This is a genomic window from Phenylobacterium sp. (assembly GCF_031181185.1).
Lineage (GTDB): Bacteria > Pseudomonadota > Alphaproteobacteria > Caulobacterales > Caulobacteraceae > Phenylobacterium.
On the sequence record NZ_JAPSKZ010000004.1, the window covers coordinates 1 to 47,428 of the forward strand.

Below are 47,428 nucleotides of genomic sequence, written 5' to 3' on the forward strand. Positions count from 1 at the left end.
CCACCTCCATCTCGTATTCCTTCCAGCCGAGGACGCTTTCCTCGATCAGGACCTCGGTGGTCGGCGACAGGTCGAGGCCGCGCTCGACGATCTCGCGGAACTCCTCGACGTTGTAGGCGATGCCGCCGCCGGTGCCGGCGAGCGTGAAGGACGGACGGATGATGGCCGGCAGGCCCACCTGCTCGAGGCCGACCATCGCCTCTTCCAGCGTGTGGGCGACGTGCGACCGGGGGCTCTCCAGGCCGATCGCGTCCATCGCGTCGCGGAATTTCTGGCGGTCCTCGGCCTTGTCGATGACGTCGGCCTTAGCCCCGATCATCTCGACGCCGTACTTGGCGAGCACGCCGTTGCGTTCCAGCGCCAGGGCGGTGTTCAGGGCGGTCTGGCCGCCCATGGTGGGCAGGAGGGCGTCCGGGCGCTCTTTCTCGATGATCTTCTCGACCATCTCGGGCGTAATCGGCTCGATGTAGGTGGCGTCGGCGATCTCGGGATCGGTCATGATCGTCGCCGGGTTCGAGTTCACCAGCACGATCCGATACCCCTCGGCGCGCAGCGCCTTGCAGGCCTGGACCCCCGAGTAGTCGAACTCGCACGCCTGGCCGATGACGATCGGGCCGGCGCCGATGATCAGGATCGAGGAGATGTCGGTGCGTTTGGGCATGTTTCTCGCGCGCAAGGGCGGCCGCGCAGATTGGCGCGCCCGACACCGTCTAGAACTGCAGGTTAAGCGGGCGATTTAGAGGGCAAGTCCGGCTCACGCAAGCACGCCGGCGCATGCCGCGGCCAGAAGAACGCAGATTCTGCGCGGTTCCCGCAGATTTATCTTTTGATTCACGCAACTAAGTCGCCGCTCGCGGCCTATTTCCGATGGCAGCGCGCCCGTACGGCGCGGTAAGTATCGGAGACCCCATGACCTTGCTCGAGAGAATCCCCGCCCTCAGCGACGAGGAAGTGGTGAACCTGCTGGCGAATGCGCGTCGGCTGAGCGAGCAGGGCGACGAAAAGCAGAAGGCCGCCGCGGCCGAGATCCTGCCCAGCCTGGAGACCGAGGCCGAGCAGCGGCGCCAGGCCCGCCTGGAGCGCACCAAGGCCAAGCGCGCCGCAGCGCGCAAGCCGCGGAAGGTCGCGGCCTAGGAAGGCAAGACCCGAGGCTGCGCGCTCGGCCCTAGGCCCAGCGAGCGCCTGACCGATGACGGGTCCGTCGCGGCGACGCGGCGGGCCCTTTTTGATTTGAGTCCCGAGGCGGCGGAGGCGATCCTCGCGCCATGCGACGCGCCCTCGTGCTGATCCCCCTGCTGACCGCCGCCCCGGCGGCCGCGCAGCCCGCGCCGGTCACGCGGCCCATGGCGGCGATCGACGCCACGCTCACCGGACAGCCGATCACGGCGCCGACGGGCAGGCTCCGGGTGACGGTGTCGGAGACGACGTTGGCCCCGGGCGGCAAGCTGGCCGCGCACAAGCACCCTTATCCCAGGGTCGTGCAGATCCTGTCGGGACGACTGCGGGTGACGAACCTCGACACCGGAACCGTCTCCGAGCCCAAGCCCGGAGACTGGATGGTCGACGCCGTCGACCAATGGCACGAGGCGATCGTGCTGGGCGACGAGCCGGTGCGGATCCTGACCATAGACCAGGCGCCGCCCGGTGCGACGGTGACGATCCCGCGCTGAGCGCCCGCTTAGCTGTCGAGGAAGCTGCGCAGCTTCCGCGAACGGGACGGGTGCTTGAGCTTGCGCAGCGCCTTGGCCTCGATCTGGCGGATCCGTTCGCGGGTGACGCTGAACTGCTGGCCGACCTCTTCAAGGGTGTGGTCGGTGTTCATGCCGATGCCGAAGCGCATGCGCAGGACGCGCTCCTCGCGCGGCGTCAGCGAAGCCAGCACGCGGGTGGTGGTCTCGCGCAGGTTCGACTGGATCGCCGCGTCGATCGGCAGGACCGCGTTCTTGTCCTCGATGAAGTCGCCGAGGTGCGAATCCTCCTCGTCGCCGATCGGGGTTTCGAGCGAGATCGGCTCCTTGGCGATCTTCAGGACCTTGCGGACCTTCTCCAGCGGCATGGCCAGCTTCTCGGCCAGCTCTTCCGGCGTCGGCTCGCGGCCGATCTCGTGCAGCATCTGGCGGCTGGTGCGGACGATCTTGTTGATCGTCTCGATCATGTGCACCGGGATGCGGATCGTGCGGGCCTGGTCGGCGATCGAGCGGGTGATCGCCTGCCGGATCCACCAGGTGGCGTAGGTCGAGAACTTGTAGCCGCGGCGGTACTCGAACTTGTCCACCGCCTTCATCAGGCCGATGTTGCCCTCCTGGATCAGGTCCAGGAACTGCAGGCCGCGGTTCGTGTACTTCTTGGCGATCGAGATCACGAGGCGCAGGTTGGCCTCGACCATCTCCTTCTTCGCCTGACGGGCCTCGCGCTCGCCCTTCTGCACCGTCTGGACGATGCGGCGATAGTCGTCGATCGGCACGCCGGTTTCCTGCGCCAGGGCGGCGATCTCGTTGCGGATCTCGGCGATCTGGCCGGCGTCGTTCTCGGCGAACTTGGTCCAGCGGACGCCCAGCTGCTTGACCTGATCGGTCCAGTCGGGAGCCATTTCCTGGCCGAAGTAGGCCTTCAGGAACTCCGTGCGGCTGATGCCATAGCTGTCGGCCAGGCGCAGCAGACGGCCTTCCAGCACCATCAGGCGCTTGTTGATCGCATAGAGCTGCTCAACCAGCGCCTCGATGCGGTTGTTGTTCAGCTTCAGGGTCTTGAGGTGCTGGACGATGGCGCCCGTCGCCGCCTGGTAGGCCTTGCGGTCGGCGTCGGAGAGGTCCTGGCCCTTCAGCCGGGCCGCGACCAGCTTCTCCTGCAGCAGCCGGAAGCCCTCGAACTCGGCGGCGATGGCGTCGAGCGTCGCCATGACGCCTTCGCGCAGCTCGGCCTCCATCGCGCTGATGGTCGGGCCGGCGCCGTCGTCGAAGTCGTCGTCGCTCTCGCCTTCGCCCTCGGGCGCGGCTTCGGCCTCGGCTTCTTCCGGCTCGGCCTCGGCAGGCGAGGCTTCGGCCTGCGGGTTCTGGCCGCCGTAGGTCTGTTCGAGGTCGATCACCTCGCGCAGCAGGATGCGGCCGCCTTCCAGCTCCTCGCGCCACACCATGATGGCTTCGAAGGTGAGCGCGCTTTCGCACAGCCCGCGGATCATCGTGTCGCGCCCGGCCTCGATGCGCTTGGCGATGGCGATTTCGCCCTCGCGCGAGAGCAGCTCGACCGAGCCCATCTCGCGCAGGTACATCCGGACAGGATCGTCCGTGCGGTCGTAGGCGGGCTCCTTGGTCGTCTCGACGACGGCGCTCTCCTCGCGCACCGCCACCTCGCCGCCGTCGGCGTCCTCTTCGGACTCGACGACGTTCACGCCCATCTCGTTGAGCATGGCCAGCGTGTCTTCGATGGCTTCCGAGGTCACTTCCTCGGACGGCAGGACCTTGTTCAGCTCGTCCATCGTGACGTAGCCGCGGGCCTTGGCCTGCTTGATGAACTTCTTGACCGCGGCGTCGGTCAGGTCGAGCAGCGGGCCGTCGCCTTGGGTGGTTTCGGGCGTTTCGGCTTCGGCTGTGTTCGAGCTCATCGAGGTCTCCGACGTGGGTCTCCCGCCCCATGCAAGAGGCGGGCCCCAGATAATGGGCGACGGTAAAATGCTAAGGGGCCGCGACGTTACGACCCGGTATCCGCCTAATTCGTTCCGTTTTGATCGTGCGTGTTCAGGGCCCTTGGCTTCGCCGGACATGGCTCGGCCACGTCCAAGCGACCGCGAAGGTCGCCCCCCGCAGCGCAAGCCCTGGGATCACCACGCATCGAGGGAGGCATCATCTTCATCAGAGGGCGCGCCCGAAACTCGGTCGCAGCGGCCCGGTAGATGCCTGTCGACAGCGCGCTAAATCCGCACGCCGCCACATGGCGTGGCGCATCCTCGAAGTCAAGATGCCCCCACGCCACGTAAGGAGAATGATTTCGCTGATCAAATCCCGACAGCCTGACTGCCAGGGCTGTTTTGCGCCGGGGGCTAATGAGGCAGCACCGGCTTGTCGCGCGCCTCGTTCGCCCAGTCCGAATTGACCAGCTTGCGCAGGTGGTCCCGCTCGGCCTTGAGGGTCATGAGGGCTGCCGCGGCCGACGGATCGCGGCCGACGTCGCCCACAGTGGATTCCACGGCCCGCTCCAGCGCCTCCAGCTTCATCAGGAGGTCGAAGGCCTCGCGCCACAGGACCCGCACGCGCTCGCGGGCGGCGGTCTCGTCGAGGAATGGCGCGCTGACGCCGGCGCGACGGGAGTCCTTCTCCAGCTTGACCAGCACCTCTTCGGGCACGCCGCGGGAGCGCAGCCGGCGGACGACCGCGTCGAATTCGGCCTCGCCGGTCTCGTAGCGGATCTGCACAAGTTCGCGGGCGATGGCGTCCAGCTTCTCGTCGCCGAAGCCGCGAGCGCCCAGGAGCTCGATGGAGTCATCGATGAGGCTGGGGTCCTTCAGGGCCGCCATGGCGAGCGCCGCGGCCAGCGGCCGGGTGGAGCTCTTCAGCGCCTGCGCGGCCTGCTTCCCCTCGGGCGTGGCGCCAGCGAGCGCCGGGCGCTTGTCCCAGCGGCGGCGCGCGAGCTCGCGCCCAGCGGCGCCCACGGTGTAGACGGGCTGCTGCGTCGGCCACAGCTGCTCGAACCGTCCCAGCAGGTCTTCCTTGTAGGCCTGGGCGAGGTCGGGGTCGGCGATGGTGGCGGCCAGCTTGCGCAGCCGGACCTTGAGCGCGGTGCGCCGCTCGGGCGTGTCCAGCGGCTCGAGGTCGCGCTCGCGGACGAACAGGGCCTCGGCGAAGGGGGTGGTCTTCTCGAGCTGGGACTTCAGGGCCACGGGTCCCTGTTCGCGCAGCACGTCGTCCGGGTCCTTACCGCCTTCGACAAGGGCGAACTTGAAGCTCTTGCCGGGCTTCAGCAGGGGAAGGGCGCGGTCGATGGCCCGCCCCGCCGCCTGGCGGCCGGCGCGGTCGCCGTCGAAGCAGAGCGTCGGCTCAGGGTGATGGCGCCACAGCACCTCCATCTGCTCTTCGGTGAGCGCAGTGCCCATGGGCGCGACGGCCGGCACGCCGGCGCGCTGGCAGGCGATGACGTCCATGTAGCCCTCGACGACCACCAGCGGCGGCTCGTCGCCGGCGGGCGCCGCGGCCAGGATCTTCCGGGCCTCGGAGAGGCCGTAGAGGTTGTTCCCCTTGTGGAAGACGACCGTTTCGGGGCCATTCAGGTACTTGGCCCGCGCCTGCGGATCCATCGCCCGGCCGCCGAACGAGACCACCCGGCCGCGGACGTCGAGGATCGGGAAGATGATGCGGTCGCGGAAGCGATCGTAGGGCTGGCCGCCGTCTTCCGGCGCTATCAGGAGGCCGGCGTCCACCAGCTCGGCGGGTCGCGCGCCCTTGGCGACGAGGTAGTCCTTCAGCGCCGTGCGCCCGGCCGGCGAGAAGCCGATGCGGAACCGGGCCCATTCCTTCTCCGGCAGGCCACGCTTCTCGAGGTAGGCGCGGGCCTCGCGGCCGGGCGGTCGCCTCAGCTCGGCTTCGAACCACTGGCAGGCCAGCTCCAGCCAGTCGGCGAGGCCCTGGCGCTTCTTCTCCTGCTCGGCCCCGCGCGGATCGACAGCGGGGAGGGCGAGGCCCGCCTCGGCGGCCAACTTCTCGACGGCCTCGGCGAAGGAGAGCCGTTCGGTCTCCTGCACGAAGGTGATGATGTCGCCGGTCTTGCCCGAGCTGAAGTCGAAGAACTGGCCCTTCTCGTCGTTCACGTAGAACGAGGGGGTCTTCTCCTTGTTGAACGGCGACAGCCCGACGTACTCGCGCCCCTGCTTGCGCAGCTTGACGCTCTTGCCGATCACGTCCGACGGACGGAGGCGACCTTTCAGTTCATCGATGAAGCGTTCGTCGAACCGTCCGACCATGGGGAACCGCTAACACCTCGCGCCGCGACAGCCTGTGGATGAGTCGCGAACGCCTGTGGATGATAGCGCCGAAACGGTGCGACAGAGTCGGTCGCTAGCGGACGTGCGCCAGCTTCTCCGGGTTTCGGACCACATAGATGCGCGCGATGCGGCCGTCGCCGTCGGTCTCGAAGGCGATCGTCTGCGGCCCGTCCGGCATCTGGAGCAGGAGGCCCGGGCTGCCGTTGATGCGGACGGCCTCGAACTCCTCGACGGTCGGATAGCCCGCACGCCAGCGGATGCCTTTGAAGAGGCCGACGATGTCGTCGCGGCCGACCAGCACGCGCAGCGCCGCGGTGCGCTTGCCGCCGCCGTCGCTGACCATCACCGCATCCTCGGCCAGCAGGGAAGACAGCCGCGCATAGTCGGCGTTCAGCGTGGCCTGCAGGAACGCCTCGGCGAGCTGCTTGGCGCGGCCTTCGTCCACCGCAAAGCGTGGCCGGGCCTCCTGTACATGGGCGCGGGCCCGGCTGGCCAGCTGGCGCACGGCGGGCTCGGACCGGCCCAGCGTCTCGGCGACCCTTGCATAGTCCTGGTCGAACACGTCGTGCAGCAGGAAGACCGCCCGCTCCAGGGGCGACAGCCGCTCGAGCGCGAGCAGGAAGGCCACCGACACGTCCTCGGCCCGCTCGACGGGGTCGTCGGTCAGCGGCTCGATCAGCGGTTCGGGCAGCCAGGGGCCCTTGTAGGCCTCCCGCTCGGCCTTCGCCCGGCGCAGGCGGTCGATGCAGAGACGGGTGGTGGCGCGCACCAGCCAGGCGGCGGGATCGTCCACCTTCTCGGCGGCGCGAACCCAGCGCAGCCAGGCGTCCTGAACCGCGTCCTCGGCCTCAGAGACGGAGCCCAGCATGCGGTAGGCCAGCCGCTTCAGCCGCGGCCGCTGGGCCTCGAAGGCGTCTGTGAGCGCCGCGTCCATGGCCGCCACCTTACGCCGCAAGCTTCAGCGGCGCGACGGTCTCGCCGGCCACAGTGACCTTGGAACAGGCCTTGCCGTAGCCAAGGGCGTACTTGAGCGTCGGGTACATGCGCGAGGCGACGATGGAGAGGCTGATGGCCACCAGGGCCTTGTCGCCCCACCGGCGGACGATCTCGTCGCGCAGCGGGTCGCAGGTTTCCATGTCCCGGGCGAGGCTGGCGCGGGCGAAGCGGTAGGCCAGCGCGGCCGTCTCACCCATGGCTTCCTGGTCGCCGGCGATGATGGCCCGCAGGATCGAGGGATCGACGCCCTGGGCCGTGGCGATGTCGACGCCGACCTGCACGCAGGGGCCGCAGTCCTCGCTCATCGTGCCGACCAGACCGGCGGCGACCAGCGCCTCGGGCGGGGCGGCCTTCACGTCCATCGCCCGCGTGCCAAAGGCGAACTTCATCAGGCTGGCCGGGTTCACGCGCAGGACATGGCGCATGTAGCTGGCGTCGTAGTCGAACGTCTTCTCGAAGCCGTCGAGCCAGCGGGACAGGTAGGCCTTCAGGAACATCTCGTTCTCCTCAGTCATGGGACGGCCTGCGGAAGAGGGCCAGGAAGAGGGGGATGGCGGCGAACAGGTAGACGCCCACGAAGTCGCGCCGCACGTCGGCCCAGGGGCTGGCGCCGCAGCTGGCGTCGTAGACGTGGATCGCCGCGTGGAAGGTCAGGAACGCCGCGCCGGCAGCCAGCGCCGGCCAGCCTTCGCGCGGACGCCAGGCGAACCACGCGAGACCCAGGGCGGCGACCAGATAGGCCGCGCCGATGTCACGGACGAAGTGGGCGTTGTAGGGGCCCGTGGAGGTGACGCCGGGCACCGCGCCGTACCATGCCAGCGAGGCGAACAGCATCGCCAGCGCATTGCCCGCCAGCACCAGAGCCAGAGCGGCCGAAAGCCACCGATCCCAGGTCCGAAGCATGTCCCGCCCTCCGTCGCTCGCCCCAAGGACGGTCGGATGGCCGGCGCTGTGACATCAGCGGCGCAGATTTTTTCAGCTGAGGCTGCGCACCCAGGGCGGCAGCTCGGTGATGGAGCCAAGTTCGGCGAAACGGGGATGGCCTTGAGGAGCGTCGGCCATCTCATGCTCCCAGATCAGCGGGTAGGGGACGTGGGCGGCGTAGGCGCCCGCTTCCAGCGCCGGGAGGATGTCGGAGCGCATGGAGTTGCCGCACATCACGGCCTGGGCGGCCCCTGTGCCGTGGCGGGCGAACACGCGCTCGTAGGTGGAGGCGTCCTTCTCCGACACGATCTCGACCGCCGCGAAGAGGTCGCCGAGGCCCGAGGCGGCCAGCTTCTGCTCCTGGTGCAGCAGGTCGCCCTTCGTGATCAGCACCAGCCGGTATCCTTCCAGCTCGGCCAGGGCTTGCTCGACGCCGGGCAGTGGCTCGACCGGGTGGCTCAGCATCTCGCGGCCCGCCGCCAGCAGCTCGGCGATCAGCCGGCCGGGGGCGTTGTTGTCGGTGAGCTCCATGGCCGTCTCGATCATCGACAGCGTGAAGCCCTTCACGCCGTAGCCGTAGAGCCTGAGGTTGCGCTTCTCGACCTCGCGCAGCTTGGCCTCCAGGACGGGACCCTCAGCGTGCTCGGCCATCAGCTCCAGGAAGCGGGCCTGGGTCAGGCGGAAGATGCCTTCGTTGTGCCAAAGGGTGTCGTCGGCATCGAGGCCGACCGTGGTGATGCGCATGGGCGCGCTCTTAAGCGAGCCCGCGGCCTAAGCCTAGGCCGCCAACCTACTCGCCGAAGCCTTCGCCGGGCTCGACGGGGGCAAGCCGCAGCAGGCGGGAGTCGGCGACGGCGGCCGTCCGGTGCTGGACCATCTCGCGGTACTCGGGATCGCGCACCATGGCGATGAAAGCGTCCGCGCTCGGATATTCGGCGATGAAGGCCAGGTCCCAGGCTTCGGACTGCGGACCCGTGACCATCACCTGCGGCTTGCCCGCCCAGACCTGGCGGCCGCCCAGGCGCTTGAAGATGTGGGCGGTGGTGCGGCCATAGGCGCGGTAGGCATCGAGGCCGGTCAGCGGCTCCCCGTGGTTCGGGTGCCCTTCGGGGTACTCGGCCGCCGGCTTCAGCTTGATCAGGTTCAGCATGTGGATCGGCTGGTCGCGGGGCAGGCTCTTGAAGACCTCCCAGGCCTCGCGTTCCGGATCGATGTGCGCCATAGGGTCCCCGCTGATTGACCGCGTGAGCCCGAGTCACTACCTACGCGGCCGTTTGCCCACAAGGAGCCTGCCGATGACGAGCCGAGACCTGCTGCCTGGCGTCACCGGCGTTCTGGCCCTGGCGGACGGGACCATCCTGCAGGGGATCGGCGTCGGCGCCGTCGGCGAGGCGGTCGGGGAGGTGTGCTTCAACACCGCCATGACCGGCTACCAGGAGATCCTGACCGATCCCTCGTACATGGCCCAGATCGTGGCCTTCACCTTCCCGCACGTGGGCAACGTGGGCACGAACATCCAAGACATCGAGCAGATGTCGGGCTCGGCGGAGACGGCGGCGCGCGGCGCGATCTTCCGCGACACGCCGACGCGGCCGGCCAACTGGCGCGCTGACGCCGACCTCGAGACCTGGATGAGCCGCCGCGGCGTCGTGGGCCTGGCTGGCGTCGATACCCGGGCGCTCACCCGCCGGATCCGCGAGCACGGCATGCCGCATGCGGTGATCGCCCATAACCCCGAGGGCAAGTTCGACCTGGACGCTCTGGTGGCGAAGGCGCGCGAGTGGAACGGTCTGGTTGGCCTGGACCTGGCCAAGGACGCCACCACCCTGCAGCCGTTCGTCTACGACGAGGGCCTGTGGAGCTGGGAGGACGGTTACGCGAAGCCGCTGGAGAATCCCAAGTACGAGGTCGTGGTCGTCGACTACGGTGTGAAGCGGAACATCCTGCGGGCGCTGACTTCGGTGGGCGCGCGGGCGACCGTGGTGCCGGCCAACACCCCGGCGGAAGAGATCCTCAAGCGCAACCCGGACGGCGTGCTGCTGTCGAACGGCCCGGGCGACCCGGCCGCCACGGGCGAGTACGCGGTGCCTGAGATCCGCAAGCTGGTGGAGAGCGGCAAGCCGGTGTTCGGCATCTGCCTCGGCCACCAGATGCTGGCGCTGGCGCTGGGCGCCAAGACCGTGAAGATGGACCAGGGCCACCACGGCGCGAACCATCCGGTGAAGGACCTGACGACCGGCAAGGTCGAGATCGTGTCGATGAACCATGGCTTCACGGTGGACCGCGACAGCCTGCCCGCGCCGGTGGTGGAAACCCACGTCAGCCTGTTCGACGGCACCAACGCGGGCCTCGCGCTGAAGGACAAGCCGGTCTTCAGCGTCCAGCACCACCCCGAAGCCTCCCCCGGTCCGACGGACAGCCTCTACTTGTTCGAGCGGTTCGCCGGCTACATGGACGGCGCGAAACAGCGGGCTTAGAACCTCCGGGACAAGTCCGGGGAGTTTCCATGCGTTCGTTGAAGTTGGTGGCCGCCGCCGTAGCGGCGCTTTCGTTCGCGTCCGTGGCCGCAGCGCAGCCCGCGGGGGTCTCGTCCGCCGAGCGGATCCGGGCGCACATGGCGTTCCTGGCGAGCGACCTGCTCGAGGGGCGGGAAGCCGGCACGCGCGGCTACGATATCGCGGCGAACTACGCCGCCGCCCAGTTCGCCCAGCTGGGTCTGAAGCCTGCCGGCGACAACGGGACCTTCTTCCAGACCACGCCGATGATCTCGTTCCGCGCCGCGGATGAGGGCGCGATGGTGCTGCGGGACGCCAAGGGGCGCGAGACGCCGCTGGTCGCCGGCCAGGACTTCACGATCAGCAGCTCGCCGTCACATGCCGAGCTGAAGGCGGACGCTCCGCTGGTCTTCGTGGGCTATGGGCTGGTGGCGCCCGAGCGCGGGCGCGACGATTACAAAGGCCTCGACGTGAAGGGGAAGATCGTGGTGGCGCTCGACGGCGCGCCGCGGTCGTTCCAAACCGAAGAGCGCGCCTACTACCGCAGCGGCCGCACCAAGCGGCTGGAGGCCGAGAAGCGCGGCGCCGTCGGCTTCATCTCGCTCTACACGCCGACCGTCGAGAAGATGCGGCCGTTCGCGGAGTCGGCGAAGCACTGGCGCTCCTGGAACATGACCTGGCGCGACCGCGCCGGGACGCCTTTCGTGGTGGCGCCGAAGACGCCCGGGTTCGGGACGCTCAGCGTGCAAGGCGCGGAGAAGGTGTTCGCCGACGCCAAGGTCCCCCTGGCCCAGATCTACGCCGCCGCCGACACGCGCGATGGCGTGACCCCGCGCTTCGCCCTGCCGGCCTCGCTGGCCGCCGTGATGCGCAGCGAGCTGACGCAGAGCGAGAGCCGCAACGTCGCCGCCCTGCTGGAAGGCTCGGACCCCGCGCTGAAGGCCGAGACGGTGGTGCTGTCGGCCCACCTCGACCATGAGGGCGTGAGCGAGACGGCCAACGGCGCCGACAAGATCAACAACGGGGCGCTGGACAACGCCGGCGGCGTCGCCACGACGTTCGAGGTGGCGCGCGCCTTCGTGGAAAGCGGCCAGCGGCCGAAGCGGTCGGTGATGTTCCTGCTGGTCACGGCCGAGGAGAAGGGTCTGGTGGGCGCGGAATACTTCGCCCGCAACCCCACGGCCCCGGGGCCGGTGGTGGCCAACGTCAACCTCGACATGCCGATCCTGACCTACGACTTCACCGATGTGGTGGCGTTCGGGGCCGAGCGTTCGACGATCGGGCCTGCGGTGCGCCGGGCCGCCGAGCGCACCGGCATCCAGCTGTCGCCCGACCCGTTGCCGGAAGAGGGGCTGTTCACGCGCTCGGACCACTACCGCTTCGTGGAGGTGGGCGTGCCGTCGACCTTCCTGATGACCGGCTTCGCGAACGGCGGCGAGGCCAAGTTCCGCGGCTTCCTGAAGGACTGCTACCACAAAGTCTGCGACGACCTCTCGCAGCCGATCGACTACGCCGCCGGCGCCAAGTTCGCGAAGATCAATTACGAGATCGCCCGCGAACTGGCCGACGCCGCCCAGCGGCCGGCGTGGAACCGCGGCGACTTCTTCGGCGGCAAGTTTGGTACGCAGGCCGTCTCGGCCGACCGCTGAGACGCCCGGTCATGGCTTTGGCGCCCGCGGTCATGGAGGGCCGCAGGCCGCCGGCTAGACTTGCGGCGTGATCCTAGCGCCAGCCGTAGTTGAAACTGATCGAGACCCGCGGGGCCTTGGCGCGGTTGGCCGGCACCTCGTGCCGCAGCCAGCTCTCCCACATGTAGAGCGTGCCCGGCTGGGGCTGCAGATAGACGAAGGGCTGGGCCTCCTCCGGCGCGTCCGGACGTCTTGGCGGCGCGGCCATCATCAGCGGCAGCCGCGGGTCCTCGATCTTGAGCGCGCTGGCGCCGGGCGGGACCGCCACATAGTAGGTGCCCGAGAGCACGCTGTGCGGGTGGATGTGGCCCGTGTGCGCGGCGCCCGGCTTCAGGATGTTCACCCACACGCTGTCCAGCTTCAGACGGCCGCGCCCGAGGTCGAAATGCAAGGCTTCGGCGAAGGTCCTCGCGTGCCGGTCCAGCTTGGACTTCAACTCGGCGAAGACGCTGGCCCGCTGCGGGAGGTCGCCCAGCGAGGCGTAGGACGTATAGCCGCCGTAGCCGTGCTCGCGGCACCAGGCGCGGCCGGCGGCGTCCTCGGCCTCGAGCATCCGGCAGGCCTCGAAAATCTCGGCATTGAAATTTTCGAACAACCGGTCTGTTGTAAGGCTGGCTTCGTAGATCGGGGTGACGAAGAGGGTTCGCAGCGCCATGCCGCCCGCTAGTCGCCGCGAGAGGTTTTGTCAAAGCGCGGGCGTAGGCTGGCGCGGCGACTGAACGATGTTTAGGCTGAACGTCAAAGAACGACTTCGCCGCTTGTGCGGACGGGGCGTCGGGGGAAACGAGAGCATGATCCGAATCGTGGCGGCGCTGGCTGTGGCCGGCCTGATGGTGAGCGGAACGGCGGCCGTGGCGCAGCCGAAGGCCAAGGCGGCCGCGTCCTACAAGGCGCCGCGACTGGCCGGCACCAAGCAACCCGACCTGAACGGCGTCTGGCAGGTGATGAACTCGGCCGGCTGGGACGTCGAGCCCCACGCCGCGCGCGCCGCGCTGCAGATGCGTCCGGGCCCGATCATCCCGGTGCCGGCGAAGGAAGTCCTGGCCCTGGGCGCCGTCGGCGCCGTCCCCGGCGGCCTGGGCGTCGTCGAAGGCGGCGAGATCCCCTACACGCCCGAGGCCAAGAAGGTGCGCGACGAGAACCGCGCGAACTATCTGGAACGCGACCCCGAGGTGAAGTGCTACCTGCCGGGCGTGCCGCGCGCCAACTACATGCACCTGCCCTTCCAGATCTTCCAATCCGACGCGGGCATGATGATCGCCTACGAATACGCGGGCGCCGTGCGCAACCTGATGTTCGACGATCCGGGTCCGCCGCCGGTGGACAGCTGGATGGGTCAGTCGGTGGCCAAGTGGGAGGGCGACACGCTGGTCGTCACCGTCACCGGCCAGAACGACCGCACCTGGTTCGACCGGGCCGGCAACCATCACTCGGACCAGATGACCGTGGTCGAGCGCTATACGCCCACCGGGCCGATGACCATGCGCTACGAGGCGACCATCACCGACCCCAACACCTTCACCAAGCCGTGGAAGATGAGCATGAACCTCTACAAGCGGCAGGGCGAGGACGCGCAGCTTAACCAGTTCAAGTGCGTCGAGTTCGTGGAAGAGCTCATGTACGGCCACCTGCGGAAAGAGCCGCTGAAGTAAGCGAGACGAGATCCTGGCGGCCGTTCATGCGGCCGTCAGCAACGTGACCCGAGGATAGACACGGCATCCGGCGTTGGAGGCGCAAGATGAATAAGACGAACTGGATCATTGGCGCTGTCATCGGCGCGGCCCTGGGCGGCGCGGTCGCCGGCGGCGCGGCGGTGGCCCACCACGCGTTCGCGGCGGAGTTCGACGGCAAGGCGCCTGTGCTGCTTCGCGGCAAGGTGACCCGCGTGGAATGGATCAATCCGCACGCCTGGGTGCACATCAACAACACCAACCCGCAGTACGCCCAGGGCGCCTGGATGGTGGAAGGCGGCACGCCCAACACGCTGCTGCGCGCCGGCATCGACCGCAACTCGCTGAAGCCCGGCACCGAGATCGTGGTGCGCGGCTACCAGTCGAAGGACAAGGTCTGCAAGCCGGCCTGCAAGGCCAACGGCCGCGACGTGACCTTCCCCGACGGCCGCAAGATCTTCATGGGCTCGTCGGGCACCGGCGCGCCGAAGGACGGCGCCGACGCCAGCGAGCGCTAGGCGTCCGATCCGATCGGAATTGGAAAGGGGAGCCGAGAGGCTCCCCTTTTTCTATCTGGTGTTCGCCTCGCGATCCTCTTCCGGGAGGATCACGAACTTCTCGTGGCAGGCGACGCAGCTCTGGTAGAGCGCCGCCCCGGTTTCGAAGACCGCCTGTTTGTCCTTGCGCTCGGCCGCGGCCTTGGCCTCGAGCGCACGCGCCTGCATCGCCTTGGCGTACTTGGTCCACTCGTCGGCCGGTTCGCGCGGCCGCCCCGGAAGGATCAGCAGGTTGGCGGCTTCGGCGACCGTGGCGGCGCCGTCCTCCACCACCTTCCAGCCTTCGTCGGTGGTCGGCGAGAGGTCTCGCTCGCCGGCTTCGGTGATCTCGTAGCCCGACCCGGCCCAGAACGCGTCTGCGGCGGGGTCGACCACGTGCGCCATCAGCTCCTGCATGTCGAGCCCGGTGTATTGCTGTTCGGCCTTCGGCTGGCAGCCGGCGAGCAGCAGGGCCGCGGCGGCCCCAAGGGCCAACTTGGGCGTCAGACGGTGCACAGGCAGATCCCCCGGTCGTCGCGCGATCCTTGCGCCGCGCGTCCCGGCATTCTGCGTCACGGCGGCGGTTCGGTCCACCGCCGCGGGCGGCTCAGCGTACCTGAATTTCGAGAAGCGACTTCCACATCTCGTCGGCGAACCGGATGACCTTCAGGTTGGCCGAGAAGTGGTGCTTGGCCTGGACCATCTCGACCATCTCGCGGCCCAGGTCGATCGTCTCGTCGCCCGGCGCCTGGGCGATCCGGCTGGCCGCCGTCTCGAAGCGGCGCTCGGCGGCGGCGAGGCCGCCGCGGGCGATGGAAAGCGCGTCCATGCGGCCGTCATGGCCCACGCAGCCTTAAGTTCTTGCTGAAGGACATGGTGAACGGGTCATCCGCGCGCGTATCATGCGGCCATCGAAGGAGACGCCCCATGCGCGTTCACATCCTAGCGGCCGTGGCCGCGTTCGCGGCCGGCGCCGTCCAGGCCCAGCCGATCAACGAGCGGCCGCCCACCTGGACCATCCAGTGCATCGAGGTCAGCGGCGACACCGTGCCGGCGGCTTGCCGCGTGCCGGCCAGCCGTACGGACCAGAGCGAGTTCATCTGCACCTGCCCTGCGGGCGGCATGCGCACGCGCGTGCCGATCTGCGGGCCCGGCGAGAGGCCGCCATCCGAGAACGTGGCGCTCAACCGCGTTCGGCGGGAAGCCTCGCGCGACGGCTCGCTCGAGGGCGACCGGATCGACGGCCGCCAGATCTGCGTCGCGCCGCGTCGGCCCTAGGCTCGGTCGGCCGCCGAGGTTTCGCCGCGCTTGCGGCCGCCAGGCGAGGCCTTCTCGCGACGGGCGGTCGTGTTGCGCACGCCATCGGCCTTGGCGGTGGACGAGGCGCCCTTGCCGCCGCCCGCACCCGCGGACTTGGCGTTGCCGCCGCCGGTCTGGGCGGCCTTTTCCGATCCGCCCTTGGTGGGGGTGTTGGGAGAGTCCTTGCGCTGAGCCATGTCGAGCCTCCTTCGAAGGCTCAACCGGCCAGCCGGAGCGGCGTTCCCGGCTACTTCCCAAGCGCGGCGTAGACCGTCTTCTGGAAGACGGGCAAGGCGAGGCGTCCCGACGGGCGTTGGCCCTGCATGGCCGTCACCGCCTCGGGGCCGAGCGGCATGGAGTCCTGGATCAAGAAGATCAGGATCATGTCCTCGGTGGGATCGGCCTGCCACCAGGTGCCGAAGGCGCCCGGCCAGCCGAACGCCCCTTCGCCGCCCGCGCCCATCCACTGGTGCTTCTCGGCGTCCAGGATCATCGACACGCCAAGGCCGAACCCTTGGCTAAGCCAGAAGGGCATGCCCAGGAAGCCGTGGCTGCGTTGCTCCTCCGTCAGCCGGTTGGCGCGCATCAGGTCGACCGTCTCGGGCTTCAGCAGGCGGACGCCGTCCACTTCGCCACGGCCCAGCATCATGCGGGCGAACTTCAGGTAGTCGTCGGCGGTCGAGATCAGGCCGCCGCCGCCGGCTTCGAACTCGAAACGCGTCGGCGGCTCGGGCCAGGAGGCGTCCTCCAGCGGCCCGCCGTCGATCGGCGCCTTGTAAAGCTTGGCCATGCGGCTGGCCTTGTCCGCCGGCATCCAGAAGTCGGTGTCGTGCATGCCAAGCGGGTCGAAGATCCGGCTCTTCAGCACCTCGCCAAGGCGCTTGCCTTCGATGCGGGCGACCAGGAAACCCAGCACCTCGGTCGCGTGGCTGTAGTGGAAGCGCTCGCCCGGCGCGTAGCTCAGAGGCAGGGTTCCAAGCTTCTCAAGCCACCAGTCGGGCGTGACGCCGTAGCCTAGCGGCGGGCCCAGGGTCTTCTCGTGGGCGTGGGCGATCGGGCCCATGGAGGTGAAGGCGTAGGCCAGGCCCGAGCGGTGGGTCAGCAGGTCCTCGACCGTGATGTCGCGCGGCGCCGGGTAGGTCTGGTCGAGGGGACCCGCGGGGTCCTTCAGGACCTTCATGTTGGCGAGCTCGGGTATCCACCGGGTGATGGGATCGTCCAGCTTCAGCTTGCCTTCTTCGACCAACATCATGGCCGCGACGGAGGTGACGGGCTTGGTCATCGAGGCGATGCGGAACAGCGTGTCCCGCTGCATCGGCGCCTTGGCCGCCAGATCGCGGTAGCCCAGGGCGTTCACCTGGGCGACCTCGCCGCGGCGCCACACCAGGGTGACGATCCCGGACAGCGCGCCCTGGTCGACGAACCCCTGCAGCGCGGCGGGGACCTGCCCCAGAGCTTCGCGGTCGAAACCGCCCAACACCTGAGCGCCGTCCATCCTGACCTCCCTGACCTTATCGCTGTTCACCCGGCATAGCGCCCGAGTGACGCGAGGTCCGTCAAGGAAAGCCTACTGTTCGGTCGGCGCCTCGTAGGTGGCCATCATCTCGCCCTTGGCCAACGTGCGGGCCTTGAGCGCGTTGAGCAGCTCGTTCAGCGGGGTGTCCGGGCCCATCTCGATCCAGTCGTTCAGGGCGAAGACCTGGAAGTAGTAGCGATGCATGCCGTGGCCGGACGGCGGACGCGGGCCAAACCAGCCATAGCCGCCCATGTCGTTCTTCCCCTGGATCGCGCCCTGGGGGGAGACCAGCTTCGGCTCGTTGCCGAGACCCTCGGGGATCCGGGTGACCTCGCCGCGGATGTTCCAGAGCATCCAGTGGACGAAGGGCTCCTCGCGCGGAGCGTCAGGGTCCTCGACGATGATCGCCCAGGCCTTCACGTCGGGCACGCTGGACCACTGCAGCGGCGGGGAGATGTTGTCGTGGTAGGCCGAGTGACGGTCGGGCAGGCGGCCGTCCGCCTCCTGCGCCGGGCACGTCACCAGGATGCCGGTGTCGTAGATCGGGTCCACCCGCATGATGGTGATGGACTCGCCGGAATGCCGTTCGGGCTCGCTCATGGCCGCTCTCCTGCAAGGTCTCGGGCTAAGAACCGGGCGCGCCGCGGTTGGGTTGCGCCCGCGGGCGGGCCTCGCCGTGCTGCAGCGCACCGGAAGTCGGGCGGGGGCGCGCCGAAGCCCTTCCACGGCCGCGGCGCCAAGGCCTTACGGCGTAAGGGGTTCAAGCCTTGCCTGACGCTGCGGCGCCTGCGCTGCATTGCGGCATTGAACGGGGCCATCTTCGTGCGTATATGCGCCTCGCCTTCCGTGCGGGCCCAGTTCGGGTTTGGGCTTTGTGTGTGCCTCCCGCGGCTCACAGCGTCGATGAGGACGATCTCCGCATGCTGCTCACCCTGATGAAGTCCAAGCTGCACCGGGCCACGGTCACCCAGGCCGACCTGGACTACGAAGGCTCCATCGCCATCGACCGCGACCTGCTGGACGCGTCGGGCATCCTGCCGCACGAGCAGGTGGACGTGCTGAACATCACTACCGGCGCGCGGTTCACGACCTACGCGATCGAAGCCCCCAGGGGTTCGCGCGTCATCGGCGTGAACGGAGCGGCGGCCCGCCTCGTTCAGAAGGGCGACAAGGTGATCGTCGTCACCTATGGGATGCTGCCGGCCGAAGAGGCCCGCAACTATTCCCCCACGGTCGTGCTGCTGGACGATGGCAACGAGATCAAGAAGGCCGCCTAAGCTCATCCTCGCCGCAGGCCTCGCCTGGGGCCTGCTTTCCGCCTGCTCGCCCGACGCGCCGCCCGGCGTGGACAAGGCGCGCCTGGACGAGGCGGTCTCCCGGGCCGTCGGCGATCCCAACACCTGCGTGCTGATCGCCGAGCGCGGCGGCAAGACGCTGTATCGCTACAACACCGCCACCGCCTGCGCGAAAAAGTACCCGGACTGCGAGGGCGCGGGCGAGATGGCCGTGGGCGACCTGTTGGAGGCCGTGGCGAAGGACGGGCGGCCCCGATACCTGAGCTGCCCGACCCTGCCCGACCGATCGCGCGGCGTCGGCTGGGCGGCGGGGCCCATCGCCGGCAAGGACCAGGTCTATGCCGCCGTCATGGAAGGCGACCGCAGCTTCCCAGGCCGGATGATGGCCGATCGGCTGGAGGCCGCCTTCCGCCGGGCGGGCGCGAGCGGGTCCTAGCGGGAAAGCTCGTAGAGGCCGGTGATGTCGACGCGGACGGTGAGTTCGCCCGGCGAGACCGACGTGTCGGCGGCTTTGCCCCGGAACGAGGCGGCTTCCATCATCGGCATCGGCGGCGGGACCGGGTAGGACGCCGTCCCTTCGCTCAGGGTCACCAGCCGCGTCACGCGGTGGCCGGTGGCGCGGGCGTAGAGGTCGGCCTTGGCGCCCAGCGCCTTCACCGCCTGTTCGCGGGCGGCGTTTTCCGCCGCGGTACGGTCGTCCAGGCCGAAGCTGATCCCGTGCACCTGGTTGGCGCCCGCGCCAACCGAGGCGTCGACGGCGGCGCCGAGGCGCTTCAGGTCGCGCACGGTGATCGTCACCGTATTGGACGCCTGGTAGCCGACCAGCACCGGCGGCTGGTTCTCCTGGTACCGGTATTGCGGGCTGAGGTTCAGGTTTGACGTCTGGATGTCCTTCTCGGCCAGGCCCGAGCGGCGAAGGCTCGCCACCACCGAGTTCATGCGCGCGGCGTTGGCCTGCATGGCCTCGGCGGCGGTCTTGCCCTCGGTCATCACGCCCAGGGTGATGGTGGCCATGTCGGGCGCAACCTTGGTCTCTCCATAGGCCGCGAGATTCAGGGTCGTGGCGCGGAACATGGTGTCGGCCGCGGGCGGCGCGGCTTGCGCCAGGGCGGCCGGCGCAGCGGCCGAGGCGGCCAGGGCGAACGCGAGCGCAGAAGCGCGCATCAGGGTCTTCATCGAGGTCTCCTTGGGTCCTGGGGGAGCGGACCTTGACCCTGAAACTCCCAAGCTCCACCTGAACGCAAGCTTTAAGGCCCGTGCAGCCCGTGGTAACCGGCGCAACCGCTGCTGGGGCCTGTAGCTCAATGGTTAGAGCCGGCCGCTCATAACGGTCTGGTTGCAGGTTCGAGTCCTGCCGGGCCCACCAGCGACGCTTTCCAGCCGGCTCCATGTTGTCGCGGCGCCTGCGTAGGTCCTGGTTGGCGCCAACACTTTCGCGCGAAACCGACAGACATACCGCTGATAGGCGCCAAGTTGCGGACCCTCAGGCCCGCCTCGAAGCCTCGGAAGGTGTCCGATTTCAAGATAGCGGCTGGCCTACTGACGTTTGGGCAAGCGCCAACCATGACCTCAGACGTCATTGATGCGCCTGCGGCATCGCTTAGTCAGGGCGCCTGCGGCCGGCTGGTGGCCGGCGGCGGCGAGGGGGCTTTCCAGTGATCGGCAACCCGGCGCTGATCGAGGACGCCCTCCATCGACATCCGAAGCTGCGGCTGAACCTGATGCACCTGGGGGCGCCGTTCCTCGAGGACACGATCGCCATGCTGTCGCTGTATCCGAACGTGAGCGTCGACACGGGCGCCGTCAGCTGGATCATGCCGCGCCGGCAATTTCACGACTACCTGCGCAGGCTGGTCGACGCGGGCTTCAGCGATCGCATCATGTTCGGGTCGGACCAGATGTTCTGGCCCGAGGCCATCGGCCTGGCGATCGAGGGCGTGGAATCCGCGACCTTCCTGACCGCGGCGGACAAGCAGGCGATCTTCCACGACAACGCCGCCCGCTTCTATCGGTTGGCCGCATAACCCGGCGGCGGAATGCGGCCGTCCAGACCCGACGTTCCCCGGCAAGATCCGCGCGCGCGGAGCATTTCATCCAAGTTCGGCCACGGCGTTATGGTTCGGGAAACCGGGTAGGAGTCTTGTCTGCGGCGAGCCCCTGGACAGGCAACTCGTGCTGATGGTTCGCCAAGGATGGATGGATTGAGCGGCCTGTGGCGCGGCTTCAGGGGGACCTTGAGCGAGGCCGCGTGGCTCAGCGGCGACCGGGCGCGAGCCTACGTCCGCGTGTTCGGCGTCGTCGTCCTGGCCGTCGTGGTCGTCTGGCTGCTCGCGTCGCGCGACGGGGTGGACCGGGCGGGCAACGTGCTCGGCACGGACTTCATCTGCTTCTGGTCGGCCTCCGAGGTGGCTCAGACCGGAAGGGCCGCCGAGGTCTACGATCTCAAGACCCTGAAAGCCGTACAGGCCGCGATCCCCGGCGTGGGCGACACCGTCTGGCCGTTCCTCTATCCGCCCACGTTCCTGCTGATCTGCCTGCCGCTGGCCGCCCTGCCGCTGTTCCCGGCGCTCGCCGCGTGGCTGCTTTCGACCGGGCTCGCCTACGTGCTGGCCTTGCGGCTCTGGGCCGGACGCTGGCTCGGCCATGTGGCTCCCCTGGCGTTTCCTGCGGCCTTCATCAACCTGGCGCACGGACAGAACGCCTTCCTGACGACGGCGCTCTTCGCCATCGCCTCCTGGGCGTTGCGCCGCCGGCCTCTCCTGGCGGGCCTGTGCTTCGGTGCGCTCGTCATCAAGCCGCACCTGGGGCTGTTGATCCCGATCGCCCTCGCGGCGGGAGGTCAGTGGCGGGCGTTCGGGGCGGCGGCCGCGGCCGGGGCAGGGGTCATCTTCCTGTCCGTACTGGTCTTCGGCGTCGACGCCTGGCGGGCCTTCCTGGACAGCGCCGGCTTTTCGCGGACGATCCTCGAGGGCGGGCTGGTCGATCCGGCGAAGTTGCAGTCCGCTTTCGCCGCGGCGCGGATGTGGGGCCTGCCCCTCGGGATCGCCTATGCCCTGCAGGCCGCGGTCCTGCTCGCGGCGGCGGTCGCGGTGTGGCGCGTGGGACGTCTGAGGCCTGACCCCGCCGCCCTCGCGGCCACGCTGGCGGCGGGCACGCTCCTGGCCAGCCCGTATCTGCTCGACTACGACCTGGTCCTCGCGTCGATCCCTATGGCGTGGCTCGTCGGCGAGGGACTGAAAACCGGCTTCAGGTCCTGGGAGAAGTCGGTGGTCGCGGCCGCGTTCGTCCTGCCCGCGATCTCGCGAACGGCAGCGCAGGCGACGGCGATTCCGCTGGGGCCTCTGGTGCTGGGCGCGTTGTTCCTGCTGGTCTGGCGACGCGCGTCGGCGAGCAGCTTGCCCGACCGGTCCTGTTCGGATCCGCCCCACCACTGAAGGTCCGCAGCAAGCGTTGCACGCCTGCGGTCGGGATTCGGCTGGCGTCGAGCGCGAAATCGTGCGATGATGTGAACATCGAATATCGTTTTGGTTCGGTTGCTCTCCACGCTTGTTCTTCGGATCGAGCCCGAGCCTCCCAAGACCTTCTCCGAACATTTGATGTCGCGCGCCGATCTTGGCGCGCGAAAACTCACACGCGAAAAGTGACAATTAATGGCTATCGGCACCGTGAAGTGGTTCAACCCGACGAAGGGCTTCGGCTTCATCCAACCGGACGACGGCGGCCCGGACGTCTTCGTGCACATCTCGGCCGTGGAACGTTCGAGCCTCGGCTCGATCAACGAGGGCCAGAAGCTCAGCTACGAGCTGGAGCGCGACCAGCGCAGCGGCAAGATGTCCGCCGGCCAGCTGCAAGCCGGCTAAGGAGCTGCGTTCGGGCAGGGCCGCGGGTTTGCCGCCGCCCTGGCCGGACAGCAGGGAAGCAATGGCTCTCTCCACCATTGAACGGGCCTACCAGGTCGCGCGTTCGGGCCAAGCGGCGGACTTCGCCAGCCTGAAGCAGCGGCTGCAGGCCGAGGGCTGCCGGGCGGTCGACGCGCTGCTCTCGCAGCGTAACCTCCGCAGCCACCTCGAGGCGATCTGCGCGGCCGCGTTCCGGCCCGACGAGGCGCCCCAAACCCCACAGAAGGTCGACAGCCACCATGATCAGTGACATCGACGGCTCGGGCTTTTCCGATCGGCTGAAGCGCGCCGCCGACGCCAAGCAGGCCCTGCTGGCCAAGATGCGTCCGCGACCCACCGTCACCGACCCGCAGGCGCCGTCCCGCGAGGCGCTGCGGACCGCGGAGCTCGAGCAGGTCCGCCACGCCCGCGCAGCCGCCAAGGCGGCCAAGAAGCAGGCGGCGGCCGACGCCATCGAGGCCGCGCGCTTGAATGCGGAGGCCGTCGAAGCCGCCGCTCTCGACGCCAAACGCGGCGAGCGCAAGGAGCGCAAGGCGCTGACCAAGGCCGAGGCCAAGGCCAAGCGCGACGCCCGCTACGCCGCCCGCAAGGCCCGCAAGTAACCCGCGCGATCCCGCGCTACGAAAGGAACGCCATTGGCGAAGGAAGAGCTCGTCGAGTTCGACGGACAGATCACCGAACTGCTGCCGGAAGGCCGCTTCCGCGTCCGGCTCGAGAACGACCATGAAATCCTGGCCTACACGGCCGGCAAGATGAAGAAGAACCGCATCCGCTCCATGGTGGGCGACCGCGTGACGGTCGAGATGACGCCCTACGACATGGACCGGGGCCGGATCACCTATCGCCACAAACCCGAAGGCAGCCGCCCGGCCGGCGCTGGCGCTCGCCCGCAGTTCCGGCGGCGCTAGGCAGCCGATCCGGTCCGGCTTGCGCTTCCCCAAAGCGGCGCCTTGTTTCCGCCGCCGCTCCCCCGCTAGCGTAGGGGAACGAAGGCTGCGTCGGCAGCAGGGGGAAGAGTATTCATGGATCGTCGCGTATTCCTGGGCAGCGCCGCGGCGCTGGCCGTCTCGGGCGCCGTCGCGCCGCTGCCCACGCAGGCGGCCACGGCCGAAGACGCTCGGCTGCGGGCGTTGCTGGACGCCTTCTTCGAGGCGGATCTCGACGAGTCGCCCCAGTCGGCCACCACCTATGGCCTGGATGTCGGTAAGCGCGCCGCACAGCGCAGCCAACTGGACGATGTCTCATCGGCCGGTCGCGCCCGCTGGGTGGCCGCCCGCAAGGCGCGCTTGGCGCAGCTTTCCCGGATCGACGCGGGCAAGCTCTCGCCGCTGAGCCGCACCGACCTTGAGGTCGTCAGCTACGCCTATCGCACAATCGCCGAGGGCGGCGAGCGCTTCACCTTCGGCGAGGGCGCGGCGGGCTTCTCCTACGCGCCTTACTCGCCGTACGTCCTGAGCCAGCTGTCGGGCGTCTACCAGTCTGTCCCGGATTTCCTGGACTCGGTGCATCCGGTGAAGACCGCGGCTGACGCCGAAGCCTATCTGGCGCGCCTGGAGGCCTTCGCGGGCCTGCTGGACGCCAACACCGCCGATTTCCGCAAGGACGCCGCCCGCGGGGTGCTGGCGCCGGACTTCGCCCTCGAGGCCACGCTCGCGCAGCTGCGCAAGCTGCGGGAGCCGGCGGCGGAGGCGCACGGCCTGACGACTTCGCTGACGCGCCGCACCGCCGAAGGCGGTATCGGTGGCGACTGGAAGCGGCGCGCCGCAGCCATCGTCTCGGGCAAGGTCTATCCCTCGCTGGATCGGCAGATCGCCGCCGTTGAGGCGCTGCGGCCCCAGGCGAAGCCAGATCCCGGCGTCTGGAAGCTGCCCGACGGCCAAGCCTTCTACGCGGGCGCGCTCGCGTTCCAGACCACGACGACGCTGACCCCCGAGCAGGCCCACGCGCTGGGGCTGAAACAGGTGGCGGAACTGGAAGCCCAGATGGACACCCTCCTGCGGGCGCAGGGCCTGACCAGCGGCTCGGTGGGCGCGCGGATGACCCAGCTCGCGAAGCGGCCGGATCAGCTCTATCCGAACACCGACGCCGGCCGAGCCGAACTGCTGAACGCGCTGAACGAGCAGACCGAGGCCATGCGGGCCAAGATGCCGCTGGCGTTCAAGACCCTGCCGAAGGCGCCGGTCGAGATCGTGCGCGTGCCGCCCGAGATCGAAGACGGCGCGCCGAACGGCTACGCCACGCCGCCGGCCCTGGACGGCTCGCGGCCGGGCCGCTTCTACATCAACCTGAAGGACACGGCCGAGTGGCCGAAGTTCAGCCTCCCGACCCTGACCTATCACGAGGCGCTGCCGGGTCACCAATGGGAAGGCTCGATCACGCTGGAGTCGACCGAGATCCCGCGCCTGCGGCAGGTGTCGCTGGGGTTCGCCGCCTATGGCGAGGGCTGGGGCCTCTATGCCGAGCAACTGGCCGACGAACTGGGCGCCTACGAGGGGGACCCGCTGGGCAGGTTGGGCTTCCTGCAGTCGCTCCAGTTCCGCGCGGTGCGGGTCGTCGTGGATACCGGGATGCACGCCAAGCGCTGGAGCCGCGAACAGGCCACGGACTACATGGTCGAGAAGACCGGCTTCGTCCGGAGCCGGGCGCAGCGCGAGATCGACCGCTACGCCATCTGGCCGGGCCAGGCCTGCAGCTACAAGATCGGCCACACCGAATGGGTGCGCTTGCGCGAGGAGGCGAAAGCCCGCGCCGGCGCGAAGTTCGACCTGAAGACCTTCCACGACGTGCTGCGCCGCGGATCGATGCCGCTCGTCGTGCTGGAGCAGGTCGTGAAGCAGACCTTCCCCGCATAACCGCGTTAGCGCCGGTCTGCGGAGTTCGCTAGGAAAGGTCGATGACGGATCGGGCGGAAGACATCGACGTGGGGGCGAACGCCGCGGCGCGGCGCGGCCCCACCCGCCGCTTCGAGGCCCGGCGGCATGACATCATCCGCTCGGCGATCGCCGAACTGAACCGCAAGGGCGTGCGCGGCATGACGCTGGGCGAGGTGGCCGCTCGGCTGGACCTCGTGCCGACTGGGGTCATCTACTACTTCCGCAACAAGGAAGAGCTGGCCCAGGCGGCCCTGCTGCAGGGGCTGGAGGCCTTCGATCGGCTCGTGGCCGCGGGCGATGCCGAGCCGGACGAGCGGCGACGGGTCTCGGCCTTCGTCGGCGCCTACTTCGATCTGAAGCAGCGGGTGGCGCTTGGCCAGGCGGACGAGGTGCCGGTCTTCAACGACATACGGGCGCTGAACTGCGAGCGGGTCAACGCGGCCTTCGTCGAGCTCTTCCGGCACGTGCGGACGCTACTGGCCCCAGCCGACCGGCTGCCGCGGCCGCACGCCAACGCCCGAGCTCATCTGCTGCTCTCGAACCTCTTGTGGACGCCGGCGTGGCTGCGGCGGGTCGAGTTGGCGGACTATCCGCGCACGGCGGAACGGACCAGCGACATCCTGCTGAACGGCCTGTTGGGCCCGAGCGTGGCGTGGACGGCGCCGAAGCCGCTCAGCCTCCAACGCGAGGGCGATCCCAGCGCGCACGCCTCGTCCGAGCTGTTCCTGCGGGCCGCCACCGAGCTGATCAACGAGCAGGGCTACCACGGCGCCTCGGTCGAGCGGATCTCGGCGCGTCTCAACGTCAGCAAGGGCGCCTTCTATCACCACAACGCGACAAAGGATGAGCTGGTCGCCGCCTGCTTCCAGCGCACGTTCGACATCGTCTGGCGTGCGATCCACGAGGCGGAGGCCGCCGGCGGATCCGGCCTGGAAGTGCTGGTCAATCTGGCCGCCGCGCTGATCGAGCGGCAGGTGAGCGGCGGCGCCCCGTTGTTGCGCACCTCAGCCCTGACGACGGTGCCCGAAGCTATCCGCGCCGGCCTGCTGGAGACCTTCGATCAGCTTTCGTACCGCTTCGCGTCGATCATCTGCGAAGGCGTCGGCGACGGCTCGATCCGCCCGCTGGACGTGAATATCGCCGCCCAAACCTTGACCGCCGCAATCAACGCCGCGGCCGAGTTGCGTCACTGGGCGCCGGGCGTCGGGCCCGAGGCCGTCACCGAGCTCTACGTGCGCCCGCTGTTCGAAGGGCTGGCCTCGCCCGCGGCTTGAGGCTCGCCACGCCGCCCGGCCTGGGTTAGGCCGTCAGGGAAAGTCGCCAAGCGTGAGGAGTAGGTCGTGACCGTCGAGGAACTGCTGTCCCAGGACTTCGGAACCATCGCCGACGTGATCGGTGCCCAGGCGCAGGCGCTGAAGGACAAGCCCGCGCTGATCGACGCCCGGCGCACCATCACCTACGCCGAGTTGGACAGCCTGATGGACCGCATCGCCGCGGCGCTTCAGCGGGACGGCGTCGGCAAGGCCGAGGTGGCGGCGATCTGCGCCTCCACGTCGGTCGAGTACGGGGCGACGTTCTTCGGCATCCTGCGAGCCGGGGCGATCGTGGCGCCGCTCGCCCCGTCGTCGACGCCCGAGAGCCTGGCGCTGCAGTTGAAGGACTCCGGCGCCAAGGTCTTCTTCTTGGATAAGGGCGTGGCCGAGGCCATGGCGGGCGTGATGAGCGAGGTGGCCGCCAAGCGCGTGTCGCTGGACGGCTCCGACGCCGGTCAGGCGTTCGAGGAATGGCTCGCGCCCGAAGGCGCCAGGCCCGTGCGGCACGAGATCGAGCCGGACCAGGGCTTCAACATCATCTACTCGTCGGGCACCACGGGCGCCCCGAAAGGCATTGTCCAGCCGCACCGCATGCGGTGGGGCCAGATCCGTCGCGGCGTCTATCCGGCCGACGCCGTGACCCTGGTCTCCACGCCGCTCTATTCGAACACGACGCTGGTCTCGTTCCTGCCGACGATCTCGAACGGCGGCACGGTGGTGCTGCTCCCGAAGTTCGACGTCGAGCAGTTCCTGAAGCTGTCGGAGAAGCACCGCGTCACCCACGCCATGCTGGTGCCGGTGCAATACCGGCGGCTGATGGCCCATCCGGACTTCGACAAGTACGACCTGTCCTCATTCCAGATGAAGTTTTCGACCTCGGCCCCGTTCTCGGCCGAGCTGAAGGCCGAGGTGCTGCGGCGCTGGCCCGGCGGCCTGGTGGAATACTACGGCATGACCGAGGGCGGCGGCTCTTGCGGTCTGGTCTGCCACGAGCATCCAGACAAGCTGCACACCGTGGGCAAGCCGCTGCCGGGCCACGACATCCGGCTGATCGGTGAAGACGGCCAGGAAGTGCCGCAGGGCGAGATCGGCGAGGTCGTCGGCCGCTCGGGGGCGATGATGGTCGGCTACCACAACCAGCCGGGCAAGACGTCCGAGGCCGAGTGGTGGAGCCCGGAAGGTCTGCGCTACATCCGCACCGGGGACGTTGGCCGCTTCGACGAGGACGGCTTCCTCACCCTGATGGACCGCAAGAAGGACATGATTATCTCCGGCGGGTTCAACATCTACCCGAGCGACCTCGAGGCCGAGATCGTCCAGCACGAGGCGGTGCTGGAGGCCGCCGTTGTGGGTGTGCCGTCCGAGCAGTGGGGCGAGACACCGGTGGCGTTCGTCGCCCTGAAGCCGGGCGAGAGCGTGGAGGCCGAAGCGCTGAAGGCGTGGGTCAACGGCCGTCTGGGCAAGACCCAGCGGCTGGCGGACCTGCGGATCGTCGACAGCCTCCCCCGCAGCCATATCGGCAAGGTGCTGAAGCGCGAGCTGAGGGACGCCTACCGCCCGGCCGCGCCGGCCTAGCCAGCGCTTGCATTCCGCCTCACTGGTGCGAATATGCAACCGGTGAGGTGCGAGCTATGAAGGACGCCGGCCGTTCGGGCTGTCCGATCAATCTGACGATCGAGATCATCGGGGACCGCTGGAGCCTGCTGGTCCTGCGCGACATGATGTTCGGCAACCGCCGCCACTTCCGCGAGCTGCTGACGCGGTCGGACGAGGGCATCGCCTCGAACATCCTCGCCGACCGGCTGAAGCGGCTGACCGAGCAGGGCATGGTGACCCGCGCCGACGACCCCAGTCACAAGCAGAAGGCGATCTACAGCCTCACCGAAAAGGCGATCCAGCTGGTCCCGATCTTCGCGATGATCGGCGCCTGGGGGCGCCGTCACCTGCCGGTGACCGAGGCGCTGTCGATCCGCGCCGAGTTGCTGGAGGAGGGCGGGCCTGAGCTGTGGGCGCAGTTCATGGACGAATTGCGCCATCTGCACCTCGGGGCGCCGGCGCCCGAGCGGTCGGTGCTGACCGAGCTGCAGGCCGCCTACGAAGCGGTGGTCGCGCCGCGCCCCGTGCCTGCGTAGGGAACGAACCTTCGCCAGGCGACGTTTGGCCGGCGGCGCAGCCGGAGCCCTCGCCGGCCGCGCTGGATGGATCGGCTTGTAACCAGGGGGCGCGAGCTTGCGGCTCCAACAGGGGACCGGCGTCGCAGTGATCGTGGCGGCCAAGGACGCGGCCGCGACAATCGAGCGCGCGGTCGCCTCGGCCCTGGCGCAGCCCGAAGCCGTTGAAGTGATCGTGGTCGATGACGGTTCGGGCGACGGCACCGCCGAGCTGGCCCGGCGGCTGGACGACGGCTCAGGGCGGCTGAAGGTCGTCTCCCAACCGCAGGCCGGACCGGCGGCCGCGCGGAACTTCGGCCTTTCGCTGAGCCGCGCGCCGTGGGTGTGCCCGCTGGATGCGGACGATTTCCTGAAGCCGCGCCGCTTGGAGCGGCTGATCGCTCAGAGCGACGGCTGGGACATCGTGGCTGACGACCTCCTGGTGGTGTCCGAAGGCGCCGAGGACGCGGCCCCGCGACCCCTCATCGGCGAGCAGCTGCAGCTCCCGTTCACCCTCGACTTTCGGACGTTCGTTGACGCCAACATCAGCCGGCGGGGCCTGGCCCGGCGGGAGTTCGGCTTCCTGAAGCCGCTAATGCGCCGCGCCTTCCTTGACGAGGCGGCGCTGTCCTACGACCCGCGGCTGAGGCTGGGCGAGGACTTCATCCTTTACGCGACGGCGCTCGCGAAAGGCGCACGGTTCAAGGTGGTGGACGCCTGCGGCTATGTCTCGGTTCAACGGCCGGGTTCCCTCAGCCACAACCATACCGTGGACGACCTGCGGCACCTGAGGCGCGCGAGCGAGCGGCTGGCGGGCTTGGCCGAACTGAAGCCCCAAGAGGCTGCGGCGGCGCGGCGCCACTGCCGCCACATCGACGCGAAGATCGCCTTCCGCGAGGTGCTGGAGGCCAAGCAGGCCGGGGGCGTGCTGGGCGCGCTGGCGGCGGTGGCCGTGCGCGCGGCGAGCGCCCCCTACATCCTGCGCCAGAGCCTGGCGGGCGGCGGGGGCGCCTGAGGTCTAGGACTCCTCCGAGACCGTGCGGACCAGTTCGACCAGCTTGCGGCGCAGCGCCGGCTGGGTGATGCGCGGGAAGGCGGCCATCAGCTCGAGGCCTTCGCCGGTCAGCATGAAGTCCTGGGCGTCCTCGCGGTGGGCGACCGGATCCTCGCTGGCGAGGCCCTCGTAGAAGTAGCTCACCGAGGTCTTAAGCGCCCGGGCGATTTCCCAAAGCTTCGAGGCGCTGACGCGGTTCGCGCCGCGCTCGTACTTCTGGACCTGCTGGAAGGTGATGCCCAGCGCTTCGGCCAGGCGTTCCTGGCTGACGCCGATCTCCTTGCGGCGCATCCGGATCCTGAGGCCAACGTGGCGGTCGACCGGATGCGGCCCCTCGTCCCGGCTGAAGTCGCCCTCGACGGCGGCCAGCGCCTCGGCAATGTCTCTGTGCAACGGCTTGTTCATCTGCGTACAGGCTCCCGCGGCCCGCAGCATTCGCCCGACCGCCATGACACCCTCCCCCGAAGGTACGTCCTGAGGTTGCGAGAAGACGGCGGCCTGCGAAAGGCCGCCTCTACTCATTTTGGGGGTGGGCCGGGTTCCCGTTTTGATCGGTCCCGCGCCTCGTCCGCACGCGGGGCGCGCATGCAATCGCTGCCTACTCGCGTCGTTCCGTCGCTACTTGTAGCGGTCGAACCAGGCAAGGATCGCCGCCGCCTTGGCCGCCGACTGGGACGGTCGGCCCGCCAGGCCGCCGTGGCCCGCGCCGGGCACCCGGACGAGGGCGGTGGGCACACCCTTGAGCTGAAGCGCCTGATAGTACTGCTCGGCCTCGGTGACCGGCGTCCGCAGGTCCTCCTCGCCGACCACCACCAGCGTCGGCGTGGTGACGTTGCCGACCAGCGACAGCGGCGAGCGGGCCCAGTACCCCTGCGGGTCCTCCCACGGCATCTTGCCAAACCAGTTGTGGGTCATGCCGACGTAACCGTCGGCGGTCAGCACCTGGCTGGTCCAGTTGATCACCGGCTTTTGCGTCGCGGCGGCCTTGAAGCGGTTGGTCTTGCCGATGATCCACGAGGTCAGAACGCCGCCGCCCGAGCCGCCGGTGACGTAGAGCCGGTCGGGGTCCACGAAGCCCTTGGCGATGGCGGCGTCGACCGAGCTGATCAGGTCGTCGTAGTCGTTGCCGGGGTACTTCTTGTCGATCTCGTTGGCGAAGGCCTCGCCGTACGAGGTGGAGCCGCGCGGGTTGGTGTAGAGCACCACATAGCCGGCCTGGGCGTAGAGCTGGACGTCGGTCGAGAACGCCGGACCGTAGGCCTGGTGCGGGCCGCCGTGGATCTCCAGGATCAGCGGGTACTTCTTCGACGGATCGAAGTTGGGGGGCGTGGCGATCCAGGCGTCGATCGGCTTGCCGTCGTACGACGAGGTCACCGGCAGGTGCTCGACGCGGGCCAGGGTCTTGCCGGCGAACAGGCCGTCGTTGAGCCGGGTCAGGCGGGTGGACTTGCCGCCGCGCAGGACGGCCAGATCGGCGGGATGTTCGGGCGTTCCCATGGTGTAGGCGACGACCCCGCCGCGGCCGACCGAGAACTCACCCCCGGCATAGGGGCGGTCGAGGCCGCCGCCCGCGAGGCCGGAGACCACGGTCTCCACGCGCCCGTCGAGCGTGGCCCGACCGACCTTGGTCACGCCCTTGTCGACGTAATCGAAGTAGATGCTGCGGCCGTCGGCGGACCACTGCGGAACACCCACGCTGCGGTCGAGGCTGGCGGCGAGCCGGCGGACGTTCCGGCCGTCGGCGTCCATCACATAGAGGTCGTTGTCCTCGTAGCTGCGGCCCTGGTCGTCGCTGGCGACGAAGGCGATCTTCGAGCCGTCGGGCGAGGGGACAGGCGCGCCGTCCTGGCCCTTGCGGGTGGTGAGCCGCGTCATCTGCCCGTCCACGACGCCGACCCGCCAGATCTCGGACTCGTTCGGTTCGCGCTCCCAGGTGGGGTTGCGGTTGGAGCTGAAGAGGATCGCGCGGCCGTCCGCGGTGAAGTTGATGGGGCCGGCGCTGTCGAAGCGGCCGAAGGTGACCTGGCGCGGCTGGCCGCCGTCGGCCGAGACCACGAAGATCTGGCGGAAGCCCGGCTTCAGGAAGCCCTGGCCGTCGAAGCGGTAGGTGACGCGGTCGATCACCTTCAGCGGCTCGGCCCACTTGGCGCCCTCGGGCCGCTTCAGCGGCGCGCCCAGCGGCTTGCCCTCGTCCAGCTCGAGCATGGTGAAGGCCAGCGTCTTGCCGTCCGGCGACCAGGCGATGTCATCCGGCGCCTGCTCCAGGGTGGCCACCTTGGCCGAGCGCCCCGTGGCGACCCAGCGGACGTAGAGCTGGGGCTGGCTGCCGGGCTGGGCCGAGACATAGGCCAGGCGCGTTCCGTCGGGCGACCAGCGGGGCGCGAAGTTCGCGCCCTCGTCCACGACCAGCGGCGACTGCACGCCGGTGGCGAGGTCGGCCAGCCAGATCGAGCGCTGGGTGCGGTCCGTCATGATGTCGTTGCGGGCGCGCACATAGGCGACCGCGCCGCCGTCGGGCCGCACCTGGGGATCGGCGACCTGCTGCAGGCCGAAGAGGTCGCGGCCGGTGAAGGTGCGCTGCGGGCCCTCCGCCACTTGAGCCGAGACCGCCGTCGCCGCGAGCGCCAGGATCGACGCCAGAACCGCTGCACGCATCAGAAACCCCCACCGGAACGCAAAGAAGCTGCGCAGAGAAAGCTGTGCGGAAGGCTTTGTCCAGCCGCCCCGGATCGCTACATGCGAGCCCATGGCCGAAGCTTTCAATGACCTCGCACTTCCCGCCGCCAAGGCCGAGCGCTACGCCGCCGTGGCCGAGGAGATCGCCTCTGTCCTCGAAGGCGAGCCGAACCTGACCGCGCGGATGGCCACGGTCGCCTCGATGCTGGCCAACAGCTTCGAGGACTACTTCTGGACTGGCTTCTACGTGGTGGACCCCGCCAAGGCCGATGAACTGGTCGTGGGCCCCTACCAGGGCACGCTGGGCTGCCTGCGGATCGCGTTCGGCCGCGGGGTCTGCGGCACGGCGGCGGCGACGCGCCAGACGCAGCTTGTACCCGACGTCCATGCCTTTCCGGGCCACATCGCCTGCGACAGCCGCTCGGCCAGCGAGATCGTGGTCCCGGTGTTCGACAAGACGGGCGCGCTGATCGCGGTCTTCGACGTGGATGCCGAGCGACCGGCCGCCTTCGATGAAACGGACCAGGAATGGCTGGAGAAGATCCTCGCGGAAACGTTCTCCAAGGGGTGATTGTCTTACGCAGCGTCGGCCTCATACATCTGTTTCGACGCGCCCGTTCCTGAGGGCGCACGAGAGCGAACGGAGCTGTTGAGATGGGCGAGGCCTATATCGTTGCCGCGACGCGGACCGCGGGCGGGCGCAAGGGCGGCCGTGTGCGCGGCTGGCACCCGGCCGACCTGGGCGCGGTGGTCCTGAACGAACTGGTCGACCGCTCGGGCGTGGCGCCCGACGCCGTCGAGGACGTGGTCATGGGCTGCGTCATGCAGGTGGGCGAGCAGTCCACCAACATCGCGCGGAACGCCGTGCTGGCCTCGAAGCTGCCGGAGAGCGTGCCCGGCACCTCGGTCGACCGGCAGTGCGGCAGCTCGCAACAGGCGCTCCACTTCGCCGCCCAGGCGGTGATGAGCGGCACCCAAGACATCGTCATCGCCTCGGGCGTAGAGAGCATGACCCGCGTGCCGATGGGCCTCTCGGTGTCGCTGCCCTTCAAGGAAGGCTTCGGCCATCCCAAGAGCCCGCGCCAGGAAGAGCGCTATCCCAACATCCAGTTCAGCCAGTTCATGGGCGCCGAGATGGTCGCCGAGAAGTACGGCCTGACGAAGGACCAGCTGGACGAATACGGTTACCTGTCTCACCAGCGCGCCATCGCGGCCACGCAGGGCGGCGCGTTCAAGGACGAGATCCTGGCGATCGACGGCCTGGACGCCGAGGGCAACAGCGTGCGCCATGACTCGGACGAGGGCATCCGTTTCGACGTCAGCCTCGACGGCATGAAGGGCGTGAAGCTGCTGCGGGAGGGCGGCCGGATCACGGCGGCGACGTCCAGCCAGATCTGCGACGGCGCCTCGGGCGTCATGATCGTCTCGGAGAAGGCGCTGAAGGAGCACAACCTGACGCCGATGGCCCGCATCCACCACCTGTCGCTGCTGGGCCATGACCCGGTGATCATGCTGGAAGCCCCGATCCCGGCGACCGAGCGGGCGCTGAAGAAAGCCGGCATGTCAATCGACGACATCGACCTGTTCGAGGTCAACGAGGCGTTCGCCTCGGTGCCGGTGGCGTGGCTGCAGAAGACGGGCGCGAACCCGGACAAGCTGAACGTCAACGGCGGCGCCATCGCCCTGGGCCACCCGCTGGGCGCTTCGGGCACCAAGCTGATGACCACCCTGGTCTACGCGCTGAAGGCGCGCGGCAAGAAGTGGGGCCTGCAGACGATGTGCGAAGGCGGCGGCATGGCCAACGTCACCATCGTCGAGGCGCTGTAGTCGCGCTATAGCGGCCGCATGTCGGACCGCATCATCGCAATCACGGGCGCCGCCGGCGTCCTGGGCTCCGCCGTGGCGCAGGCTGCGGCGGAGCTTCCGTACCAGCTCGCCCTCATCGACCACGCCAACCACTGTCCGGGTCCGGAGGGCGCTTTCGTCCAGACGGGCGTGGACCTGACCGACGCCGTGCAGGCCAGCGCGGCGGTGGACGCGGTGGCCGACAGGTTCGGGCGGCTGGACGTGCTGCTGAACATCGCCGGCGGCTTCCGCTGGGAGACCCTCGAAGGCGGCTCGTACGACACCTGGCCCCAGCTCTACCGCCTGAACGTGCTGACGGCGACCAACGCTAGCCGCGCGGCGATCCCGCACCTGAAGCGCAGCAGCGCCGGCCGCATCGTCAACGTGGGCTCGGCCGCGGCGCTGAAGGCCGGCATGGGCATGGGCGCCTACGCCGCGTCCAAGGCCGGCGTGCATGCCCTGACCCAGGCGCTGGCGGAGGAGCTGAAGGGCGAGGGCGTCACCGTCAACGCCGTGCTGCCGTCGATCATCGACACGCCGACCAACCGCGCCGACATGCCGAAGGCCGACTTCTCGGCCTGGGTGGCGCCGAAGGACCTGGCCGCGGTGATGCTGTTCCTGGCCTCGGGAGCGGCGGGCGCGGTCACCGGCGCCCTCGTTCCGGTCACTGGCCGCATCTGACCCGTACGCCGGCGCGGCTGTCACGCGCTCTTATCAAATCCAGCTTACGGCCCCGCTCACGCACCGAAGCGTAGGGGATCGTTACATGTTCAAGTCACGTGCGCGGCTGCTGGGCGCCGCGAGCGCCATCGTGCTGGCAGGCGCGGGCCACGCAGTCGCTCAGGAGACCGCGGCGGTGGAGGAGATCGTCGTCACCGCCCAGAAGCAGCAACAGCAGGCGATCGACGTGCCGATCGCGCTCACCGCCTACGGGACGGATCGGCTGGAGGCGCTGGGCGTGCAGGACTTCGCCGACCTCTCGTTGTTCACACCCGGTTTCGAGGTCCAGGACCAGTCGCCGAACAACCCGGGCTTCGTGATGCGCGGCATCACCTCGGACTCTACCGACGCCTTCGCCGAGGCGCGCGTCTCGGTGTTCCAGGACGGCGTCTCAATCTCGAAGGCTCAGGGCAGCTACGTCGAACTGTTCGACCTGGAACGCGTGGAGGTGGCCAAGGGCCCGCAGTCCACCCTCTTCGGCCGCGGCGCCCTCATCGGCGCGGTCAACCTGATCCAGGCCAAGGCTTCAACGGGGCGGTTCGACGCCTACGCAAAGGTGGAGGCCGGCGACTACGGCTATCGCCTGGGCGAGGCCGCAGTGAACGCGCCGCTGTCCGATCAGGTCGCCGTCCGCCTGGCCGGCCGCATCCGCTATCGTGACGGCTATGTCGACAACGCGCTGGGCGGCGACGCCTTCCAGTCGGTGGACACCAAGGCGGTCCGCGCGAGCGTGAAGCTCGAGCCCGCCGACCGCGTCAGCATCGACGTGATCGCCAACTATCAGAAGGACGACCCGACCGGTACGGCCTTCAAGTCCGGCGGGTTCTCGCCCACGGACCCCGTCAGCGGCGCCGTTCTAGCTGACCGCCGTCCGCAGACTGCCGCCGCCCTCTCGGCGCCGGCGAGCTTCCAAGGCGGGATGAGCCTGGGCGTCGATCGCGAGGTCTGGGGGGTGACGGGCCTCGCGACGATCGAACTCACCGACGAGCTGACGCTGAACTCCATCACAGCCTACCGTGAATACGAGAGCCAGGAGGCCTTCGATCCGGACGGCTTGTCGCTGCCGATCCTCACAGGGCTGAACGACGGCCGAGGCGAGCAGTGGAGCCAAGAGCTACGCCTGAACTACGACGCCGGCGGCCGGGTGCGTGGCTTTGTCGGGGCGGGCCTGTTCAAGGCGGACGACACCCAGCGCACCCCGATCCAGTTCGACGAGCGGATCGCGCTCGCCGTCGTGACAGGGCAGCTCAATGCCGGCGCTGCAGGCCTTGGCCTTCCGGTGACCACGCCGGCCCCGGCGCCGGTGTTCGGCAACGCCGCTTTCTCCGGAGCGCTGCTGCGCGGCCTAGTCGCGGCGCAGAGCGGGAACCGGTTGGTTCTGACGCCAGCGCAGGCCGCCGCGATCGCCGCGAACCTGCGCGCCAACCACGTCGAGGAGTCGCTGGCCACGTCGGACCTCGACTCGTTCGACGTCTTCGCTGACGTCAGCTTGGACGTGACCGATCGGCTGGAAATCGCGGGCGGCGTCCGGTTCACCCGGGACGAGAAAATGACCGGCTTTGGCGCGCGCGTGATCGGCGGGCGCAGCGTCCTGGGCGGCGCCCTGGGCGCAGCTCAGCTGGCGGCTAGCGGCACGCCGCAGGGCTTGGCGCAGGCGCAGGCGATCGTGGGCGCCTTGCAATCGCCGGGCGTGCAGCAGATCCCCGCCAACCTGCTCCCGCTGTTCGGACTGACCTTCCAGCCAACTGCCGGCAATGGCGAAGTCTCGGAGCAGGACCTGGAGGACGAGGGGGTCACGTGGCGCCTGGTCGGTCGCTACGAACTGTCGGACGACGCCAATCTCTACGCCTCTTTCGCGAGGGGACGACGGCCCGAGGTGCTGGCGGCGTCCGCCCCGGCGAGCCCAGGCGCGGCGGGCCGCTTTGCCGTCGTGGAAGCCGAGACGGTCGATAGCTATGAGGCCGGGGCCAAGGCGGCCCTGCTGGAGCGCCGCCTGCGTCTCGACGCCTCGGTTTACCGCTACGACTACGACAACTTCCAGACGGTCGAGCAGCGCGGCACCCTCTTCGTGACGACGAACGCAGGCAAGGCCAAGGCCTACGGGTTCGAGGGCCAGGCGGACTTCGCCGTCGCGCCGAACTTCGATCTGCTGGCCACCTACGCCTACAGCCACGCGCGGTTCGAGACGGGCGCCTATGACGGCAACCGGTTCCGACTGTCGCCCGACCACTCGTTCTCACTGGCAGCGGCGTTTCGGATGCCGTTGGCCGGGGGTGAGCTGGAGCTGCGGCCCAGCTACACCTGGCAGTCGAAGGTCTTCTTCGACAACAGCAACGACCGGCCGATCTTCCAGCAGCCGCCGAACGCCTTCGTGGCCGATAACGTGCAGGACGAATTCCAGAAGGCTTACGGCCTGCTCAACCTGCGCGTGGCTTGGACCTCCGACCGGGCTCCGGTGACGTTGGAGGCCTTCGCAACGAACCTTGCCGACGAGGAATACATCATCGATGCCGGCAACACCGGGGACAACCTGGGTCTGCCGACCTTTATCGCCGGCGCGCCGCGAATGGTTGGCGTGGGCGTAAGCTGGCGCTACCGCTGAGTCCGGAGCCGGCGGCGGGCGCCATCCCGCCGCCGGCCTTGGCTCCCTGCACGTCAACCGGTCTAAGCTTCCCGCCACATCAGGGGAGGATCACATGATCGGCTACGCCACCATCGGCTCGAACGACCTCGAACGCGCAACCCAGTTCTACGACAAGGTGATGGCGCCGCTCGGCGGCCGGCGCACCTTCGCCATGGGCGACCGGATGCAGTTCTACGGCAGCAAGGAGACGCCCGGCATGGTGGCGGTTTGCAAGCCGTACGACGAGAAGCCGGCGAGCGCTGGCAACGGCAGCATGTTCGGCCTGATGGCGCCATCCAAGGAAGCCGTCGACGCCGCCCACGCCGCGGCCCTGGCGGGGGGCGGACGGTGCGAGGGCGAGCCCGGCCAGCGCACCGACAACTTCTACGGCGCCTACTTCCGAGACCCGGACGGCAACAAGATCTGCGTCTTCAAGATGGGCTGAGCGGCGCGGTGGGCCTGGCGGGCGCGACCCGCCAGACGATCTCGCCGGTGTCGTCGGCCACCAGCAGCCCGCCGCGGCCGTCCACGGCGACGCCCACCGGGCGGCCGCGGACCTTGCCGTCGTCATCCACGAAGCCGGTCAGGAAGGCCTGAGGGGGACCGTCGGCGGGGCTGAGCGGCCGACCGCCGCGGAAGGGGACGAAGACGACACGATAGCCGTTCAGCGGCCGTCGGTTCCACGAGCCGTGCTGGCCTATGAAGGCGCCGCCGCGATAGGGCGCCGGGAACGCCTCGGCAGTGTAGAAGGCGAGCCCTAGCGAGGCGGTGTGCGGCCCCAGGCCATAGTCCGGCGGGATCGCCCGCGCGACGAGGTCCGGCCGCTGGGGCTTCACCCGCTCGTCGACCCGGCCGCCCCAGTAGCTGTAGGGCCAGCCGTAGAAGCCGCCGTCGCGGACGCTGGTCATGTAGTCGGGGACGAGGTCGTTGCCGATCTCGTCGCGTTCGTTGACGGTCGTCCAGAGCGCGCCCGTCGTGGGCTCCCACGCCAGGCCGTTCGGATTGCGCAGGCCGGTGGCGAAGAGGCGCAGCTTGCCCAAAGCGATGTCGAATTCATGGATGGCCGCGCGGCCGACCTCCTCGCCCATGCCGTGCTCGGCGACGTTCGAGTTGGAGCCGACGGTGGCGTAAAGCTTCGCGCCGTCAGGGCTCGCGATCAGGCTCTTGGTCCAATGGTGATTTCGGCCGGCCGGCAGGTCGAACACCTTCTCGCCGGGCCCCTGAACGGCGGTCTGGCCAGGCGTATAGGGGAAGCGGACCACGCTGTCGTCGCGGGCGACGTAGAGCGTGTTCCCGACCAGGGCCATGCCGAAGGGCCGGCGGATGTTGCTGGCGAAGACGGTCTTCAGCTCGGCGCGGCCGTCGCCATCGGCGTCGCGCAGCAGCATGACCCGGTCGGGGCTTTTCTCCTGGGCCCCGGCCCGCTTCATGATCAGGTTCTGGAAGAAGCCGCGGACGCCCTTGGGTGGCTTGGCCTCCGACGAGGACTCCGCCACCAGCACGTCGCCGTTCGGCAGCACCAGCAGCCATCGCGGGTGGTCGAAGCCTTCGGCGAAGCGGGTGACCACGAAGCCCGGCGGCGCGGTCGGCGCCTCGCCTGCGGCCCAGCCCTTCACCTCGGCCACCTTGACGGTCGGCAGCAGGCTTTTCTGAGGGGCGGGCAGGTCGGGGTTGGGGCCGAAGCCGATCCAGGGGTCGCTGGCGCCAGTGGCGCAGGCGACGAGCGCGGCTGTCAGCGCCAGCGCAAGGCCTGAACGGACGAGGCGATGGGACATGGCGGTCCTCCGTTTTGCGACATCATAGCTTACGTCGCGGCGCCGTTGCGCGGGTTCCCGAAAGCGGTTCGACTGGCCGGGTACGGAGGAACCGATGGATCTGACGCTGACGCCCGAACTGGAGGCGTTCCGGAACGAGGTGAGGTCGTTCCTGGAGGCGCATCGTTCCGAGTACGAGGGCGGCCGGCCGAAGGACGCGCTGGCCTGGCAACGACTGCTGATCGAGAACGGCTACGCCGCGCGCACGATCCCGCGCGAGTACGGCGGCTATGGCGCAGAGCCCGACGTGCTGAAGGCGCGGATCATCGCCGAGGCCTTCATCGCGGCCGGCGCGCCCAGGGGCATCGCCAACCAGGGCGTCTCGATGCTGGTCCCCACCCTTCTGGAGGTGGGCACGGAGGAGCAGAAGCGGCGGTGGATTCCGCCAACCCTGCGGGGCGAGGTCGTCTGGTGCCAGGGCTATTCCGAGCCCGGCGCCGGCTCCGACCTGGCGGCGCTGCAGACCAAGGCGGTCGAGGACGGCGAGGACTTCGTCATTTCGGGCAGCAAGATCTGGACGAGCACCGCCCACCTTGCGGACATGATGTTCTGTCTGGTGCGGACCGAGCCGGACAAGCCGAAGCACGAGGGGATCTCGTACGTGCTGATCCCGATGGACACGCCCGGCATCGAGGTCCGGCCGCTGAAGACGATGACCGGCGGGGCCGAGTTCAACGAGGTGTTCTTCACCGACGTGCGCGTGCCGCAGGCGAACGTCGTGGGCGGCCGCGGGCGTGGCTGGATCGTCGCCAACACCACGCTAAAGCACGAGCGGGGCATGCTGGGCGATCCGAACGCCACCGAGGCCAGGCTCGTCGCGCTGATCGAGCTGATGAAGACAGAGACGCTCGACGGGCAGCGGATCATCGACAACCCGGTGTTCCGGGATCGGCTGATGCAGCTGCAGGCCCGGGTGTTCGCGATGAAGTTCAACGGCCTTCGGACCATGACCGACGAGACGGCGGGGCTCGCGCGCCTGGTCGTCAAGCTGCAGGGCTGCGAACTGAACCACCAGGTGGCGGCCCTGGCCATCGACGCCCTGGGCGAGCTGGGGGTGCTGTACCGCGACGGGCCGCACCTGCGGGCCAAGGGCCAGTGGCAGTGGAACTACATGTTCGACCTGGGCCTGATCATCGGGGGCGGCACGGCGCAGATCCAGAAGAACATCATCGCCGAGCGGGGCCTGGGGCTGCCGCGCGAACCGAAGACGGCAGGGGCCTGAGCGATGCGGTTTGCGTTGTCGGAAGACCAGCTGCTGCTTCAGGACAGCCTGCGCAAAGCGCTGGCCGCGCTCGCGCCCCTGGAGCGGGTGCGGCGATTCGCGGACGAGGATGAGGCCTCGGCGCCCGACATCTGGGCGGGGCTGACGGAGCTTGGCCTTCCGGGCCTGCTGATCCCGGAGGCGCACGGCGGCCTGGGCCTTGGCCTGCTGGAGGCGGCGCTGGCGGCCGAGGCGCTGGGCCGGGCCGTCGCGCCGACGCCGTTCCTGGGCTCGGCGGTGCTGGCCCCGCTGGCGCTGACGCTGGCCGGGACGCCCGAGCAGCAGGCCAGGTGGCTGCCGAAGCTGGCGGCGGGCGAGGTGACCGCCGGCGTGGCCGTCGCCGAGCCGATCGCCGGGGCGCGGGACGGGGCGGGCGTCGCCGCCGAAGGCGGGCGGCTGACCGGCAAGAGCATGTTCGCGATCGGGGCCCAAGGCTCGGACCTGCTGATCGTCGCCGACCGCGACGGCGGCCTGCACCTGGCGCAGCAGGCGGAAGCCGTGGAGCCAATGCCGACCATCGACGCCACCCGGCGGCTGCAGGAGATCGTGTTCCGCGACACGCCGGCGGAGCCGCTGGCCTCGAACGGCGCGCTTGCCCGTCTGCGCGACGCCGCCTGGACGGTGCTCGCCGCCGACACCCTGGGCGCGGGCGAGGCGATGCTGGAGAAGGCGGTCCAGTACGCCAAGGAGCGGCGGCAGTTCGGCCGGGTGATCGGCTCGTTCCAGGCGGTGAAGCACCTGTGCGCCGAGATGGCCGCGGAGCTGGAGCCGGCCCGGGCGCTGGTCTGGTACGCCGCCTACGCCTTCGACCGCGCGCCCGAGGACGCTTCGCTGATGGCGGCGCACGCCAAGGCGCACACCGGCGAGATCGGCCGCTTCGTGGCGCGCACGGCGACCGAGGTGCACGGCGGAATCGGGATCACCGACCTCCTGGGCCTGCACTACTGGTTCAAGCGCATCGGCCTGAACCGCCAGCTGCTGGGCAGTCCCGAGCGGGCGCGCGAGACGGCGGCGAAGTTGCAGGGCCTGGCGGCCTAGGCGTGGATCGGCGGGACGCGGCCGGCCCAGGGCTGGGCCGCTTCCAGCTGGTAGGCGAGTTGGAAGAGCAGGCCCTCGTGGCCGACGCGGGCGGCGAACTGGCTGCCGACCGGCAGGCCTGAGGCCGTCCAGGACAGCGGAACGCTCATCGCCGGCGCGCCCGCGACGTTGTGGTAGGTCGTGTAGCCGACGTACTCGACCAGCCGCTGGACCAGCGTGTCGAACGGGACGTCCGGACCCACGTAGGCCAGCGGCGGCGGCGGCGCGGCGAGCACCGGCGACAGGATCACGTCGAACTGATTGCCGACGAACCACGGGTCGTAGGCCATGGCGGCGGCGTGGAGACGCTTCAGCGCCGCGTCGAGCGCGCCGGGCGGAGCCTTGGCGTACATCTCGGCCATGCCGAGGCTGAACGGCTCGAGCAGGGCGGGCAGGGCGGCTCGGCCCGCGGCCTTGGCGACGCCGTCGGCGAGTTGCGCCGCGCCCGACGCCCAAAGCAGCAGGAAGTCGTTGGTGAACTCCGGCCCCGTGGGCCAGCGGGTGGGGACCACGTCGTGGCCCAGGCTCTCCATCAGGCGCGCGGTTCCCGTGATGGCGGTGCGGACCTCGGGCGAGGGCGCGTGGCCGGCCATGCCCTCCAAGACCAGGCCGATGCGCAGCCGCCGGCGGAGCGGGGTGGTCACGAGGCCGACGGGGGAGAGCTGGGCGCCGGGGCCTGTGTCCTCCGTGACGGCGAACATGGCCGCGGAGTCGCGGACGGAGCGGGTCAGCACGTGGTCGACGGAGAGGTCGCTGATCTTGGTCTGGCCGCGCGTGCCGACCATCCGGCCGCGCGAGGGCTTCAGGCCGAAGAGGCCGCAGCACGAGGCCGGGATGCGGATCGAGCCGCCACCGTCGCTGGCGTGGGCGACGGGTACGACCCCGGCCGCCACGGCGGCGGCCGCGCCGCCTGACGAGCCGCCGCTGGAGCGGGTCGGGGCCCAGGGATTGCGGGTGGCGCCGAAGGCGAGCGGCTCCGTCGTCGGCAGGAAACCGTACTCGGGGGTCGACGACTTGCCGATGACGACCACGCCAGCCCGGGTGAAGGCTTCGACCAGCGGCGGGCTGGCGGACGCGGCCGGCAGCGGCAGCTGGGAGCGCGAGCCGGAGCGGGTGGGCAGGCCGGCGTAGTCGTCGAGGTCCTTCACCAGGAACGGCACGCCGGCGAAGGGGCCTGCCGCGGGCCCGCCGGCGGCGAGGCTGAGCGCCCGGTCGAAGTCGGATTGGACGAGGAAGTTCAGCTTCGGCTGAAGCTCCAGCGCCCGGTCTATGGCCGTACGCACCGCCGCCAGTGGCGTAACCTCGCCGCTACGGATGCGGGCAGCTGTCTCAGTGGCGTCGGGCCAGGGAGAGGCGGCCGCCGAGCCCGATTTCGGCACGGTGGCGCAGGCGGCGAGCGCCAGCGGCGCGCCGGCGATTGCACGGCGTGAAGGACGGATCACCGGCTCCCCCCGATCTCTCTTTGGGGGGAGCTTGGCCTAAGGGTGGCCGCGGCGCAAAGGCCTAGCGGCTGACGTGCTCGGGTTTGCCCTTACGCTTGGTCGAAGCCATCTTCTCGAGCTCCTTCTTGCTCATGGACTCGGCCATCTGCTTGGAAGGGCCCTTCAGCTTGCTCTTGGGCGTATCGCCGCGCTTGGCCGACAGGGCGGCGCCGGCGGCCTTCTGCTGGGCTGCGGATTTCGCTGGCATGGGTTGTCCTCAGGCTCTCGCCGCGCGAGCGTGGCGCGACCAGGCATGAACCCTCGGCGCCGTCGCAGGTTCATGGTCTGGGACGGAGAGAACGGTTGGCCGATCAGATGCTGGAGGAGGGACGGCGGCGCAGGCTGCCCCGCATACGGGCGCGGCTGCACGAGCTGTACCACGGCAACTCCCGCCGGTCGGTGCGCTTCCGGTTGCAGGTCATCGCGCTGGACTTCCTGCTGATCGGCTTCTTCATCGCCGCGCCTTTCTTGCGCGAGTACCCAGCCTATCTCGTGATCGACTCGATCGCCGCCCTCATCCTCGCGGCCGACCTCGCCGCTCGAGCCCTGGCGCACAGCAGCCTCAAGGATTGGTTGCGCCGACCTAGCGTCTGGATCGACATCTTCGTGCTCGTGACGCTGCTGTTCCCGCTGTGGCTGTTCAACCTGGCCTTCCTGCGGGTGCTGCGCCTGTGGTCGCTGTTCCATTCCGACTTCTTCTGGGAGACGGTCGGGCGTCGCTACGACGACACCCGATGGGAGGACGTGGCGAAGACCGTGGCGACGCTGGTCACCTTCGTCTTCGTCGCGACAGGCTTCGTCTACGCGAGCTTCGCCCGCGAACACCCGGGCATCCAGGGCTACCTGGACGCGCTCTACTTCACCATGACGGCGCTCACGACGACCGGCTTCGGCGACATCACCCTGCCGGGCGCCTGGGGCAAGCTGCTCACCATCATCATCATGGTCAGCGGGATCACCCTGTTCGTGCGGCTCGCCCAGGCCCTGATCCGACCCTACAAGGTGCGGTTCACCTGCCCCACCTGCGGCCTTATGCGCCACGACCACGACGCGGTGCACTGCAAGGCGTGCGGCGAACTGATCAACATCCCGAACGACGAGGCGTAACAGGACTTTCGCAGAACTGTCACACTCCGATGGTAGCCCGGCCGGCAGCCGAGACCCGGAGGCCTCCCATGCGATTCCAGACCCTCACCGCCGCCGTCCTGATGACCGCGGCCTCCGCGCTTGCCGCCTGCGGGCAGGGCGGTGATCAGAAGGCCGGCCAGCCGGCCGGGCCGCAGAACGCCGCCGCGGAAGGGCAGGTCTGGGCCGCCGGCTCCTCCACCGTCTTCCCGTTCGCGACCCGCGTGGCCGAGACGGTCGCCCGCACCAGCGGCACGGCGCCGGCCAAGGTGGAGAGCCTGGGCACCGGCGGCGGCTTCAAGCTGTTCTGCGGCGGCGCCGGGAAGAACTTCCCCGACGTGGCCAACGCCTCGCGGCGCATGAAGAAGTCCGAGTGGGACGCCTGCCAGGCCAACGGCGTCACCGATATCCTGGAAGTGAAGATCGGCTATGACGGCATCGTCATCGCCAACGCCAAGGCCGCGCCAGTCTTCGACCTGACCCGCGAGCAGATCTACCGCGCGCTCGCCGCCGAGGTCCCGCAGGGCTCGGGCTTCGCCCAGAACACCGCGGCCACCTGGAGCGCCCTGGGCGCCGGCCTGCCGAACGAGCGCATCGTCGCCTACGGCCCGCCGCCGACCTCGGGCACCCGCGACGCCTTCGTCGAACTGGCGATGGAGAAGGGCGCCGAGAAGCTGCCGACCATGGCGGCGCTGAAGAAGTCGGACGAGGATGGCTTCAAGCAGCGGGCCCACACCCTGCGCAAGGACGGCGCCTGGATCGATGCCGGCGAGAACGACAATGTCATCGTCCAGACCCTGGAGAAGACCCCGGGCGCGGTGGGCGTGTTCGGCTACTCGTTCCTCGAGAACAACATGGACCGGGTGAAGGCCGCCAAGGTCGAGGGCGTAGCGCCCACGCTCGAGACCATCTCCAGCGGCGACTATCCCCTGTCGCGCTCGCTCTACATCTACGTGAAGAAGGCCAACATCGGCGTGACGCCCGGCCTGAAGGAGTTTGTCGACGGGTTTGTCTCGGAAGCCGCCGTGGGCCGCGGCGGGTACCTGCTGCAGCGCGGCCTGATCCCGTTGCCGGCCGCCGAACTCGCGGCCCAGCGCGCGGCGGTGAAGGCCAGCACGCCGATGACCGCGCCAGCGAAGTAGCCGCGCCTCGCTAACGAAGACCAAGGGCCAGAGGCGCAGGCTTCTGGCCCTTTCTCGTCGGGTTCGTGGGAGCGCTAACATTCCGCTTGATTGGTCTGACCTCCTCCGGCACTAGTCAGGCTGAGCTCCGCAGCAGACGGAGCCGACCGGAGGACGCGCGATGGGTTCCATTTCACGTCGGGAGATGCTGGCGCTGTCGGGCGCCGCGCTTGCGTCTGGCGCGGCAGCTCCGGCGGGCGAGGGGCTGGACGCGGTGGCCCGGAAGAAGGGCGTGCGCTTCGGCTCCGCTGTGGGCGTCGGGACGCCGCCGAACAGCGCCTTCGACGATCCGGGCTACCGCGCGCTGCTCGCCCGCGAATGCGGCCTGATCGTCGCCGAGAACGAGCACAAGTGGTACGTGCTGCGGCCCGCCGCTGAGCGCTACGACTTCGCCCACGCCGACCGGCTGGCGGCGTTCGCGAGGGAGAGCGGCCTGGGGCTGCGGGGCCACACCCTGCTCTGGAACCGGGACGAGTGGTCGCCGAAGTGGCTCGCGACCCACGACTTCGGCCCGCGGCCGCGCCAGGCCGCGGAGCGGATGCTGACCGAGCACATCCGCACCGTCGCCGGCCGCTACCCGCAGATGGACTCCTGGGACGTGGTCAACGAGACGGTCGATCCGGCGACCGGCGAGCTACGCGAGACCGTGTTCGGCAGGATCCTGGGGCCGGAGCTGATCGACATCTGCTTCCACACGGCCAAGGCCGCCGCGCCCAAGGCCAAGCTGATCTACAACGACTACATGAACTTCGGCCCGGCCGAAGCGAAGCACCGGGCCGGGGTGCTGAAGCTGCTGGAGCGGCTGAAGGCGCGCAACGCGCCCATCGATGCGCTGGGAATCCAGGGGCACATCGGCGGCGGCGTGGACAGCCCGGACATGACGCGGTTCTCGCCGGCCGACCAGCGCGACTGGCGCGCCTTCGTCGACGAGGTGCGCGGCATGGGCCTAGACCTGCTGATCACCGAACTGGACGTCAACGACAAGGCCATGCCGGCCGATATCCCCCAGCGCGACGCCAGGGTCGCCGGCCTGACGCGCGACTTCCTCGACCTGATGCTGGACTACCGCGAGCTGAAGCAGGTGATCGTCTGGGGGATGGCCGACCGCTACTCGTGGCTGCAGGGCACGTCGCCCCGCCCCGACGGCCTGCCGAAACGGCCTTTGCCCTACGACGCCGAACTGAGGGCCAAGCCCATGCGCGAGGCCATCGCGGCGGCCTTCCGGGCGGCGCCTGAGCGGAAGGCCTGGGCATGATCGGCGTCTTCCTTCGCGGTGCGACGCTCGCGGCCCTGCTCGCCGGCTCGGCCGCCGCCGGCGAGGCCCGGTTCGAATGGTTCGACTACCGCGGCGCCGACCCGGTGAACGCGGCCATCAAGGCCGGGCCGGACGAGTACCGCAACCCGATCCTGTCCGGCTTCTATCCCGACCCCAGCATCACCCGGGTGGGCGAGGACTACTATCTGGTCGCCTCGACCTTCGCCTACTTCCCCGGCCTGCCGGTGTTCAAGAGCCGCGACCTGGTGAGCTGGACCCAGATCGGCAACGCCATCGACCGGCCGGGGCAGCTGGACTTCGGGACGCTTGGCCTGTCGCGCGCGGTCTTCGCGCCCACCATCCACTGGCGGGACGGGACGTTCTACATCCTGAACACCTGCGTCGACTGCGGCGGGAACTACGTCATCACGGCGAAGGACCCGGCCGGCCCCTGGTCGGACCCCGTGTGGATCCCCGAAGCGGTCGACGGCATCGACCCGTCCTTCTTCTTCGACGACGACGGCAGGACCTACGTCCTCAACAACGGTCCGCCCGAGGGAAGGCCGCTGTACGAAGGCCACCGCGCCATCTGGATGCAGGAATTCGACCTGAGGGGCATGAAGGCGGTTGGCCCGCGCAAGGTGCTGGTCAACGGCGGGGTGGACCTGTCGACGAAGCCGATCTGGATCGA

49 protein-coding genes, 1 tRNA gene and 2 pseudogenes are annotated in these 47,428 nt (G+C 69.4%); 32 read left to right on the forward strand and 20 right to left on the reverse strand.

All coding sequences use genetic code 11. From position 1 onward, the window contains the following. Nucleotides 1–661, reverse strand: a pseudogene (locus tag RIF93_RS00780) (carbamoyl phosphate synthase large subunit); the annotation flags it as partial. Between the two features lie 248 nt (nucleotides 662–909). Between RIF93_RS00780 and RIF93_RS00785 the strand changes: the two are divergent. Both RIF93_RS00785 and RIF93_RS00790 read left to right on the forward strand, forming a co-directional pair. Further along, the gene (locus RIF93_RS00785; RefSeq protein WP_309087475.1) at nucleotides 910–1,134 is read left to right on the forward strand and encodes a hypothetical protein; all 225 of its coding nucleotides are present in this window, start codon (nucleotides 910–912) and stop codon (nucleotides 1,132–1,134) included. Between the two features lie 131 nt (nucleotides 1,135–1,265). Beyond that, complete coding sequence (locus RIF93_RS00790; RefSeq protein ID WP_309087477.1) at nucleotides 1,266–1,670, forward strand: cupin domain-containing protein; 405 nt, start codon at nucleotides 1,266–1,268, stop codon at nucleotides 1,668–1,670. Between the two features lie 8 nt (nucleotides 1,671–1,678). Here the strand turns inward: RIF93_RS00790 and rpoD are convergent, their stop codons facing one another. The 7 genes from rpoD to RIF93_RS00825 all read right to left on the reverse strand — a co-directional run bounded on the left by rpoD (nucleotide 1,679) and on the right by RIF93_RS00825 (nucleotide 9,113). Then, nucleotides 1,679–3,601 carry an RNA polymerase sigma factor RpoD gene (gene rpoD / locus RIF93_RS00795; RefSeq protein WP_309087479.1) on the reverse strand — a complete coding sequence of 641 codons (1,923 nt, stop codon included), beginning with the start codon at nucleotides 3,599–3,601 and terminating at the stop codon, nucleotides 1,679–1,681. Nucleotides 3,602–4,036: 435 nt separating this feature from the next. Beyond that, nucleotides 4,037–5,950 carry a DNA primase gene (gene dnaG / locus RIF93_RS00800; protein ID WP_309087481.1) on the reverse strand — a complete coding sequence of 638 codons (1,914 nt, stop codon included), beginning with the start codon at nucleotides 5,948–5,950 and terminating at the stop codon, nucleotides 4,037–4,039. Nucleotides 5,951–6,044: 94 nt separating this feature from the next. Beyond that, nucleotides 6,045–6,905, reverse strand: coding sequence for an RNA polymerase sigma factor SigJ (gene sigJ / locus RIF93_RS00805; protein WP_309087483.1), 861 nt, complete (start codon nucleotides 6,903–6,905; stop codon nucleotides 6,045–6,047). 10 nt (nucleotides 6,906–6,915) lie between these two features. Continuing rightward, entirely contained in the window at nucleotides 6,916–7,482 is a 567-nt protein-coding gene (locus RIF93_RS00810) for a hypothetical protein (RefSeq protein WP_309087485.1), read from the reverse strand. Beyond that, complete coding sequence (locus tag RIF93_RS00815) at nucleotides 7,475–7,870, reverse strand: hypothetical protein (protein WP_309087487.1); 396 nt, start codon at nucleotides 7,868–7,870, stop codon at nucleotides 7,475–7,477. Before RIF93_RS00815 ends, RIF93_RS00810 begins: the two co-directional genes overlap by 8 nt. 72 nt (nucleotides 7,871–7,942) lie before the next feature. Next, nucleotides 7,943–8,635: an HAD family hydrolase gene (locus RIF93_RS00820; RefSeq protein ID WP_309087489.1), complete on the reverse strand. Its 693-nt coding sequence runs from the start codon at nucleotides 8,633–8,635 to the stop codon at nucleotides 7,943–7,945. Between the two features lie 46 nt (nucleotides 8,636–8,681). Beyond that, nucleotides 8,682–9,113 carry a DUF1330 domain-containing protein gene (locus tag RIF93_RS00825; RefSeq protein WP_309087491.1) on the reverse strand — a complete coding sequence of 144 codons (432 nt, stop codon included), beginning with the start codon at nucleotides 9,111–9,113 and terminating at the stop codon, nucleotides 8,682–8,684. A gap of 73 nt (nucleotides 9,114–9,186) precedes the next feature. On the opposite strand from RIF93_RS00825, the gene carA reads away from it, so the two are divergent. After that, a complete protein-coding gene (carA, locus tag RIF93_RS00830) occupies nucleotides 9,187–10,368 on the forward strand; it encodes a glutamine-hydrolyzing carbamoyl-phosphate synthase small subunit (RefSeq protein WP_309087493.1) in 1,182 nt (393 codons plus the stop codon). Between the two features lie 29 nt (nucleotides 10,369–10,397). Then, on the forward strand, nucleotides 10,398–12,035 hold the full coding sequence (locus tag RIF93_RS00835) for a M28 family metallopeptidase (RefSeq protein WP_309087495.1): 1,638 nt from the start codon (nucleotides 10,398–10,400) through the stop codon (nucleotides 12,033–12,035). Between the two features lie 73 nt (nucleotides 12,036–12,108). On the opposite strand, the gene RIF93_RS00840 is transcribed toward RIF93_RS00835, so the two are convergent. Then, a complete protein-coding gene (locus RIF93_RS00840) occupies nucleotides 12,109–12,729 on the reverse strand; it encodes a TIGR02466 family protein (protein ID WP_309087497.1) in 621 nt (206 codons plus the stop codon). A gap of 136 nt (nucleotides 12,730–12,865) precedes the next feature. On the opposite strand from RIF93_RS00840, the gene RIF93_RS00845 reads away from it, so the two are divergent. Beyond that, complete coding sequence (locus RIF93_RS00845) at nucleotides 12,866–13,726, forward strand: hypothetical protein (RefSeq protein WP_309087499.1); 861 nt, start codon at nucleotides 12,866–12,868, stop codon at nucleotides 13,724–13,726. Nucleotides 13,727–13,812: 86 nt separating this feature from the next. Next, nucleotides 13,813–14,262, forward strand: a complete 450-nt coding sequence (locus RIF93_RS00850) for a DUF6152 family protein (RefSeq protein ID WP_309087501.1) — start codon at nucleotides 13,813–13,815, stop codon at nucleotides 14,260–14,262. Nucleotides 14,263–14,313: 51 nt separating this feature from the next. Here RIF93_RS00850 and RIF93_RS00855 read toward each other — a convergent pair whose 3' ends face one another. Further along, a complete protein-coding gene (locus RIF93_RS00855; RefSeq protein ID WP_309087503.1) occupies nucleotides 14,314–14,796 on the reverse strand; it encodes a hypothetical protein in 483 nt (160 codons plus the stop codon). Between the two features lie 91 nt (nucleotides 14,797–14,887). Then, the gene (locus RIF93_RS00860; RefSeq protein WP_309087505.1) at nucleotides 14,888–15,109 is read right to left on the reverse strand and encodes a flagellar basal body rod C-terminal domain-containing protein; all 222 of its coding nucleotides are present in this window, start codon (nucleotides 15,107–15,109) and stop codon (nucleotides 14,888–14,890) included. A gap of 98 nt (nucleotides 15,110–15,207) precedes the next feature. Here RIF93_RS00860 and RIF93_RS00865 point away from each other — a divergent pair, with 98 nt between their 5' ends. Beyond that, on the forward strand, nucleotides 15,208–15,558 hold the full coding sequence (locus RIF93_RS00865) for a hypothetical protein (RefSeq protein WP_309087507.1): 351 nt from the start codon (nucleotides 15,208–15,210) through the stop codon (nucleotides 15,556–15,558). Here the strand turns inward: RIF93_RS00865 and RIF93_RS00870 are convergent. From RIF93_RS00870 to RIF93_RS00880, 3 genes are all read right to left on the reverse strand, one after another. Next, entirely contained in the window at nucleotides 15,555–15,776 is a 222-nt protein-coding gene (locus tag RIF93_RS00870) for a hypothetical protein (RefSeq protein ID WP_309087509.1), read from the reverse strand. The two genes, RIF93_RS00865 and RIF93_RS00870, sit on opposite strands and share 4 nt — an antisense overlap. A 50-nt stretch (nucleotides 15,777–15,826) precedes the next feature. Beyond that, nucleotides 15,827–17,074, reverse strand: a complete 1,248-nt coding sequence (locus RIF93_RS00875; RefSeq protein ID WP_309087511.1) for a serine hydrolase domain-containing protein — start codon at nucleotides 17,072–17,074, stop codon at nucleotides 15,827–15,829. 72 nt (nucleotides 17,075–17,146) lie between these two features. Further along, nucleotides 17,147–17,695: a YbhB/YbcL family Raf kinase inhibitor-like protein gene (locus RIF93_RS00880; RefSeq protein ID WP_309087513.1), complete on the reverse strand. Its 549-nt coding sequence runs from the start codon at nucleotides 17,693–17,695 to the stop codon at nucleotides 17,147–17,149. Between the two features lie 320 nt (nucleotides 17,696–18,015). Between RIF93_RS00880 and panD the strand changes: the two genes are divergently transcribed. Both panD and RIF93_RS00890 read left to right on the forward strand, forming a co-directional pair. Next, entirely contained in the window at nucleotides 18,016–18,372 is a 357-nt protein-coding gene (gene panD / locus RIF93_RS00885; protein ID WP_309087515.1) for an aspartate 1-decarboxylase, read from the forward strand. 67 nt (nucleotides 18,373–18,439) lie between these two features. Beyond that, nucleotides 18,440–18,826 (forward strand): hypothetical protein, encoded by a 387-nt coding sequence (locus RIF93_RS00890; RefSeq protein WP_309087517.1) that lies wholly within the window; start codon nucleotides 18,440–18,442, stop codon nucleotides 18,824–18,826. Here the strand turns inward: RIF93_RS00890 and RIF93_RS00895 are convergent. Further along, nucleotides 18,823–19,566 (reverse strand): SIMPL domain-containing protein, encoded by a 744-nt coding sequence (locus RIF93_RS00895; protein ID WP_309087518.1) that lies wholly within the window; start codon nucleotides 19,564–19,566, stop codon nucleotides 18,823–18,825. The two genes, RIF93_RS00890 and RIF93_RS00895, sit on opposite strands and share 4 nt — an antisense overlap. Before the next feature lie 114 nt (nucleotides 19,567–19,680). Here RIF93_RS00895 and RIF93_RS00900 point away from each other — a divergent pair. From RIF93_RS00900 to RIF93_RS00955, 12 genes and pseudogenes are all read left to right on the forward strand, one after another. Further along, a tRNA-Ile gene (locus RIF93_RS00900) sits at nucleotides 19,681–19,756 on the forward strand. 289 nt (nucleotides 19,757–20,045) lie between these two features. Beyond that, the gene (locus RIF93_RS00905) at nucleotides 20,046–20,414 is read left to right on the forward strand and encodes an amidohydrolase family protein (protein WP_309087519.1); all 369 of its coding nucleotides are present in this window, start codon (nucleotides 20,046–20,048) and stop codon (nucleotides 20,412–20,414) included. 177 nt (nucleotides 20,415–20,591) lie between these two features. Further along, the gene (locus tag RIF93_RS00910) at nucleotides 20,592–21,824 is read left to right on the forward strand and encodes a glycosyltransferase family 87 protein (protein ID WP_309087520.1); all 1,233 of its coding nucleotides are present in this window, start codon (nucleotides 20,592–20,594) and stop codon (nucleotides 21,822–21,824) included. A gap of 216 nt (nucleotides 21,825–22,040) precedes the next feature. Then, nucleotides 22,041–22,250 (forward strand): cold-shock protein, encoded by a 210-nt coding sequence (locus RIF93_RS00915; protein ID WP_309087521.1) that lies wholly within the window; start codon nucleotides 22,041–22,043, stop codon nucleotides 22,248–22,250. A gap of 61 nt (nucleotides 22,251–22,311) precedes the next feature. Next, on the forward strand, nucleotides 22,312–22,539 hold the full coding sequence (locus RIF93_RS00920; RefSeq protein ID WP_309087522.1) for a hypothetical protein: 228 nt from the start codon (nucleotides 22,312–22,314) through the stop codon (nucleotides 22,537–22,539). After that, nucleotides 22,529–22,891, forward strand: coding sequence for a DUF6481 family protein (locus RIF93_RS00925; protein WP_309087523.1), 363 nt, complete (start codon nucleotides 22,529–22,531; stop codon nucleotides 22,889–22,891). Before RIF93_RS00920 ends, RIF93_RS00925 begins: the two co-directional genes overlap by 11 nt. 33 nt (nucleotides 22,892–22,924) lie before the next feature. Further along, nucleotides 22,925–23,140: pseudogene (gene infA / locus RIF93_RS00930) on the forward strand (translation initiation factor IF-1); the annotation flags it as partial. A gap of 171 nt (nucleotides 23,141–23,311) precedes the next feature. Next, entirely contained in the window at nucleotides 23,312–25,141 is a 1,830-nt protein-coding gene (locus RIF93_RS00935) for a DUF885 family protein (RefSeq protein WP_309087524.1), read from the forward strand. 41 nt (nucleotides 25,142–25,182) lie between these two features. Beyond that, nucleotides 25,183–26,436: a TetR family transcriptional regulator gene (locus RIF93_RS00940; protein WP_309087525.1), complete on the forward strand. Its 1,254-nt coding sequence runs from the start codon at nucleotides 25,183–25,185 to the stop codon at nucleotides 26,434–26,436. A 66-nt stretch (nucleotides 26,437–26,502) separates the two neighbouring features. After that, on the forward strand, nucleotides 26,503–28,050 hold the full coding sequence (locus tag RIF93_RS00945) for a class I adenylate-forming enzyme family protein (protein WP_309087527.1): 1,548 nt from the start codon (nucleotides 26,503–26,505) through the stop codon (nucleotides 28,048–28,050). A gap of 56 nt (nucleotides 28,051–28,106) precedes the next feature. Next, a complete protein-coding gene (locus RIF93_RS00950) occupies nucleotides 28,107–28,607 on the forward strand; it encodes a helix-turn-helix domain-containing protein (RefSeq protein WP_309087529.1) in 501 nt (166 codons plus the stop codon). Nucleotides 28,608–28,704: 97 nt separating this feature from the next. Beyond that, nucleotides 28,705–29,640 (forward strand): glycosyltransferase family 2 protein, encoded by a 936-nt coding sequence (locus RIF93_RS00955; RefSeq protein ID WP_309087531.1) that lies wholly within the window; start codon nucleotides 28,705–28,707, stop codon nucleotides 29,638–29,640. A 3-nt stretch (nucleotides 29,641–29,643) separates the two neighbouring features. On the opposite strand, the gene RIF93_RS00960 is transcribed toward RIF93_RS00955, so the two are convergent. Then, a complete protein-coding gene (locus RIF93_RS00960; RefSeq protein ID WP_309087533.1) occupies nucleotides 29,644–30,084 on the reverse strand; it encodes a helix-turn-helix transcriptional regulator in 441 nt (146 codons plus the stop codon). Between the two features lie 213 nt (nucleotides 30,085–30,297). Further along, complete coding sequence (locus tag RIF93_RS00965; protein WP_309087535.1) at nucleotides 30,298–32,334, reverse strand: S9 family peptidase; 2,037 nt, start codon at nucleotides 32,332–32,334, stop codon at nucleotides 30,298–30,300. 91 nt (nucleotides 32,335–32,425) lie between these two features. On the opposite strand from RIF93_RS00965, the gene RIF93_RS00970 reads away from it, so the two are divergent. The 5 genes from RIF93_RS00970 (at nucleotide 32,426) to RIF93_RS00990 (ending at nucleotide 37,988) form a co-directional block, all read left to right on the forward strand. After that, nucleotides 32,426–32,926, forward strand: a complete 501-nt coding sequence (locus RIF93_RS00970) for a GAF domain-containing protein (protein ID WP_309087536.1) — start codon at nucleotides 32,426–32,428, stop codon at nucleotides 32,924–32,926. Nucleotides 32,927–33,009: 83 nt separating this feature from the next. Then, the gene (locus RIF93_RS00975) at nucleotides 33,010–34,182 is read left to right on the forward strand and encodes an acetyl-CoA C-acetyltransferase (RefSeq protein WP_309087538.1); all 1,173 of its coding nucleotides are present in this window, start codon (nucleotides 33,010–33,012) and stop codon (nucleotides 34,180–34,182) included. Nucleotides 34,183–34,200: 18 nt separating this feature from the next. Beyond that, on the forward strand, nucleotides 34,201–34,881 hold the full coding sequence (locus tag RIF93_RS00980; RefSeq protein ID WP_309087540.1) for an SDR family NAD(P)-dependent oxidoreductase: 681 nt from the start codon (nucleotides 34,201–34,203) through the stop codon (nucleotides 34,879–34,881). A gap of 85 nt (nucleotides 34,882–34,966) precedes the next feature. Next, complete coding sequence (locus RIF93_RS00985; protein WP_309087542.1) at nucleotides 34,967–37,522, forward strand: TonB-dependent receptor; 2,556 nt, start codon at nucleotides 34,967–34,969, stop codon at nucleotides 37,520–37,522. Nucleotides 37,523–37,616: 94 nt separating this feature from the next. Beyond that, complete coding sequence (locus RIF93_RS00990) at nucleotides 37,617–37,988, forward strand: VOC family protein (RefSeq protein ID WP_309087543.1); 372 nt, start codon at nucleotides 37,617–37,619, stop codon at nucleotides 37,986–37,988. Here the strand turns inward: RIF93_RS00990 and RIF93_RS00995 are convergent. Continuing rightward, a complete protein-coding gene (locus RIF93_RS00995) occupies nucleotides 37,975–39,318 on the reverse strand; it encodes a sorbosone dehydrogenase family protein (protein WP_309087545.1) in 1,344 nt (447 codons plus the stop codon). The genes RIF93_RS00990 and RIF93_RS00995 overlap by 14 nt on opposite strands. Nucleotides 39,319–39,412: 94 nt before the next feature. Between RIF93_RS00995 and RIF93_RS01000 the strand changes: the two genes are divergently transcribed. Then, the gene (locus RIF93_RS01000) at nucleotides 39,413–40,579 is read left to right on the forward strand and encodes an acyl-CoA dehydrogenase family protein (RefSeq protein WP_309087547.1); all 1,167 of its coding nucleotides are present in this window, start codon (nucleotides 39,413–39,415) and stop codon (nucleotides 40,577–40,579) included. Between the two features lie 3 nt (nucleotides 40,580–40,582). Further along, nucleotides 40,583–41,656, forward strand: a complete 1,074-nt coding sequence (locus RIF93_RS01005; protein WP_309087549.1) for an acyl-CoA dehydrogenase family protein — start codon at nucleotides 40,583–40,585, stop codon at nucleotides 41,654–41,656. On the opposite strand, the gene RIF93_RS01010 is transcribed toward RIF93_RS01005, so the two are convergent. Together RIF93_RS01010 and RIF93_RS01015 are read right to left on the reverse strand one after the other, a co-directional pair. Then, a complete protein-coding gene (locus RIF93_RS01010) occupies nucleotides 41,653–43,137 on the reverse strand; it encodes an amidase (RefSeq protein WP_309087551.1) in 1,485 nt (494 codons plus the stop codon). The two genes, RIF93_RS01005 and RIF93_RS01010, sit on opposite strands and share 4 nt — an antisense overlap. 61 nt (nucleotides 43,138–43,198) lie before the next feature. Continuing rightward, a complete protein-coding gene (locus RIF93_RS01015; RefSeq protein ID WP_309087553.1) occupies nucleotides 43,199–43,384 on the reverse strand; it encodes a DUF3008 family protein in 186 nt (61 codons plus the stop codon). A gap of 107 nt (nucleotides 43,385–43,491) precedes the next feature. Between RIF93_RS01015 and RIF93_RS01020 the strand changes: the two genes are divergently transcribed. The 4 genes from RIF93_RS01020 to RIF93_RS01035 form a co-directional block, all read left to right on the forward strand. Next, the gene (locus tag RIF93_RS01020) at nucleotides 43,492–44,283 is read left to right on the forward strand and encodes a potassium channel family protein (protein WP_375163811.1); all 792 of its coding nucleotides are present in this window, start codon (nucleotides 43,492–43,494) and stop codon (nucleotides 44,281–44,283) included. Between the two features lie 68 nt (nucleotides 44,284–44,351). Continuing rightward, nucleotides 44,352–45,443 carry a substrate-binding domain-containing protein gene (locus tag RIF93_RS01025; RefSeq protein ID WP_309087557.1) on the forward strand — a complete coding sequence of 364 codons (1,092 nt, stop codon included), beginning with the start codon at nucleotides 44,352–44,354 and terminating at the stop codon, nucleotides 45,441–45,443. Nucleotides 45,444–45,603: 160 nt separating this feature from the next. After that, on the forward strand, nucleotides 45,604–46,737 hold the full coding sequence (locus tag RIF93_RS01030; protein WP_309087559.1) for an endo-1,4-beta-xylanase: 1,134 nt from the start codon (nucleotides 45,604–45,606) through the stop codon (nucleotides 46,735–46,737). Continuing rightward, on the forward strand, nucleotides 46,734–47,428 hold a 695-nt coding region (locus RIF93_RS01035), incomplete at its 3' end, for a family 43 glycosylhydrolase (protein ID WP_309087561.1). The genes RIF93_RS01030 and RIF93_RS01035, both read left to right, overlap by 4 nt.

Bases quoted from the DNA above. Each gene is read 5' to 3' on its own strand.
- RIF93_RS00835 (WP_309087495.1), top strand. From the start codon at position 10,398: ATGCGTTCGTTGAAGTTGGTGGCCGCCGCCGTAGCGGCGCTTTCGTTC.
- RIF93_RS00875 (WP_309087511.1), bottom strand. From the start codon at position 17,074: ATGGACGGCGCTCAGGTGTTGGGCGGTTTCGACCGCGAAGCTCTGGGG.
- RIF93_RS00820 (WP_309087489.1), bottom strand. From the start codon at position 8,635: ATGCGCATCACCACGGTCGGCCTCGATGCCGACGACACCCTTTGGCAC.
- RIF93_RS00865 (WP_309087507.1), top strand. From the start codon at position 15,208: ATGCGCGTTCACATCCTAGCGGCCGTGGCCGCGTTCGCGGCCGGCGCC.
- RIF93_RS00810 (WP_309087485.1), bottom strand. From the start codon at position 7,482: ATGACTGAGGAGAACGAGATGTTCCTGAAGGCCTACCTGTCCCGCTGG.
- RIF93_RS01030 (WP_309087559.1), top strand. From the start codon at position 45,604: ATGGGTTCCATTTCACGTCGGGAGATGCTGGCGCTGTCGGGCGCCGCG.
- RIF93_RS00825 (WP_309087491.1), bottom strand. From the start codon at position 9,113: ATGGCGCACATCGATCCGGAACGCGAGGCCTGGGAGGTCTTCAAGAGC.
- RIF93_RS00785 (WP_309087475.1), top strand. From the start codon at position 910: ATGACCTTGCTCGAGAGAATCCCCGCCCTCAGCGACGAGGAAGTGGTG.
- sigJ (WP_309087483.1), bottom strand. From the start codon at position 6,905: ATGGACGCGGCGCTCACAGACGCCTTCGAGGCCCAGCGGCCGCGGCTG.
- RIF93_RS00815 (WP_309087487.1), bottom strand. From the start codon at position 7,870: ATGCTTCGGACCTGGGATCGGTGGCTTTCGGCCGCTCTGGCTCTGGTG.
- RIF93_RS00860 (WP_309087505.1), bottom strand. From the start codon at position 15,109: ATGGACGCGCTTTCCATCGCCCGCGGCGGCCTCGCCGCCGCCGAGCGC.
- RIF93_RS00845 (WP_309087499.1), top strand. From the start codon at position 12,866: ATGATCCGAATCGTGGCGGCGCTGGCTGTGGCCGGCCTGATGGTGAGC.
- RIF93_RS00960 (WP_309087533.1), bottom strand. From the start codon at position 30,084: ATGAACAAGCCGTTGCACAGAGACATTGCCGAGGCGCTGGCCGCCGTC.
- RIF93_RS01005 (WP_309087549.1), top strand. From the start codon at position 40,583: ATGCGGTTTGCGTTGTCGGAAGACCAGCTGCTGCTTCAGGACAGCCTG.
- RIF93_RS00980 (WP_309087540.1), top strand. From the start codon at position 34,201: ATGTCGGACCGCATCATCGCAATCACGGGCGCCGCCGGCGTCCTGGGC.
- RIF93_RS00950 (WP_309087529.1), top strand. From the start codon at position 28,107: ATGAAGGACGCCGGCCGTTCGGGCTGTCCGATCAATCTGACGATCGAG.
- rpoD (WP_309087479.1), bottom strand. From the start codon at position 3,601: ATGAGCTCGAACACAGCCGAAGCCGAAACGCCCGAAACCACCCAAGGC.
- RIF93_RS00880 (WP_309087513.1), bottom strand. From the start codon at position 17,695: ATGAGCGAGCCCGAACGGCATTCCGGCGAGTCCATCACCATCATGCGG.
- RIF93_RS00925 (WP_309087523.1), top strand. From the start codon at position 22,529: ATGATCAGTGACATCGACGGCTCGGGCTTTTCCGATCGGCTGAAGCGC.
- RIF93_RS00790 (WP_309087477.1), top strand. From the start codon at position 1,266: ATGCGACGCGCCCTCGTGCTGATCCCCCTGCTGACCGCCGCCCCGGCG.
- carA (WP_309087493.1), top strand. From the start codon at position 9,187: ATGACGAGCCGAGACCTGCTGCCTGGCGTCACCGGCGTTCTGGCCCTG.
- RIF93_RS00970 (WP_309087536.1), top strand. From the start codon at position 32,426: ATGGCCGAAGCTTTCAATGACCTCGCACTTCCCGCCGCCAAGGCCGAG.
- RIF93_RS00965 (WP_309087535.1), bottom strand. From the start codon at position 32,334: ATGCGTGCAGCGGTTCTGGCGTCGATCCTGGCGCTCGCGGCGACGGCG.
- RIF93_RS00920 (WP_309087522.1), top strand. From the start codon at position 22,312: ATGGCTCTCTCCACCATTGAACGGGCCTACCAGGTCGCGCGTTCGGGC.
- RIF93_RS00895 (WP_309087518.1), bottom strand. From the start codon at position 19,566: ATGAAGACCCTGATGCGCGCTTCTGCGCTCGCGTTCGCCCTGGCCGCC.
- RIF93_RS00985 (WP_309087542.1), top strand. From the start codon at position 34,967: ATGTTCAAGTCACGTGCGCGGCTGCTGGGCGCCGCGAGCGCCATCGTG.
- RIF93_RS01025 (WP_309087557.1), top strand. From the start codon at position 44,352: ATGCGATTCCAGACCCTCACCGCCGCCGTCCTGATGACCGCGGCCTCC.
- panD (WP_309087515.1), top strand. From the start codon at position 18,016: ATGCTGCTCACCCTGATGAAGTCCAAGCTGCACCGGGCCACGGTCACC.
- RIF93_RS01015 (WP_309087553.1), bottom strand. From the start codon at position 43,384: ATGCCAGCGAAATCCGCAGCCCAGCAGAAGGCCGCCGGCGCCGCCCTG.
- RIF93_RS00995 (WP_309087545.1), bottom strand. From the start codon at position 39,318: ATGTCCCATCGCCTCGTCCGTTCAGGCCTTGCGCTGGCGCTGACAGCC.
- RIF93_RS00915 (WP_309087521.1), top strand. From the start codon at position 22,041: ATGGCTATCGGCACCGTGAAGTGGTTCAACCCGACGAAGGGCTTCGGC.
- RIF93_RS00935 (WP_309087524.1), top strand. From the start codon at position 23,312: ATGGATCGTCGCGTATTCCTGGGCAGCGCCGCGGCGCTGGCCGTCTCG.
- RIF93_RS00975 (WP_309087538.1), top strand. From the start codon at position 33,010: ATGGGCGAGGCCTATATCGTTGCCGCGACGCGGACCGCGGGCGGGCGC.
- dnaG (WP_309087481.1), bottom strand. From the start codon at position 5,950: ATGGTCGGACGGTTCGACGAACGCTTCATCGATGAACTGAAAGGTCGC.
- RIF93_RS01000 (WP_309087547.1), top strand. From the start codon at position 39,413: ATGGATCTGACGCTGACGCCCGAACTGGAGGCGTTCCGGAACGAGGTG.
- RIF93_RS00870 (WP_309087509.1), bottom strand. From the start codon at position 15,776: ATGGCTCAGCGCAAGGACTCTCCCAACACCCCCACCAAGGGCGGATCG.
- RIF93_RS01020 (WP_375163811.1), top strand. From the start codon at position 43,492: ATGCTGGAGGAGGGACGGCGGCGCAGGCTGCCCCGCATACGGGCGCGG.
- RIF93_RS00840 (WP_309087497.1), bottom strand. From the start codon at position 12,729: ATGGCGCTGCGAACCCTCTTCGTCACCCCGATCTACGAAGCCAGCCTT.
- RIF93_RS00940 (WP_309087525.1), top strand. From the start codon at position 25,183: ATGACGGATCGGGCGGAAGACATCGACGTGGGGGCGAACGCCGCGGCG.
- RIF93_RS00990 (WP_309087543.1), top strand. From the start codon at position 37,617: ATGATCGGCTACGCCACCATCGGCTCGAACGACCTCGAACGCGCAACC.
- RIF93_RS00850 (WP_309087501.1), top strand. From the start codon at position 13,813: ATGAATAAGACGAACTGGATCATTGGCGCTGTCATCGGCGCGGCCCTG.